Origin of the sequence: Gramella sp. MT6 (genome assembly GCF_019357415.1) — a bacterium.
In the GTDB taxonomy this organism is placed as follows: Bacteria; Bacteroidota; Bacteroidia; order Flavobacteriales; family Flavobacteriaceae; genus Christiangramia.
In genome coordinates this window covers 2,692,501-2,750,171 of sequence record NZ_CP048410.1, presented here as the reverse complement: position 1 = coordinate 2,750,171, position 57,671 = coordinate 2,692,501, and the positions used below count along the sequence as shown (strand labels likewise).

At 38.1% G+C, this 57,671-nt stretch carries 60 protein-coding genes and 1 other RNA gene (2 of these 61 only partly in view); 31 read left to right on the top strand and 30 right to left on the bottom strand.

From position 1 onward, the window contains the following. From G3I01_RS12355 to G3I01_RS12340, 4 genes are all read left to right on the top strand, one after another. Window positions 1–1,458 carry the final stretch of an HYR domain-containing protein gene (locus G3I01_RS12355; RefSeq protein ID WP_219548310.1) on the top strand. The gene continues 7,554 nt to the left of window position 1, outside the view, so only the last 1,458 of its 9,012 coding nucleotides appear in the window; its start codon lies off the left edge, out of view; its stop codon occupies window positions 1,456–1,458. Between the two features lie 12 nt (window positions 1,459–1,470). Next, window positions 1,471–2,382 (top strand): type IX secretion system membrane protein PorP/SprF, encoded by a 912-nt coding sequence (locus tag G3I01_RS12350; protein WP_219548308.1) that lies wholly within the window; start codon window positions 1,471–1,473, stop codon window positions 2,380–2,382. 17 nt (window positions 2,383–2,399) lie between these two features. Next, a complete protein-coding gene (locus G3I01_RS12345) occupies window positions 2,400–4,259 on the top strand; it encodes an OmpA family protein (protein ID WP_219548306.1) in 1,860 nt (619 codons plus the stop codon). Window positions 4,260–4,640: 381 nt separating this feature from the next. After that, window positions 4,641–6,113 carry a S41 family peptidase gene (locus G3I01_RS12340; RefSeq protein ID WP_219548304.1) on the top strand — a complete coding sequence of 491 codons (1,473 nt, stop codon included), beginning with the start codon at window positions 4,641–4,643 and terminating at the stop codon, window positions 6,111–6,113. Window positions 6,114–6,378: 265 nt separating this feature from the next. Here the strand turns inward: G3I01_RS12340 and G3I01_RS12335 are convergent, their stop codons facing one another. From G3I01_RS12335 to pyrR, 5 genes are all read right to left on the bottom strand, one after another. Then, window positions 6,379–6,885, bottom strand: coding sequence for a CAP domain-containing protein (locus tag G3I01_RS12335; protein WP_219548302.1), 507 nt, complete (start codon window positions 6,883–6,885; stop codon window positions 6,379–6,381). Between the two features lie 175 nt (window positions 6,886–7,060). After that, window positions 7,061–7,969: a ribonuclease Z gene (locus G3I01_RS12330; protein ID WP_219548300.1), complete on the bottom strand. Its 909-nt coding sequence runs from the start codon at window positions 7,967–7,969 to the stop codon at window positions 7,061–7,063. 33 nt (window positions 7,970–8,002) lie between these two features. After that, the gene (locus tag G3I01_RS12325; protein WP_219548298.1) at window positions 8,003–8,335 is read right to left on the bottom strand and encodes a ribonuclease Z; all 333 of its coding nucleotides are present in this window, start codon (window positions 8,333–8,335) and stop codon (window positions 8,003–8,005) included. Window positions 8,336–8,390: 55 nt separating this feature from the next. Continuing rightward, entirely contained in the window at window positions 8,391–9,323 is a 933-nt protein-coding gene (locus G3I01_RS12320; RefSeq protein ID WP_219548296.1) for an aspartate carbamoyltransferase catalytic subunit, read from the bottom strand. A gap of 7 nt (window positions 9,324–9,330) precedes the next feature. Next, a complete protein-coding gene (gene pyrR / locus G3I01_RS12315) occupies window positions 9,331–9,870 on the bottom strand; it encodes a bifunctional pyr operon transcriptional regulator/uracil phosphoribosyltransferase PyrR (protein WP_219548294.1) in 540 nt (179 codons plus the stop codon). 177 nt (window positions 9,871–10,047) lie between these two features. On the opposite strand from pyrR, the gene G3I01_RS12310 reads away from it, so the two are divergent. Then, entirely contained in the window at window positions 10,048–10,644 is a 597-nt protein-coding gene (locus tag G3I01_RS12310; RefSeq protein WP_219548292.1) for a hypothetical protein, read from the top strand. Between the two features lie 5 nt (window positions 10,645–10,649). On the opposite strand, the gene G3I01_RS12305 is transcribed toward G3I01_RS12310, so the two are convergent. Next, complete coding sequence (locus G3I01_RS12305; RefSeq protein ID WP_219548290.1) at window positions 10,650–11,639, bottom strand: alpha/beta fold hydrolase; 990 nt, start codon at window positions 11,637–11,639, stop codon at window positions 10,650–10,652. Between the two features lie 180 nt (window positions 11,640–11,819). Between G3I01_RS12305 and G3I01_RS12300 the strand changes: the two genes are divergently transcribed. Together G3I01_RS12300 and G3I01_RS12295 are read left to right on the top strand one after the other, a co-directional pair. Further along, window positions 11,820–14,189, top strand: a complete 2,370-nt coding sequence (locus tag G3I01_RS12300; protein ID WP_219548288.1) for a glycogen debranching protein — start codon at window positions 11,820–11,822, stop codon at window positions 14,187–14,189. Window positions 14,190–14,273: 84 nt separating this feature from the next. Next, window positions 14,274–15,188, top strand: a complete 915-nt coding sequence (locus G3I01_RS12295) for an alpha/beta hydrolase (protein ID WP_219548286.1) — start codon at window positions 14,274–14,276, stop codon at window positions 15,186–15,188. Between the two features lie 73 nt (window positions 15,189–15,261). On the opposite strand, the gene rpsA is transcribed toward G3I01_RS12295, so the two are convergent. The 3 genes from rpsA to lon form a co-directional block, all read right to left on the bottom strand. Beyond that, window positions 15,262–17,112 (bottom strand): 30S ribosomal protein S1, encoded by a 1,851-nt coding sequence (rpsA, locus tag G3I01_RS12290; protein ID WP_219548284.1) that lies wholly within the window; start codon window positions 17,110–17,112, stop codon window positions 15,262–15,264. 204 nt (window positions 17,113–17,316) lie between these two features. Then, window positions 17,317–18,018 carry a (d)CMP kinase gene (gene cmk / locus G3I01_RS12285; protein WP_219548282.1) on the bottom strand — a complete coding sequence of 234 codons (702 nt, stop codon included), beginning with the start codon at window positions 18,016–18,018 and terminating at the stop codon, window positions 17,317–17,319. A gap of 87 nt (window positions 18,019–18,105) precedes the next feature. Continuing rightward, window positions 18,106–20,556, bottom strand: a complete 2,451-nt coding sequence (lon, locus tag G3I01_RS12280) for an endopeptidase La (protein WP_219548280.1) — start codon at window positions 20,554–20,556, stop codon at window positions 18,106–18,108. 210 nt (window positions 20,557–20,766) lie between these two features. Here lon and G3I01_RS12275 point away from each other — a divergent pair, with 210 nt between their 5' ends. The 4 genes from G3I01_RS12275 to G3I01_RS12260 are packed head-to-tail and all read left to right on the top strand — an operon-like array spanning window position 20,767 to window position 23,725. Next, complete coding sequence (locus G3I01_RS12275; protein ID WP_219548278.1) at window positions 20,767–21,327, top strand: RNA polymerase sigma factor; 561 nt, start codon at window positions 20,767–20,769, stop codon at window positions 21,325–21,327. Then, window positions 21,317–21,877, top strand: coding sequence for a DUF4179 domain-containing protein (locus G3I01_RS12270; RefSeq protein ID WP_219548276.1), 561 nt, complete (start codon window positions 21,317–21,319; stop codon window positions 21,875–21,877). Before G3I01_RS12275 ends, G3I01_RS12270 begins: the two co-directional genes overlap by 11 nt. After that, window positions 21,858–22,973 (top strand): DUF4097 domain-containing protein, encoded by a 1,116-nt coding sequence (locus tag G3I01_RS12265; protein ID WP_219548274.1) that lies wholly within the window; start codon window positions 21,858–21,860, stop codon window positions 22,971–22,973. The genes G3I01_RS12270 and G3I01_RS12265 overlap by 20 nt, the downstream gene beginning before the upstream one ends. Window positions 22,974–23,002: 29 nt before the next feature. After that, entirely contained in the window at window positions 23,003–23,725 is a 723-nt protein-coding gene (locus G3I01_RS12260; RefSeq protein ID WP_219548273.1) for a head GIN domain-containing protein, read from the top strand. Window positions 23,726–23,772: 47 nt separating this feature from the next. Here the strand turns inward: G3I01_RS12260 and G3I01_RS12255 are convergent, their stop codons facing one another. Further along, window positions 23,773–25,098 (bottom strand): MFS transporter, encoded by a 1,326-nt coding sequence (locus tag G3I01_RS12255; protein ID WP_219548272.1) that lies wholly within the window; start codon window positions 25,096–25,098, stop codon window positions 23,773–23,775. A gap of 61 nt (window positions 25,099–25,159) precedes the next feature. Next, entirely contained in the window at window positions 25,160–25,981 is an 822-nt protein-coding gene (locus tag G3I01_RS12250) for a M48 family metallopeptidase (protein WP_219548270.1), read from the bottom strand. 190 nt (window positions 25,982–26,171) lie between these two features. Here G3I01_RS12250 and G3I01_RS12245 point away from each other — a divergent pair, with 190 nt between their 5' ends. The 5 genes from G3I01_RS12245 (at window position 26,172) to lpdA (ending at window position 30,057) form a co-directional block, all read left to right on the top strand. After that, on the top strand, window positions 26,172–27,092 hold the full coding sequence (locus tag G3I01_RS12245) for an alpha/beta hydrolase (protein WP_219548268.1): 921 nt from the start codon (window positions 26,172–26,174) through the stop codon (window positions 27,090–27,092). Further along, entirely contained in the window at window positions 27,070–27,561 is a 492-nt protein-coding gene (gene msrB / locus G3I01_RS12240; protein ID WP_219548266.1) for a peptide-methionine (R)-S-oxide reductase MsrB, read from the top strand. Before G3I01_RS12245 ends, msrB (G3I01_RS12240) begins: the two co-directional genes overlap by 23 nt. Window position 27,562: 1 nt before the next feature. Then, window positions 27,563–27,955 carry a peptide-methionine (R)-S-oxide reductase MsrB gene (gene msrB, locus G3I01_RS12235; protein WP_219548264.1) on the top strand — a complete coding sequence of 131 codons (393 nt, stop codon included), beginning with the start codon at window positions 27,563–27,565 and terminating at the stop codon, window positions 27,953–27,955. Window positions 27,956–27,971: 16 nt separating this feature from the next. Beyond that, window positions 27,972–28,511 (top strand): hypothetical protein, encoded by a 540-nt coding sequence (locus tag G3I01_RS12230; protein WP_219548262.1) that lies wholly within the window; start codon window positions 27,972–27,974, stop codon window positions 28,509–28,511. A gap of 154 nt (window positions 28,512–28,665) precedes the next feature. Next, the gene (gene lpdA / locus G3I01_RS12225; protein ID WP_219548260.1) at window positions 28,666–30,057 is read left to right on the top strand and encodes a dihydrolipoyl dehydrogenase; all 1,392 of its coding nucleotides are present in this window, start codon (window positions 28,666–28,668) and stop codon (window positions 30,055–30,057) included. A gap of 76 nt (window positions 30,058–30,133) precedes the next feature. On the opposite strand, the gene G3I01_RS12220 is transcribed toward lpdA, so the two are convergent. From G3I01_RS12220 to G3I01_RS12180, 9 genes are all read right to left on the bottom strand, one after another. Then, entirely contained in the window at window positions 30,134–30,601 is a 468-nt protein-coding gene (locus G3I01_RS12220; protein WP_219548258.1) for a hypothetical protein, read from the bottom strand. Window positions 30,602–30,706: 105 nt separating this feature from the next. Then, window positions 30,707–31,432, bottom strand: coding sequence for a diphthine--ammonia ligase (locus G3I01_RS12215; protein WP_219548252.1), 726 nt, complete (start codon window positions 31,430–31,432; stop codon window positions 30,707–30,709). Next, window positions 31,425–31,853 carry a type II 3-dehydroquinate dehydratase gene (gene aroQ, locus G3I01_RS12210; RefSeq protein WP_219548250.1) on the bottom strand — a complete coding sequence of 143 codons (429 nt, stop codon included), beginning with the start codon at window positions 31,851–31,853 and terminating at the stop codon, window positions 31,425–31,427. The genes G3I01_RS12215 and aroQ overlap by 8 nt, the downstream gene beginning before the upstream one ends. 55 nt (window positions 31,854–31,908) lie before the next feature. Beyond that, window positions 31,909–32,106: a hypothetical protein gene (locus tag G3I01_RS12205; protein WP_219548248.1), complete on the bottom strand. Its 198-nt coding sequence runs from the start codon at window positions 32,104–32,106 to the stop codon at window positions 31,909–31,911. A gap of 6 nt (window positions 32,107–32,112) precedes the next feature. Further along, window positions 32,113–32,439 (bottom strand): hypothetical protein, encoded by a 327-nt coding sequence (locus G3I01_RS12200; protein ID WP_219548246.1) that lies wholly within the window; start codon window positions 32,437–32,439, stop codon window positions 32,113–32,115. Window positions 32,440–32,639: 200 nt separating this feature from the next. After that, a complete protein-coding gene (locus G3I01_RS12195) occupies window positions 32,640–33,260 on the bottom strand; it encodes a porin family protein (RefSeq protein WP_219548244.1) in 621 nt (206 codons plus the stop codon). Window positions 33,261–33,445: 185 nt separating this feature from the next. Continuing rightward, window positions 33,446–34,078 (bottom strand): porin family protein, encoded by a 633-nt coding sequence (locus G3I01_RS12190; RefSeq protein WP_219548242.1) that lies wholly within the window; start codon window positions 34,076–34,078, stop codon window positions 33,446–33,448. A gap of 133 nt (window positions 34,079–34,211) precedes the next feature. Continuing rightward, window positions 34,212–34,703 (bottom strand): hypothetical protein, encoded by a 492-nt coding sequence (locus G3I01_RS12185; protein WP_219548240.1) that lies wholly within the window; start codon window positions 34,701–34,703, stop codon window positions 34,212–34,214. A gap of 222 nt (window positions 34,704–34,925) precedes the next feature. Continuing rightward, window positions 34,926–35,519, bottom strand: a complete 594-nt coding sequence (locus G3I01_RS12180) for a porin family protein (RefSeq protein WP_219548238.1) — start codon at window positions 35,517–35,519, stop codon at window positions 34,926–34,928. Window positions 35,520–35,633: 114 nt separating this feature from the next. On the opposite strand from G3I01_RS12180, the gene xerD reads away from it, so the two are divergent. Then, window positions 35,634–36,530, top strand: a complete 897-nt coding sequence (gene xerD / locus G3I01_RS12175; protein WP_219548236.1) for a site-specific tyrosine recombinase XerD — start codon at window positions 35,634–35,636, stop codon at window positions 36,528–36,530. 77 nt (window positions 36,531–36,607) lie between these two features. Then, entirely contained in the window at window positions 36,608–37,555 is a 948-nt protein-coding gene (locus G3I01_RS12170; RefSeq protein WP_219548234.1) for an aldo/keto reductase, read from the top strand. Between the two features lie 118 nt (window positions 37,556–37,673). Here G3I01_RS12170 and rny read toward each other — a convergent pair whose 3' ends face one another. The 4 genes from rny to G3I01_RS12150 all read right to left on the bottom strand — a co-directional run bounded on the left by rny (window position 37,674) and on the right by G3I01_RS12150 (window position 40,050). Next, window positions 37,674–39,236, bottom strand: coding sequence for a ribonuclease Y (gene rny, locus G3I01_RS12165; RefSeq protein ID WP_219548232.1), 1,563 nt, complete (start codon window positions 39,234–39,236; stop codon window positions 37,674–37,676). Between the two features lie 53 nt (window positions 39,237–39,289). Next, window positions 39,290–39,406: non-coding RNA, 6S RNA (gene ssrS, locus G3I01_RS12160), on the bottom strand. 50 nt (window positions 39,407–39,456) lie between these two features. Next, window positions 39,457–39,750 carry a cell division protein ZapA gene (locus tag G3I01_RS12155; RefSeq protein WP_108172195.1) on the bottom strand — a complete coding sequence of 98 codons (294 nt, stop codon included), beginning with the start codon at window positions 39,748–39,750 and terminating at the stop codon, window positions 39,457–39,459. A 9-nt stretch (window positions 39,751–39,759) separates the two neighbouring features. Further along, window positions 39,760–40,050 carry a hypothetical protein gene (locus G3I01_RS12150; protein ID WP_108171320.1) on the bottom strand — a complete coding sequence of 97 codons (291 nt, stop codon included), beginning with the start codon at window positions 40,048–40,050 and terminating at the stop codon, window positions 39,760–39,762. Between the two features lie 184 nt (window positions 40,051–40,234). Between G3I01_RS12150 and G3I01_RS12145 the strand changes: the two genes are divergently transcribed. Then, entirely contained in the window at window positions 40,235–41,923 is a 1,689-nt protein-coding gene (locus G3I01_RS12145; protein WP_219548230.1) for a M23 family metallopeptidase, read from the top strand. A 152-nt stretch (window positions 41,924–42,075) separates the two neighbouring features. Here the strand turns inward: G3I01_RS12145 and G3I01_RS12140 are convergent, their stop codons facing one another. Further along, entirely contained in the window at window positions 42,076–43,224 is a 1,149-nt protein-coding gene (locus G3I01_RS12140; RefSeq protein ID WP_219548228.1) for a cysteine desulfurase family protein, read from the bottom strand. Between the two features lie 88 nt (window positions 43,225–43,312). Here G3I01_RS12140 and G3I01_RS12135 point away from each other — a divergent pair, with 88 nt between their 5' ends. After that, complete coding sequence (locus G3I01_RS12135) at window positions 43,313–44,323, top strand: hypothetical protein (protein WP_219548227.1); 1,011 nt, start codon at window positions 43,313–43,315, stop codon at window positions 44,321–44,323. Here the strand turns inward: G3I01_RS12135 and G3I01_RS12130 are convergent. Both G3I01_RS12130 and G3I01_RS12125 read right to left on the bottom strand, forming a co-directional pair. Continuing rightward, window positions 44,320–44,868 carry a Smr/MutS family protein gene (locus tag G3I01_RS12130; RefSeq protein WP_219548226.1) on the bottom strand — a complete coding sequence of 183 codons (549 nt, stop codon included), beginning with the start codon at window positions 44,866–44,868 and terminating at the stop codon, window positions 44,320–44,322. The two genes, G3I01_RS12135 and G3I01_RS12130, sit on opposite strands and share 4 nt — an antisense overlap. Beyond that, a complete protein-coding gene (locus G3I01_RS12125) occupies window positions 44,868–45,071 on the bottom strand; it encodes a hypothetical protein (protein WP_219548225.1) in 204 nt (67 codons plus the stop codon). Before G3I01_RS12125 ends, G3I01_RS12130 begins: the two co-directional genes overlap by 1 nt. A 76-nt stretch (window positions 45,072–45,147) precedes the next feature. Between G3I01_RS12125 and G3I01_RS12120 the strand changes: the two genes are divergently transcribed. Genes G3I01_RS12120 through G3I01_RS12110 form a run of 3 tightly spaced genes read left to right on the top strand, consistent with a single transcriptional unit; the run spans window position 45,148 to window position 47,528 of the window. Further along, a complete protein-coding gene (locus G3I01_RS12120) occupies window positions 45,148–46,896 on the top strand; it encodes a T9SS type A sorting domain-containing protein (protein WP_219548224.1) in 1,749 nt (582 codons plus the stop codon). Between the two features lie 17 nt (window positions 46,897–46,913). Further along, on the top strand, window positions 46,914–47,186 hold the full coding sequence (locus tag G3I01_RS12115) for a DUF2752 domain-containing protein (protein ID WP_219552823.1): 273 nt from the start codon (window positions 46,914–46,916) through the stop codon (window positions 47,184–47,186). A gap of 15 nt (window positions 47,187–47,201) precedes the next feature. Beyond that, a complete protein-coding gene (locus tag G3I01_RS12110; RefSeq protein WP_219548223.1) occupies window positions 47,202–47,528 on the top strand; it encodes a CCC motif membrane protein in 327 nt (108 codons plus the stop codon). Window positions 47,529–47,598: 70 nt separating this feature from the next. Here the strand turns inward: G3I01_RS12110 and rocD are convergent, their stop codons facing one another. Continuing rightward, on the bottom strand, window positions 47,599–48,879 hold the full coding sequence (gene rocD, locus G3I01_RS12105; protein WP_219548222.1) for an ornithine--oxo-acid transaminase: 1,281 nt from the start codon (window positions 48,877–48,879) through the stop codon (window positions 47,599–47,601). Window positions 48,880–49,053: 174 nt separating this feature from the next. Here rocD and rlmD point away from each other — a divergent pair, with 174 nt between their 5' ends. From rlmD to G3I01_RS12090, 3 genes are read left to right on the top strand one after another with little or no spacing between them, the layout of a single operon-like run. Then, a complete protein-coding gene (rlmD, locus tag G3I01_RS12100; RefSeq protein WP_219548220.1) occupies window positions 49,054–50,463 on the top strand; it encodes a 23S rRNA (uracil(1939)-C(5))-methyltransferase RlmD in 1,410 nt (469 codons plus the stop codon). A 9-nt stretch (window positions 50,464–50,472) separates the two neighbouring features. After that, window positions 50,473–51,021, top strand: coding sequence for a DUF6452 family protein (locus tag G3I01_RS12095; protein WP_219548213.1), 549 nt, complete (start codon window positions 50,473–50,475; stop codon window positions 51,019–51,021). After that, window positions 51,002–51,706, top strand: a complete 705-nt coding sequence (locus G3I01_RS12090) for a DUF6048 family protein (RefSeq protein WP_219548211.1) — start codon at window positions 51,002–51,004, stop codon at window positions 51,704–51,706. Before G3I01_RS12095 ends, G3I01_RS12090 begins: the two co-directional genes overlap by 20 nt. Here G3I01_RS12090 and G3I01_RS12085 read toward each other — a convergent pair. Beyond that, window positions 51,703–52,866, bottom strand: coding sequence for a THUMP domain-containing protein (locus G3I01_RS12085; RefSeq protein ID WP_219548209.1), 1,164 nt, complete (start codon window positions 52,864–52,866; stop codon window positions 51,703–51,705). The genes G3I01_RS12090 and G3I01_RS12085 overlap by 4 nt on opposite strands. A 114-nt stretch (window positions 52,867–52,980) precedes the next feature. On the opposite strand from G3I01_RS12085, the gene G3I01_RS12080 reads away from it, so the two are divergent. Both G3I01_RS12080 and G3I01_RS12075 read left to right on the top strand, forming a co-directional pair. Next, entirely contained in the window at window positions 52,981–53,664 is a 684-nt protein-coding gene (locus G3I01_RS12080) for a ZIP family metal transporter (RefSeq protein WP_257710581.1), read from the top strand. Next, complete coding sequence (locus G3I01_RS12075) at window positions 53,665–54,093, top strand: DUF4268 domain-containing protein (RefSeq protein WP_219548207.1); 429 nt, start codon at window positions 53,665–53,667, stop codon at window positions 54,091–54,093. A 28-nt stretch (window positions 54,094–54,121) separates the two neighbouring features. Here G3I01_RS12075 and G3I01_RS12070 read toward each other — a convergent pair whose 3' ends face one another. Beyond that, entirely contained in the window at window positions 54,122–55,039 is a 918-nt protein-coding gene (locus tag G3I01_RS12070) for an AraC family transcriptional regulator (RefSeq protein ID WP_257710580.1), read from the bottom strand. A 212-nt stretch (window positions 55,040–55,251) separates the two neighbouring features. Between G3I01_RS12070 and G3I01_RS12065 the strand changes: the two genes are divergently transcribed. The 3 genes from G3I01_RS12065 to G3I01_RS12055 all read left to right on the top strand — a co-directional run. Continuing rightward, entirely contained in the window at window positions 55,252–56,775 is a 1,524-nt protein-coding gene (locus tag G3I01_RS12065) for an aldehyde dehydrogenase family protein (protein ID WP_219548205.1), read from the top strand. A gap of 8 nt (window positions 56,776–56,783) precedes the next feature. Then, window positions 56,784–57,167 carry a DUF779 domain-containing protein gene (locus G3I01_RS12060; RefSeq protein WP_219548203.1) on the top strand — a complete coding sequence of 128 codons (384 nt, stop codon included), beginning with the start codon at window positions 56,784–56,786 and terminating at the stop codon, window positions 57,165–57,167. 169 nt (window positions 57,168–57,336) lie between these two features. After that, window positions 57,337–57,671 carry the 5' portion of a GNAT family N-acetyltransferase gene (locus G3I01_RS12055; protein WP_219548201.1) on the top strand. 163 nt of this gene lie beyond the right edge of the window, so only the first 335 of its 498 coding nucleotides appear in the window; it begins with the start codon at window positions 57,337–57,339; the stop codon falls past the right edge of the window.

Sequence of the window (57,671 nt, the reverse complement as noted above, 5' to 3'; positions counted from 1 at the left end):
CCAGCAGTTTCTGATAACTGTACGGCTACCGAAGATCTGACTATCACTAACGATGCTCCTGCTGTGTTTGCTCTTGGAGAAACAACAGTAACCTGGACTGTGACAGATGCCGCAGGAAACTCAACTACCTGTGAGCAGATCATAAACGTGATCGATACTCAGGCACCAGTTTTCGAAGCTGTATCAGATATCAATCTGAATAACGATGCCGGAATATGTGGCGCAACATTTACCTATGAACTTCCGGTAGTAACAGACAATTGTGGTGTCGAGAGTTTAACTCTTACGGAAGGGCTTGCCTCTGGAGAAGAATTCCCAATAGGAACAACCACCGTTACTTATACCGCGACAGATGCCTCAGGAAACACTTCAACCGTAAGCTTCGACGTAAATATTACTGATAATGAAGCTCCAACTATTGAATGTCCTGAAAGCTTCACTGTAAACGTAGAATATGGAGTTACTTCTACGGTAGTAAACTATGAGGAGGTTACCGCTTCTGATAACTGTGGTGAAACCACGGTGACCATGACCAGTGGTATCGCTTCCGGAGAAGAATTTCCTGTAGGAGAAACGCTAATAGAATATACTGTAGTAGATGCAAATGGAAATGAATCAAGTTGTTCGTTTACGATCACAGTAGAAGAAGATCCTGCTCCTGCACCACCGGCTGCACCAGAACCAACGGTAATTGCTCCGACATGTGAGAATCCATTCGGATCGATAACTGTAAGCACAGAAAATGGAGTTAGCTTCACTATAGATGGAGTAAACTTCCAGAACAGTGGAGTATTCGAAAATATTGAAGCTGGAACCTATCAGATAAGTGTAAAAGACGAATTTGGACAGGAATCTGAAGTAATTACTGTAGTTATTGAAGAACCTGTTGCTGAAGAAATTGAGGTGACCCAGGCACCAGAACTTTATAATGATGGGACCACGACCGCATTCGACCTTTTCGATCTTCTTGTTGGAGATGTAGATGAGTCGGGTACCTGGATAGATAATGATAATACAGGCGCGCTAGATAATGGATTTATCGATCCTTCTATGATGGAAGCCGGCACTTATATTTTCACATACGAACTTGACGGGTTCTGCCCATCCAGCACACAAGTAAGTGTTACTATTTTCGATGGTATAGTTCTGAATTGTAGTATTGAAGATATTAAAAACGGTATTTCAAAAGCTGTGACACCTAACGGTGATAACAGGAACGATTTCTTTGAAGTAGACCTGGACACAGAATGTGGCTTCACTTATGACCTTAGAATTTTCAACAGATGGGGTGCTGAAGTTTACACTGCGCAAAATTACCAGAATAACTGGGATGGATTTTCAAAGAGCTCATTTACAAATTCGAACCAATTGCCTTCAGGTACTTACTACTACGTTCTGGAAATCAGAAATAGTGAGTTTCAACCTATACAGGGATATATCTACTTAGGAACTAAATAAAAAAGGGAAACCATGAAAAAAATATCTTTAATCATAGTGATCTTGTTTGTAAGCTTTTCAGGCTTTTCACAACAGCTCCCTCAGTTTACGCAATACATGTATAACACGATCTCTATCAACCCAGCTTACGCAGGAAGTAGAGACGGATTTTCAACCATAGGACTTCACCGTAGTCAGTGGGCAGACCTGGAAGGCGCTCCTACTACCCAAACCCTCTCTTTACATTCTCCTTTACGGAATGATAAGGTTGGTTTAGGACTTTCGGTAATAAACGATAATGCGGGGTATGAAAATTACACCTATGCCTATGGGGATTTCTCATACCGCCTGGACCTGAGTGCTGATGTTACTTTACGCCTGGGGCTTAAAGCAGGGATGAGTTATTACAACCTGGATGAAGAACTGTTGAATGATCCTGCAGTGGCAGATGATCCATTTTTTCAGGACACCTTTAACCGGTGGTCCCCGAACTTCGGAGTTGGTTTCTATTTATCTTCCCAGAATTGGTACATAGGTGGATCTGCTCCTAAGCTTATCAATAATGACAATAACGAATCCAGTGAATACATGGCCCTGGAACAGGTTCATTATTATCTAACAGGTGGTTATGTTTTTGACCTTACGGATATGATCAAATTCAGACCCTCCACCCTATTCAAAGCAACACAGGGTGTACCGCTATCTATAGATATTTCAGCTACCACAATTTTCAACGAGAAATTTTATGTGGGGGCGAACTACAGAATTGATGATGCGATAGGTGGATTCCTGGACATTCAATTATTTGAAGGTTTCCGCGCGGGTTATGCTTATGAATATCCAATTTCAAATATAAGCCCGTATACCTCCGGTACTCACGAAGTTCTGCTTATTTATGAATTCAGATTTAAAAATACCAGATATAAATCCCCCCGTTTCTTTTAACCTAAAGTCCTGTTGATATGAAAAAAATATACTTTTTATTGCTGATAGCGCTTTCCTGCACTGTAGCCGTTCAGGCTCAAAGTGGAAAACAGAAAAAGGCCGATAGACTCTATAATGATTTCGCATACCTGGAGGCTACTGAGGTCTATAAGGAACTTATAGAAAGGGATTATAAGGTTTCTTACAATTCCAGAAAATTAGGGGATACCTATATGATGCTAAGAAGTCCTGAGAATGCCGTGCATTATTATGGCGACATTATTGAGGATACTGCGGTTTCTCCGGAATATTTTTACAAATATGCCCAGACTCTACGCGGAGTTAAAAGATATGATGAATCCAGAGAATGGCTAAGAAAATATCTCGAAAGCGGAAGGGAGTCTGAAGAGATCCAGGCCATGCTTAATAAAAGTGAATATAAAAGTAAGGCAACCTATAAATTAAAATCTTCTGAATTTAATTCTGAAGTAAGTGATTTTGGGGTTTTCGTTAAAGACGACAACATTTATTTCGTTTCTGCTCGTGCCCAGGATACAGATGTAAAAGACAAAACCTATAGCTGGAATGGAGAACCATTTCTGGACATTTATGTTCTTGATAAGAATTCAGGAACTGTGAGTCCTATAGATGGAGACATCAATACTAAATTACACGATGGTCCAGTGGCTATAAGCCCTGATGGTAATATGATCTATTTTACAAGAAATAATTACCTGAATAATAAAGAAGGGAAACGGGATAAGGAAAAGACCAACCACCTGAAATTATATTCAGCTACAAATTCTGAAAATGGCTGGGCAGAGGTAAAGGAACTAGGCTTTAACAGTAACGAATATTCTGTAGGTCATCCTTCCCTATCACCAGATGGCAAGACATTGTACTTTACTTCAGATATGCCAAACGGCTTTGGAGGAACAGACCTTTATAAAGTTGCAATAGATGAAAATGGTAATTTCGGGCAGCCTGAGAATTTAGGTGAACCGATAAATACTGAATATGATGAAACATTTCCTTTTATGGATACCGACGGAACGCTGTATTTTTCTTCTAATGGCCATGCGGGATTAGGCTTATTCGATATTTTCAAATTTGAAGATGGAAAAGTAGATAACTTAGGAGAACCGGTGAATAGTAGCATGGACGATTTTGCTTATTTCCAGGTCGCAGATTCTAAAGAAGGTTTTATTTCTACCAACCGCGATGGCGGAAGTGACAACATCTACGTTTTCAATAAACTTAATCCACTTATTCTTAAAGGACAGGTGACCGATGCTGTTAACGGGAATCCTATTCCGCAGGCCACAGTGAGATTACTGGATGGAGAAAATAACCAGATCGCATTTTTAGAAACCGATGCTGAAGGGAACTATATTACCGAAATAGACAGGGATATGAAATTCCCGGTTGAAGCAAAGGAGATAGAATATGAAACTTTTGCGGGCGAAATAAGCACCATGGATTCAGATGAAAAAGAAGAGATCACTTATAACATTGCATTGGAACCTGTGAAGGATGTTGAATATTTAGCTGAGATAGATAATATCTATTTTGATTTTGATAAATCTGTGATCAGGCCAGATGCGGCTCAGGAACTTGACAAACTTATCACTTTGATGCAAGAGGAATATCCTGAACTGGTGATCGAAATTGGAGCGCATACAGACCGCCGCGGAAGCAATGCTTATAATGAAAAATTAGCCGAAAGAAGGGCGAAAGCTACTTACGAATATCTAATCGAGAACGGAATTGCTCCTGAAAGAATCGTTGAATATAAAAGTTATGGTGAAACCAAACCGGCGATCGACTGCGAACGCTGTTCTGAAGATGATCACCAGCTAAACAGAAGATCCATGTTTAGCGTTGTAAAAATGGAATAAACTGCTAACTAACCTGAACGAAAGAGGCTTTCTGAAGTCGTAACTGTTCCCCCTAATATATTCCACAAAGGAATATAAACAGAAAACTCTCAGACGGCCTCTTTCTATTAAAACAGGTAAAATTATATCCTGATCGAGTTTTGGGGTAAAATAAGAAAGTCGAAAAGTAAAATAGATCAATTTTGATCGACCCCAACAGATCGATTGAATAGAAAAAGGTTCAGCCTCTAGCCTGAACCTTTTTCGCTTTTATACAAACCACTCCCCCATCATAACCTGTTTTTTCAAACCATCAGCATTTTAACAAATTGTGGCATAGTTCCTGAACTATATTGTAAAAACTAACAACTCTGCAGTTAATAGCTGATTGAAAAAGAAAAAATGAAGTTTAGAATATTAATGTTCCTGAATTTAGCCATACTTATCCTTTCATCCTGTACCAAAGATGAGGATATAATGGAAAATGGAAATTCAGGTACTGAAACAGGAAATTCTGAAAGTGCTATATCAGAATTAGAAATTGAAGTGGAAAGTTTCATCTATAATGGACTTAATGAGATTTACCTCTACAAAGACAATGTACCAGAATTGGCAGATGATTATTTCCAGAACACTAATGCTAAAAGGGAGTTTCTAGCCAGAGCCTCTACCCCGGAAGATCTTTTTGATAACCTTACCGCTTCTATAGACCGGTTCAGCTTTATTACAGATGACTATAATGATCTGGAAGACAGGTTCGATGGAGTTAGCGGTGCAACTGGGATCAAGTTTGGTATTGGCCAGATCTCCGGTACTAATAATGTATTTGGAATAATTAGATATGTACTTCCTGGTACCTCTGCTGAACGAGCGGGATTGGAAAGAGGTAATGTTTTTACAGAAATAAATGGAGAAAAACTGACTTCCGGCAACTTTTCAAGTCTTATTGAACAGTCTAGTTATAGTATTAATGTGGGTACCGTAGAGAACGGACAGATCATTTTAACCGATAAGGAGGTTAACTTAACAGATGACAATTATACCGAGAATCCAGTTTATATATCTAAAGTTTTGGAAGTAGGCGGAAGAAAGGTCGCTTACCTGATGTACAACAGTTTCATCGCAGATTTTGATGACGAACTAAATAATGCCTTCGCCGATTTTAAAGCAAAGGGAGTTACAGACCTTATTCTTGATCTTCGATATAATGGTGGTGGATCTGTAGAATCTGCCAAAGACCTTTCCAGTATGATTACAGGGCAGTTCAAAAACAAGGTATTCATTAAAGAACAATGGAATGCTAAATACCAGAATTTCTACGAAACTCAAAATCCGGAAGCGCTAGTCAACAGGTTTGATGATCGTATTAGAAACGGCGAGCAGATCAATAGTCTTAATTTATCAGAAGTCTATATTTTAACCTCTGCATCAAGTGCCTCAGCCAGCGAATTGATCATTAACGGTCTTGACCCTTATATTAATGTGGTACAGGTTGGTGACTATACTGTTGGGAAATTCCAGGCTTCGGTGACCCTTTATGACAGTGAGGATTTCAGCAAAGATGGTATCAACGAGAATCACACATATGCCATACAGCCATTGGTCTTCAAATCCCTGAATTCAGTTGGCAATACAGATTATATAAATGGTCTGGAACCAGACATTGCATATATTGAGAATCTGAATGATTTCGGAATCCTGGGAAATGAAAACGAGCCATTACTGAACAAAGCAATTAATGATATCCTGGGACGATCCCATATCAACAAATCTCAGGTTGAACGATTAGATTTCGAAGTACTCGGCGAAAGCGAAATGAATTCTCCAAATTACCAAAGAATGTACATTGAGAAAATACCAGGTATCAAACAATAAATAATTTATATTGAATCTAATAAAAAAGCTCAGAGAGATCTGAGCTTTTTTATTTCGGAAGAATGTTTTCTGATCTTAAAAAGATATAAATCCTACTAAATTTTCTTAAAAGAGTAGATTTTAATTCGATTAGGAATCAAAGCATTATTTAAGGTTAAGGGCAATTTGAACTTAATTTTGATAAGTAAATATTAGGCATAAAAAAAAGGGTCAGCCTCTAGCCTGAACCCTTTTTCGATTTGGGGGGAAAACAAACTTTATCGTTCTATTTCTTTATAAAAATATTCGTGAAATAATTTTTACCATTTTCATCCTGTCTCACAGAGATCCCGAAGTGAGTAAAACCTCCTTCAACATTCTCTCTGTGACCTTTACTCTTAAGCCAGGCATTAACAACGGCTTCTGAGTTTCTGTAACCAAAACCAACATTTTCAGCCACGGCCTTAGCTCCAACCTTATTCATTAACTGAGATGCACGTAACGAGAAATTATCGTGACTTACCACGCCTTCTTCGATCATATATTCATTGTGGTTTTCAGACTCAACAGAAAGTTCTGCAAGTGGTTTAAGCTGACTTAATCCAAGTGCTTTTCTATAAAGATTTAATTCGTCTAAAATTTCAACCTCAATAGTGTTATAACTGTATTCTGCTTTCTCAGTAACAACCTGATCATATGCATTCACATCATCTTGTAAACTATCTTTTGAACACGACGTAAGAAACAGCGCACAAAAAAATAAAGTCAATCCTGTTAATGTAATTTTCTTCATAAGTTCACTTATTAGACTCAAGGAAGATAAATGTACATTATTAATCGACTAAATGCACTTTCGACTTAAAATAATACTAAATTTGAGTGAATTTTAACATTTTTTGTAGGAATTTACAGTCGAATAACTGAATGTCAATCGATTAAGAGCTTTTAAAACGTTAATTGGCATAGTGCTATTCAACGATAATTTCCTTGCCGTCGTCGGCTAAAATAATCTCAGGAAAAATTGTAGATGCTTCTGTGCGGAATAATTCGATATTTGGATACCTGGTGGAATAATGTCCTAAAATAAGCTTTTGAACTTCTGCCAATTTTGCTATTGTTGCTGCCTGCTTGGCGGTGGAGTGTTTAGTAGGCAATGCAAGATCTGCTTTATCTTCCAGGAAAGTAGATTCATGATACAGAACTGTGGCATTTTTGATCAAAGGAACTATATCTGTATCAAACATAGTATCACTGCAATAAGCATATGATTTCGGCGGTAGAGGATCTGCCGTTACCAGGTGATTTGCAATCAATTTTCCATCCTCTGAAACCACATCTTTGCCTTTTTTAAGGCTTTTAAAAAGGCTGAAATCGATATTATAAGTTTCTGCTTTATCAATAAGCAATTTGCGATCACCTTCTTTTTCCTTAAAAAGAAATCCATTCGTATAAACCCTGTGTTTCAAAGGAATTGTGCTTACACTCACTTTTGAATTCTCGTAAATGAGTTCAGGTTCTTTAGAGGTAAGTTCATGAAAAATGAGCGGGAAATTCGTCCAGGAATTGGCAAGTTTTAATTGCAGGGTAATAATCTCCTTGATGCCCTTTGGACCGTAAATATGTAATTCAGATTCCCGGTTCAATAACCTAAAGGTACTTACAAGTCCTACAAGTCCATAAAAGTGGTCTCCGTGAAGATGAGAAATAAAGATATGCTTGATCTTTGAAAATTTGATCTTATTCCTTCGTAATTGAACCTGCGTCCCTTCTCCGCAATCTATAAGAAAGTGATTGTTTTGTATTTCAAGAACCTGTGAGGTAGGATTGGTAAAACTACGTGGAGTTGCAGCATAGCAACCAAGAATGTTGATCTTCATTCGATCTTATTTTTCGATTTATGCGGGGCAGTATTAAAATCCTAGATCTCTCTGGATCTCATCCATCTGGATCATATCTTCAGCTTCCTGAAGTGTAGGAACCACTACCAGCTCTTCAGGTAATTCATCGATACCTACAGCATCGGTTACCAGTACAAAGCTTTTATTATCATTTCTGTGAACATTAGATAGCTCTAGAAAAGACAGTAACTCTTTTGAAGCTACGTTACTTGCGCTTTTTAAATTTACTACGATATTCTGATCCTTAAAATCTGAATGATGCCTGGTAAGATCTGAAGCGAAATTAGTTAGATCCTCTCCTTCATTCTCTATCAGTAAAAAGTTTTCTTTTTCGGTAGTTTTCATATTCAAATTCTAAATTCATTCCAAGTTAAAAAAACAGTATATATTTATCAACCATCTACTGCTTGATCTTGGAAGCTAAAAGATAGATAACAGCCATCCTTATAGCAACGCCATTCTGAACCTGATCAAGTATGATCGCATGTTCTGAATCTGCTATATCACTAGTGATTTCCACTCCCCTGTTTATTGGGCCTGGGTGCATAATGACTATTTCTTTATTTAAGCTATCCAGTAATTTCTTATTAAGCCCGAACTGTTTTACATATTCGCGGGTACTTGGGAAATAGCTGATATCCATACGTTCATTCTGTACTCTTAGCATATTTGCCACATCACACCATTCCAGCGCGGCCTTAAGATTGGTCTCTACTTCTACCCCTAAAGATTCAATATGTTTTGGAAGAAGGGTTTTCGGGCCACAAACCTTGACCTGGGCTCCTTGTAATTTCAATGCGAAAATATTGGACAAAGCCACGCGGCTATGCAGAATATCCCCTACGATGACCACTTTTTTCCCTTCTACTCCGCCCAGTCTCTCCCTAATTGAATAGGAATCCAGCAAGGCCTGTGTAGGATGTTCATGGGCTCCATCTCCTGCATTAATTATACTTGCTTTTACATGTTTAGAAAGAAAAATGCCTGCACCAGGATTAGGATGACGCATCACCACCATATCGACCTTCATCGATAGAATATTATTTACAGTATCTATAAGGGTTTCACCTTTTTTAACCGAAGAGGAAGCGGCTGAAAAATTTATTACATCGGCGCTAAGGCGTTTTTCAGCAAGCTCGAAAGATAACCTGGTTCTTGTACTGTTTTCAAAGAAAAGATTAGCAATGGTAATATCTCTTAAAGAAGGTACCTTCTTTATGGGCCTGTTAATTACTTCTTTAAAATGATCGGCTGTTTTGAAGATAAGCTCTATATCTTCAGGTTTAAGATATTTGATACCCAGTAAGTGATCTACACTTAATTCGCTACTCATTTCTTAGCTATTTTGATATTAGATAAACCGCATCCTCACCATCATTCTCCTGCCAGCTTACCTTGACTTTTTCTTCATTTATCGCATCTACCTGCCTGCCGTTATAATCTGGCTGGATAGGCAAATGCCTGCTGAACCTCCTGTCGATCAAACTTAGTAGTTCGATCTCCTTAGGTCTCCCAAAAGACTGAATAGCGGTTAAAGCAGCACGAATACTTCGCCCGGTATATAAAACATCATCGATGAACACCACGCATTTATCTTCAACTATAAAATCTATTCTGGTCTTATTGGCTTCCAGAGGTTTCTCTCCCCTTCTAAAATCATCCCTGTAAAAAGTTATATCCAGTTGCCCCATCTTAATAGAATCGAGACCATATTCCTCTTTTAGGATCTTTTCGATCCTGTTGGCTACATAAATTCCTCTTGGCTGAATTCCAACTAATACTGTGTCTTTAAAGTCTGTATGCTTTTCTACTAATTGACAGGCCAAACGATGTAGAATGATATTGAGTTGGTTAGAGTCTAGTAGTACTTTCCGGCTCATAAGACTATTTGTAGATTGGAACAAAAGTAATGTTTTTTTTGGATTGAATAATATACTCTCACCTATCTTATAAATTAATAATCCTGTTTCAATTTCCCAGCTTTTTCGTAAATTCTGTTTTACCCGGAAAACTTAGGGCTGGATATGCTTTAAATTAATAACTTAAATTTTTGGATAATGTATAACAGTAAAGAAATAAGATGGTTTTATAGAACTGAAGTTGAAAGTATCCGAAACTGGTTCGAAGAGAACGGATATATATTTGAAAATACAGAAGCCCGCACCGATTTTTATTTACCGCTAAAGGAAAAAGAAGATATCAGTATCAAGCTAAGGGAAAAAAATATCGAGGTCAAACAACGCATAAGCAAATCTGATAAGGAAAAATTAACCTCGCAGGTTAAAGGCTATCTGGAGAGTTATACAAAATGGAGCTTCTCTTCAGCAGAAGACGATTCACTCTTCCATGAAATTACAGAAGGAGAAAAATTTAGCTGGTTAGATGTAAAAAAGGAACGAATTGGTTTTAAGCTAAAAAAGGATAATAACTCAAATATTATTCGCGTACCCATTGAAGAATATCCTGATTATGGTTGCCAGATAGAATATACCAGGGTGAAAGTTAACGAGGAAATCTGGTATACTTTTGCGTTAGAATGGTTCGGAGACCAGGAATTGAAATTCAATTATTCTCTTCTCGATGAGATCGTTGGGGATAATAAACTAAAAGCTTCAGATTCTATGGGATATGCAGAATTTCTGAACAAATTTTGATCATTCTAATTATAGTTTTTCACCTTTTGCAAAAATTCAAGGATCTCCTTTTCTACAATCCTGGTATCCTTAGATTTTATATCGCTCCCAATAAAATGGGTACCGGGAGTTTTCAATGGCACCAATGATTTTAGCGAATCTGGCGTTGAAAATAATTTATGAGCATCTTCGTATATACTTACTTCCACATGCTGATCTTCTTCAATAAAATTCTTATGATAATAAAGCGTTAGCACGGGCACATTAATTTCCTTAAATATTTCCGGTTTCATGGTGGTTTCCACCAGAACCTGCAGGTCTACCAGTGCTCGGGATGGATAAATTGTGTCCCAGTATTGTCTGGCAATTTCCTGTTCGTGCTCGATCTTTTTATTCTTTCCAAAAGAAATTAGATTAGCAATTTCATAGCCCCACGGAGAGTTGAGCACAAAAGTACCCGGCTGATCGTCCTCCATGTTGGGAGATAAATTAACCAGGGCATATATTTTATCGGGAAATTTTGCGGCAAGTTTCAAAGCAAGGGTTCCTCCCGTAGATGTACTCATTATTATAACTTTTCTACCTATTCTATTCCCTATTACCAGAGCTTCTTTTGCAGATTTCCATGCATTTTTGCCATCAAAAGTGTTCAGAGATGCCGGTGGTTTTAATCCGTGACCAGCCCATCTCGCCAAATAAAGATTTGCATTAAGAGAGTCTGCAATATTTTTATTTACCGGATAACCATCGCGGTAACTACCAGCAAAACCATGTAAGTAAACAATACTGTATTCTGTTTTTTCAGGTCCATCTTGCCAGCGTATCCTGGCCTGATTATCCTTTCTTACGGGCAGAGAGTCTTCTCCATTATTCACATAGGCTTCAAGCTCTTTAAGGTTTGAAGGTAGCTCAGGTAAAGAAGTAGAATAATCGGGTTTAGAAGGTACGGGGCCGGAAAAATAGGTAATTGCCAACGCCAGAATAAAAATCAGAAGAAACCAGTATCTTTTTTTCATGCTCAATGATAAGAATTATTTGAAGCACAAAAAGCCAAACTAATGTGAAAAACAATGGCAGTAGGCACAATTAAAAGAAATCCGCAATCTTCCGCATTAGCAATAAAACCAGCTTTCCCAGACGTCTAATAATTAAAACTTAAAAATCATTAGATTTACTATATCTCATTAATTAACAGTATGAAAATCAATTTACTCTACCTCTGCCTGCTCTTAAATATTTCTGTTTTTTCGCAGGAAACTCCTGTAATATCAGAAATTCTTAAGGATAGTCCGGCGATAAAAGGCAAAGCAGAATACCTGGAATCCCCTTTTGTCACTGCTGGGAACAGATCATATCTGGTTGGCCACCAGGATGGAAGTTTTCCGGAAATAGGCTGGCATATAGAAGGTGAAATGGGCGGACTTTGGAACCATCCCATAAAACTATTAGATGGATTTGAAGCTGAAATTATTTCTGAAAGTGACACCATAACTCTGGATAAGGCAATCTCTTTTACCAATTATCCAGTGGCTGGAAAACAGGATTTCAAACTGGAAGGCCTTGGATTAGAAATCGAGCGTTGGCAATTTATACCTGATGACGTACAGGGAGCTATAATTCAATACAAAATTGAAAATAAGGGGGATGAAATAAAAGATCTACAATTTACCTTTAAAGCCTTTTCAGATCTTAGGCCTACCTGGCTGGGAGATAGAACAGGAATGAAAGATGCGGCAGATAAAGCCGCATTCAACACTAATGAAGGTTATTGGATATACAAAGACAGCCTAAATCCCTGGAGTGCAATTTTCAGGGCAGATAGAAGAGCTGATTCATTTGATAGCTTTCCTTCAAAATATCAAGGCCTGGGCAAGGGAACTTCTCTAACTTTCAATTTAACTATACAGGCTGGAACTTCAGAAATAATCACTTTTTTTATCGCCGGATCTTATAATTCGGTATCTGAAAACTTAAAGAGTTTTCACTATCTGAATAAAAACCTTGAAAAAGAGATTAAAGGAAAAAGGGACCGGTATAATGCGTTAGCATCCAGGTCCAAATTATCAATTCCGGATAAAAAATTACAGGAAACTTTTGAGTGGCTTAAATACAATTCGGCATGGCTGGTACAGGAAGTTCCGGAAATTGGTACGGGAATCACCGCGGGGATACCAGATTATCCCTGGTGGTTTGGCGTGGATAGTGAATATGCCTTGAAAGGATACATGGCCATTGGGCAAACAGATCCTGTTTACCAGACGATAAAGCTTCTAGAAAGTGTTTCCATGGCCGTAAATGGAAACGGTAGGATCATCCATGAAATGTCGACAAATGGTGCGGTATTCAACAAAGGAAACATTAATGAAACTCCTCAATTTGCCTCTTTGATATGGGAGGTCTATAAATGGAATGGCGATAAAGAATTTTTAAAGAAATACCTCCCCACTATTGAGAAAGGCCTGAACTGGCTAATGACAGAAAATGATGCTAATAAAAATCTGTTCCCAGACGGTTTTGGAATGATGGAAATTCATGGCCTTGATAGTGAAATGATAGACGTGGCAGTATATACCCAAAAGGCTTTCGCCGATGCTTCGAAAATTGCCTCAGAATTGGGAAAGAATGAATTAAGTACAGAATATTCTAAAATTGCTGCAGAGCTAAAAGAAAAGATCAATACAGAATTCTGGTCTGAAGAGTTCGGTTCTTATGCAGATTTTATCGGGACAGATGAGCAGGCACTGAGATTAGTTGAAGATGCGATCATTCGCGCAGACACTCTGGACAAGCCCTGGTCCGTGAAAGAATTGAAAACACTAAAAGAACATATTATTAAAAATCCTTCGGAGAAATCCCGCCCTTTTGTACTTCATCATAATTGGGTTGTGAACACTCCTATGGAAATGAACATCGCAGATCCTGAAAAAGCTAAAATCGCTTTGAGAACAGCAGAGAAATTCACAAATCCTTTCGGTGTTTTTGTTACGGGAATAGACAGAGATGAAACGGCAGGAAGGGAAGAAACCTCATTTAAGGGAAGCGAAGTGTTTTCATATACAGGAGCAGTTATGACCCTTCCCACCGGGGTTTTGGCCATTGCTGAAAATAATTATGGTAATCCCGCTAAGGCGCTGGATTATTTAAAAAGAATGAGCAAAACCTTTAGTTATGCACTTCCAGGGAGTATGTATGAAGTTTCACCAGATTATGGGATGATCACACAGGCCTGGAATATTTACAGTTGTGCGATCCCTATCATTCAGCAGTTTTTTGGAATACAACCTATGGCCTCTGAAAGGAAGGTTACTATTAAGCCTCAATTCCCTTCGGAATGGGATTATGCCTCGTTAGAAAATGTGAGCGTTGGTGATAATAATATCTCTATACATTATAAAAAGATAGACGGGAAATTCAATTTAGAAATTCAGCAGGATAATGAAGATTGGCAAATTGAAGTGCTTTTACCTATTCAGAAATATGAAACCTCAGGAAAAACAGAATCATTAAATAATCAAATTAGGATTGTTTCCTCTTCTTCCGAATTAATTATAAAGCAACAAAATTAATTTAGTTCATAAAATCCTTAGCTGCCAGGTGTAACAAAATTTACTCAAATCCGTCATTGTTGAATCACTAATCATTTTTTAACAATGAAAAAAATCATACTTGCAACATTGTTTATCGGTTTAAGTTTTTCAGCAATTGCCGAAGAGAAAAAGATCATCACTTCAGATGGAGTGGAACTTTATGTAAAAGTTGAAGGAAAGGGTATCCCTTGCCTTTACTTACATGGCGGTCCTGGTTCAGGAAGTTACTGGTTCGAGAAATTTTTCGGGGATTTTATGGAGGAACATTTTACAATGATCTACCTAGACCAGCGTGGTGTAGGACGGTCTGGAAGTCCTGAAAACAAAGATTTTAGTATAGAAAGGATGACCAGGGATTTCGAGGAAGTTAGAAATGCGCTGGGTTATAAAGACTGGTTAACGCTTGGGCATTCATTTGGCGGCCTGCTTCAAATGGAATATGCTGAAAATTATCCGAGGGCTCAAAAAGGAATGATGATGATAAATACCACATTACATTTAAATGAAAGTTTTTGTGATAGCTGGGCTCCTAAAGCTTTTGAATTTTTAGGCAAGGATTACGGGGGTTGTGAAAATGATTCAATTCCATTGTTACAAAGAATGGGAGCTCTGGGAAATGAGCTAAGAGAAAAGGATCTGTTCTGGAAAATGGCCTATTCAAAAAAAGAAAATCAGGCGATAATGGATTCAACTTGGAGCGAAGTTGAAAACTGGAACTATGATTTTGGAAATGCGGCCTGGGATTATGAAGAATATTGGAGGGATTATAAACCTATGGCTAAGGATATTAAAATTCCTGTATTATTCTTTTATGGGAGCAAAGATTTTATGGTAGGGCCTTTACATTATAAAAATATTGAGTTTCCCGAAATGTTATCCTGGGAAAGCGAGGTAGGACATATCCCTTTTCAGGAAAACACTGAAGACCTTAAAAGAGCAATTCTAACCTACATGAACAAATACCACTTTCAGGCTTAATAAATATCCTGAAAAATAAAAAAACCTCCTTAGTTGCCTAAGGAGGTTTTTACTTTATAAATATCCGGTAAGATTATCCTTTACCTTCCATTTTGTCTTTCAACGCTTGAAGATCAGCATTAACATCACCAATTGTGGTAGTGTTATCCTTGTTTTGAGCAGCTGATTTCTTAGCAGCCTGCTTAACAATTTTTTGCTCTTCTTCTTTGTGAATTACCATGTGAGAAGCTACCACTCTCTTGAATTCTTTGTTGAATTCAATGATCTGGAATTCTGCTTCTTCACCTTTCTTCAATTTGCTTCCGTCTTCTTTTTCAAGATGTCTTTGCGGTACAAATGCAGTGATATCCTCGTTAAAGTCGATAGTTGCACCTTTGTCTACGATCTCAGTGATCTCGGCAGTGTGCTTGGTTCCAACTCCAAAGTCTTTTTCATATTTATCCCAAGGGTTATCCTCAATCTGCTTGTGTCCAAGAGAAAGTTTTCTACCTTCAACATCTAGTTCAAGAACTACAACTTCAAGCTCATCACCTACGTTAGTAAATTCTGATGGGTGCTTGATCTTCTTAGTCCAGGAAAGATCTGAGATATAGATAAGACCGTCGATACCTTCTTCTAACTCTACGAATACACCAAAGTTAGTGAAGTTACGAACGATACCTTTATGCTTAGAACCTACAGGATACTTAGATGTGATATCTGTCCATGGATCTTGAGTCAATTGCTTGATACCAAGAGACATTTTTCTGTCATCTCTATCTAAAGTAAGGATCTGTGCTTCTACCTCATCTCCAACATTTACGAAATCCTGAGCTGAACGCAAGTGCGTGCTCCAAGACATTTCAGAAACGTGGATAAGACCTTCAACACCTTCAGCAACTTCGATAAATGCACCGTAATCTGCGATCACAACTACTTTACCTTTTACATTGTCACCAACTTTAAGATCTTCACTTAGTGCATCCCATGGGTGCTGGCTAAGTTGCTTAAGACCTAACTGAATTCTAGACTTAGACTCATCAAAGTCAAGGATTACTACGTTAAGTTTCTGATCAAGTTCAACAATCTCATTTGGATGGTTGATTCTAGACCAGCTAAGATCTGTAATGTGTACAAGTCCGTCAACACCTCCAAGGTCAACGAATACACCGTAAGAAGTAATGTTCTTAACAGTACCTTCAAGTACCTGACCTTTTTCAAGCTGACCGATTATTTCTTTCTTCTGCTCTTCGATATCTGCTTCGATAAGAGCTTTGTGAGAAACTACAACGTTCTTAAATTCATGGTTGATCTTAACAACTTTGAATTCCATGTTCTTACCTACGTAAGCATCGTAATCTCTAATTGGCTTCACATCAATTTGTGAACCTGGTAAGAAAGCTTCGATACCAAATACGTCCACGATCATACCTCCTTTAGTACGGCATTTAATAAACCCGTTTACTACTAGGCTCTCATCGTGAGCTTTGTTCACACGCTCCCAAGCTTTGATCACTCTCGCCTTACGGTGAGAAAGAATAAGCTGTCCAGTTGCGTCTTCACGAACATCGATTAATACCTCAACATCATCTCCTTCTTTAAGATCTGGATTGTAACGGAATTCGTTAAGAGAAATAACCCCTTCACTCTTCGCGTTAATATCGATAATTGCATCACGATCTGTAATATTAATTACTTTTCCTGTTACAACTTCATCATCTAAAGTGTCAACGAAATTTTCTTCAACCAGCTTTTCAAATTCTTCTAGCTTCTCATCGTCGATAGGATCGATTCCTTCTTCGTAATTGTGCCAGTTGAATTCTTCTAGGAATTTTTCAGGATTTGTGTGCTGAACTTCAGCTTCAGGTTGAGAATCGTTGGCGATTCCCGCTACTTCCTGTACTTCAAGGTCCTGAGTTTCTTTGTTTTTGTTTTCTTCAGCCATTACTGACTTTTAATTTGTATTCTGAGTTTCTTCGGAAATCTTTCAGCAAAACAGAAACTACAGAAGTTGTTTATAGTTTTGATTTTCAACCCTTTTTGGATTCCCGATATTCTGCCAAAAAGGAGTGCAAAAATACATAACTAAACAAAAATCCGCAACTAATATTGAAATTAATTGCGGATAGGGTTTGATTATAATTTCTAGCTAAGAATTTACCTCAGTAATTTTATCTTTTGCGATCTTTAGAATCTTATCAAATTGTTCTTCTAAGCCTAGCTTTGAATTATCAAATTCTATGGCATCGTCTGCCATGATCAATGGAGAATCATCCCTAGTGGAGTCCATAAAATCCCTGTCCTTTACATTTTTTAAAACATCATCGAATTCTACCTCATCTCCCCTTTCCTTCAATTCATCATATCTTCTCTGGGCTCTGGTCTCTGTAGAAGCGGTCATGAAAATTTTAAGTTCTGCATCGGGAAAAACAACGGTACCTATATCACGACCATCCATTACTACTCCTTTGTTTTTACCCATTTCCTGTTGCTGCTCAACAAGTTTCTTTCTAACCTCAGGTATGGCTGAAACCTTACTTACCTGCTCAGAAACTTCCATATACCTTATCTCCTTCTCTACATTTTCCTCATTCAGATAAATTTCTCCATGGCCCAAGTCATCATTGAATTCAAATTTTAAACTAACAAATGGTAAATGTCTTATAATAGCTTCCTTATCAAAATTACCCTTAGACACGAAGACTTTTCTCATCATATAAAGAGTCACCGCCCTGTACATTGCCCCGGTATCTACGTAAATATATCCCAGCTCTTTGGCAAGGCGCTTAGCAACTGTGCTTTTACCGGTTGAAGAAAATCCATCTATCGCAATCGTAATCTTTTTTTCCATGTATCCTTATTTCTTTTGCAAAGGTAATTTTTTATGAAAGTTAATCTGTAAATTCATAAAAAAAGCCCCTGATTCGGGGTTTTCTTTTTATAACTTCTTAGCGTTCTTAACCTTTTCGTCGGTCAAAGCAATATCTATTACTTCGCTCATCTCCTTCACATAATGAAAAGTTAAGCCCTTAACGTACTCTTCTTTGATCTCTTCTATATCACGCTTGTTATCTTCGCAAAGAATGATCTCTTTGATCCTTGCTCTTTTCGCGGCAAGGATTTTTTCCTTGATTCCTCCAACAGGAAGTACTTTACCTCTTAAAGTGATCTCCCCGGTCATGGCGATACTTTTCTTCACCTTCTTCTGAGTGAAAAGCGATACCAGCGAAGTAAGCATGGTAATACCCGCACTTGGACCGTCTTTAGGAGTTGCACCTTCAGGCACGTGAATATGTACATTATATTTTTCGAATACTCCCGGATCCAGGCCAAGCTCGGCCGCATTAGATTTTATGTATTCCATCGCGATCGTAGCCGACTCCTTCATTACTTTCCCCAGGTTACCTGTAATATTTAGATTACCCTTACCTTTTGAAAGGATCGATTCAATAAAAAGTATATCGCCTCCTACGCTGGTCCACGCAAGACCTGTAACTACCCCGGCAACATCATTATTCTCATATTTATCCCTTTCCATTCTCGGGCTACCCAGGATCTCGATGGTATCTTCATCGGTAACTTTTACATTATACTCCTCCTCCATCGCGATATTCTTAGCCGCATATCTTACAACTTTTGCGATCTGTTTCTCCAATGCTCTCACACCAGATTCACGGGTATACCCCTCAACGATCTTTTCAAGTTGTTTTTTACCGATCTTAAGATGATCTGTATTAAGACCATGTTCCTTAAGTTGTTTTGGCAATAAATGCCTTTTTGCGATCTGTACTTTCTCTTCGATCGTATACCCGGTCACATTAATGATCTCCATACGATCTCTCAATGCAGGCTGAATGGTACTCAAAGAGTTACAGGTAGCGATAAACATCACCTTGGAAAGGTCGAATCCCATTTCCAGGAAGTTATCATGGAATTCTGAATTCTGTTCAGGATCCAGCACTTCCAATAATGCTGAAGATGGATCCCCGGCATTACCAATGCTTAATTTATCGATCTCATCAAGAACGAAAACAGGATTACTGGTACCGGCTTTTTTCAAACTCTGAATGATCCTACCCGGCATTGCTCCAATATATGTCTTTCTGTGACCTCTGATCTCTGCTTCGTCGCGAAGACCACCAAGCGAAATTCTCACATATTCCCTTCCTAATGCTTCAGCTACAGATTTCCCAAGAGAAGTTTTACCAACTCCCGGAGGTCCATATAAACAAAGGATCGGTGATTTCATATCATTTCTAAGCTTAAGAACCGCCAGATACTCTATGATCCTTTTCTTAACATCATCCAGACCGTAGTGATCACGATCTAAAATTCGCTTAGCTCTTTTTAGATCGAATTTATCTTTACTGAACTCGTTCCATGGAAGATCCAAGAAGAGGTCCAGGTAATTTCTTTGTATAGAATACTCCGCCACCTGGGGATTCATTCGCTGCATCTTGGCAAGTTCTTTTTCAAAATGCTCCTGTACAGCTTCACCCCATTTTTTATCTTTTGCGCGCTCACGCATCTCAACGATCTCGCCTTCATGAGAAACCCCACCAAGCTCTTCCTGGATGGTCTTCATTTGCTGATGAAGGAAATACTCACGCTGTTGCTGGCTCATATCGCTCTGCACCTTGCTCTGAATATCATTCTTGAGTTCCAGTTTCTGGTTCTCTGTATTCATATGCTTCAGGGTTGCAAGTGCGCGCTCTTTAAGATCGTTCATTTCCAACAATTTCTGCTTCTCCTCCACTGTAAGGTTCATGTTAGAAGAAACGAAATTGATCAGGAATGAATCACTCTCGATATTCTTGATCGCGAAAGACGCTTCCGAAGGGATATTAGGACTTCCCTTAATGATCTGCAGTGCGAGATCTTTAATAGAGTCTATGATCGCAGAAAACTCCGCATTATCTTTCTCAGGTCTGTTGTCTGGAACCTCAGTGATGGTAGCATTCATATACGGCTGCTCTGTTACCACTTCGGTGATCTGAAAACGTTTTTTACCCTGAATGATCACGGTAGTGTTCCCATCGGGCATTTTCAGAACCCTTAAGATCCTTGCCACAACCCCCACTTTATTAATGTCCTTTGTGGTAGGATTCTCTACTTCCTCATCCTTTTGAGAAACAACTCCAATGATCTTACTACCATTGTTGGCTTCGTTTATTAGCTTAATAGAAGCATCACGTCCCGCGGTGATAGGGATCACCACCCCCGGAAACAATACGGTATTCCTAAGTGGAAGTATTGGTAGTGTTTCGGGCAGGTTTTCTTTATTTATTTCCTCTTCATCTTCAGGTGTCATTAGAGGGATTAATTCTGCATCTTCATCAATACCCTGCAGTGACAAACTGTCAATATTACCAAACTTTGTTTTCGCCATAATTATATTTAAGTCAAACTGTCATCAAAACTAATAATCATTAATTTTGAGAAGCTATTTAAAAGCCCTGATAAATAAGGCTTTCAGAATTATTTTAGATTTTCTAATTCAATTATTCAATTCTTATGCCACGCTTTCCTGAAAATTTTTATTTCAAAAGTGTAACAAATGAATTATAACTCCATCTTTATTACAGAAACCAAGTTTTAATTGACACCAACCATCACACATATTAAAGACCTGGTAGAGCGTTGTCGTCTAGGCGACCAGCGCGCTCAAATGGAAATTTATGATCGTTACTACAAAGCGATGTATAACACCGCTTATCGTATAACTGGTCATTCGGCGGAAGCTGAAGATATTATGCAGGAAGCTTTTTTAAGTGCCTTCACTAAGATCGACAGTTTTAAGGAAACTTCCACCTTCGGGGCCTGGTTAAAGCGAATTGTAGTGAACGAAAGCATCACTGCATATAACAAAATCGCTAAACTGGGAGAAGTTAGCTACAATGATGAGTTAAAAAATGAAGCGGATAGTGGTGGTGTTGCTTTGGATGACGATGATAAAAACAATAAAAAAGTTCGTTTGATCCTGAATAAGATCAAGTCTCTTAAAGAGAATTACAGGCTTGGTTTGACTTTGCATCTTATTGAAGGATACGACTATGAAGAAATCTGTGAAATAATGAATATTTCTTATGCCAATTGCCGAACGATGATTTCCAGGGCAAAAGAAAGCTTAAGAAAAAAATTAGAGGATCATGAAAAATAATGACTTTGACAGCCTTTTTGAGGACCTGAACTTCGATATCGAAGAGCCACATACCGGCCATAAAGAACGCTTTTTTAAAAAGTTGGATAATCGATTTGAGGCTCCTAAGAAGAAAGGTAAAGTACGCAGTTTATGGGGTCCGGTCATGGGAATCGCGGCTAGCTTTCTATTAGCTTTTTTCCTTCTCGGAGAATTTGTGATACCTAACAGCACTGCTAATAATTCAGACCTGGCCAGTATCTCTCCTGAAATGAAACAGACCCAGGAGTTTTATACCAGTGTCATCAGGAAGGAATTAAATGCTTTGAACGCTGAAAAGTCTCCTGAAACCGAAGCCATTATTAATGATGCCCTTATACAAATGGAAAAACTGGAGAAAAATTACGAGAGCCTGAAAGAAGATCTTGTAAAGAGCGGTAAGGATAACAGGGTTATCTATGCCATGATCCAGAATTTCCAGCAAAGAATAGATCTTTTAAACAACGTTTTGACCCAAATTGAAAACATAAAAAAACTAAAGAACCAGAATCATGAAAACAATATTATCTAGTATCTTATTCTTAGTAGTGCTGGCCCCTGGCCTTCCTCATTTAGAATCTTTTGAAGGAAAGGACTATACAGAGGTCACTGAACTTACAGGCAAGCACACCAAGGAAAAAAAGATCAAAAAGGAATTCAAGGTGAGTGCCAGTTCAAATCTGAATATCGACAACAGTTACGGAAATATCGATATTACTACCTGGGACCAGAACCGTGTTGTAATCGAGGTAACCATAAAAACCAACGGAAACGACGAAGAAGTGGTCATGAAGAAACTTGAAGAAATCAATGTTGAATTTAACCAGAATTCTTCGGGAGTTTCCGTTAAAACCCATTTTTCTAAAAATGAAAAATCATGGTGGAAACAGATTTTTGACGGTTCAAACAATGTGAATATGGAGGTAAACTATGTGGTTAGAGCACCTGAAGGAAATAACCTTGGTATCAGCAATGACTATGGAGGAATCTATATAGATAAAACTACGGGAAATACCAACATCAATTGTGACTACGGAAAACTGGATCTTGGGGAGTTACGAGGAAACTCCAATGCCTTTACTTTTGACTATACACGTAACAGTAAGATAGACTACGTTACCAATGCGACCATAAATGCAGATTATTCAGATTATGAGATCATGGAGGCAGAGCACCTGATTATTACGGCAGATTACTCTAAATCTAAAATTGGAAAAGCATCTAAGGTGGAATTCAATTGCGATTACGGGAATGTTGAAATTGATAAGGTAAAAGTGCTTATTGGAAATGGCGATTACCTTACCACCAGGATCAACAGGATCTTTACCTCTGCAGATATAAATCTGGATTATGGATCGCTATCTATAGAAAAAGTGATCAAAGGAGCTAAAAACATAAATATCGATACAGACTATGCCGGTGTCAACCTAGGATACGATAGGGAAATGAATTTCAATTTTGACGTGAACACTTCCTATGGTTCTATTAGTGGATTAGACGGGCTAAATGTAAAGAAGAAAGAAAATAAAAATACCGGTAATTCTGCCTCTGGAAACTACGGTTCAGGAAGCGGAGCTCAGGTAAATATCAGTACCAGTTACGGTAGTGTAAAATTCAATAAAAATTAATCATCAAAAAACGTAAAACAACCAAAATCATGAAAAAAGTATTTTTATTATTCGGTATTTGTCTCTTATCATTATCCTGTGTTAATGCTCAATGGAATGGTAAAAAAGTAAAAGGAAACGGAGATATGGTGACCGATACAAGGTCTACAGATTCTTATGACGAAATTAAGCTTGTAGGCTCAATGAATGTAAGACTGGTAGCCGGTAATGAAGGCAACATAAAGGTTGAAGCGGAAAGCAACCTACAGGAATACATAGTTACAGAAGTAAATAATGGAACTCTGAAAATTTCCACCGAGGATGGTTATAATCTTTCTCCAAAGAAAGAAATCCTTATTACTGTGCCTTTTGAAGAGCTTGATAATATTTCTGTAACAGGTTCGGGAGATATCTGGACTCAGGATGTTATCAAAGGTGATGCTCTTCAGCTCCAGGTGACCGGTTCAGGAGATATGAAATTAGAACTGGCCGTAAAAAACGTTGAAGGGAAAATTACCGGATCTGGAGATGTAAAACTTAAAGGTAGTAGTCAGAATTTTGAATGTATGGTCACAGGAAGTGGTGATTTTGATGCCTATGAATTAACGGCTGAAAATGTAGAAGCCAGGGTTTCCGGTTCTGGAGATATTATGGTCTATGCCTCGAATTCCCTGAAAGCTTCAGTTTCTGGGTCTGGAGATATAGTTTACAAAGGAAATCCGGAAAAAGAGGATTTCAACACCCATGGATCAGGAAGTATTTCTTCCCATTAATAGAAAAATCCAATTGAATTTTAAAACCTGCCGCTCGGCAGGTTTTTTTATGCTTTAACTATTCGCTTTGGCACTCGCATAAGAAGAATTACCCCTGCTATAAAAAAGACAACCAGGAAGAGGATCGCATTTCTAACGCTTCCAGTATGCTGAGCCACTAAACCATACAAAGACATCCCTATTACAATTCCAATTTTTTCAGATACATCATAAAAACTGAAATAACTTGCGGTATCCAGGGCATTCTCTGGTAGCATCTTAGAATAGGTAGATCTTGAAAGGGACTGTATACCCCCCATTACAAGGCCAACCGAAGCTGCCGCAACATAGAATTGTAAGGGAGTGGTAATGAAATATGCATACCCACAAATAGAGATCCAGATTAGGTTTATAAAAATAAGAATCCTAATGTCACCATATTTTATTGCCAGCCTGGAAGTTAAAGTGGCGCCTGCCACAGCTACCAGCTGGATCAATAATATACTTACAATTAACCCGGTTGTAGGGTCCTGATCTCCCCATTCAAGTTCCTCGATCCCGAAATAAGTCGCGATGAGCATAATGGTTTGCACGGCCATGCTATACACGAAAAATGCTAGTAAATATCGTTTCAGAGATTTATTATGTTTTATGGATTTCCAGATCCCATTCAATTCCCTGAAACCATTTAATAATACATGACGTGTTAATGTTGCTTTCTTATTTCCTTTAGGTAGATAGTAATAGGTATACTGACTGAAGCCTATCCACCAGATTCCTGTAAGCACAAAAGACAACCTTGTAGGCAGGCCTTCATCTTCAAAGCCGAACCACTCGAATTTCAGTATCATTATAAGGCAAAGAACCAGGAGAATAACACTACCAATGTACCCCAGAGAAAATCCCTTAGCACTGGCTTTATCCTGTTGTTCAGGGAAAGCTATATCTGGTAAGTAGGAATTATAGAAAACTAGGCTGGACCAAAACCCTATAAGAGCGAGGAAATAACACAATAAACCAAACCAAAGGGAATCAAGATCGAACCAGAATAACCCGATACAGGAAATAGCACCGAGATTACAAAAGAACTTTAAAAAATTCTTTTTGTTACCAATATAATCTGCAATGCCAGATAAGAAAGGGCTCAGGAAACTAACCACCAGAAACGCTGCAGCGGTTACATAACTTATAAGGGAGTCATTATTGAAATCTAACCCCAGAAATCTCACGGTATCGTTTAATTTATTCCCATCACTGTCTTTAACGATTGTAAGAGCCCCATAAAAAATTGGAAATATCGCCGAAGAGATAACCAGACTATAGACAGAGTTGGCCCAATCATAAAAAGCCCAGGCATGAATAAGCTTTTTACTTCCTTTTGGTAGTTGCTTCATGCACTAAAAATAGAAAAAGCCACCGAAACTGGTGGCTTTTCATTTTTATTTTTAGATTATCTTATTTAAAACTGGTAACTCCATATTTACGCGCTTCTTCGATAGCTTCAGGAGCCCACTGTGTCAAATTGTTAATTCTAGACTGGGTAGACGGGTGAGTACTTAAGAACTCCGGTGGAGCCTGTCCACTACTATTAGCCTGCATTCTTTGCCAAAGCTCTGGAGCTTCTCTGGGATCGTACCCGGCAATTGCCATTAAGGTTAGACCAATCCTATCTGCTTCAGCCTCATGACTTCTGCTAAATGGCAGCATTACCCCAACGGTGGTACCTAGACCATATGCCTGTGCAAATATTTGTTGAGTACTTTGGCTTTCACCACTCACCGCAACAGCTCCTGCAACAGCCCCTAATTGTTGTAATTGGGCCGCACTCATTCTTTGAGCCCCGTGATCTGCCAGGGCATGGGCGATCTCGTGAGCCATTACCGTGGCTAAACCGTTTTTATTTTGAGCCTCATCAAGGATACCGGTATATATAACCACTTTTCCGCCAGGCATGGCAAATGCATTGGCTTGATCATCCTGTACCAGGTTGAACTCCCATCTAAAATCATTCATAAAACCCTGGTAACCATTAGCATTAAGATATCTTTCTGCTGCATTTACAATATCCTGACCTAGATTTTGTACCATCCTTGCTTCTTCGGTCCCTCTTACTACATCTGCCTCATCCAGAAACTGATTATATTGTTCAAAGGAAGCTGGGAAAAGCTGATCGTTAGAAACAAAATTAAGGTTGCTTTCTCCGGTAAACGGATTAGTTTTACACGATACTACTAATAGTAGTACGCTTAACCATAAAAAGGTATTTTTAAATTTCATGATTTTTGGTTTTTAGGTGCTTAAAAGTACAAAAGCCGTTATATGGCCTGTGATGGTTTAAGTATGATTTAACAATAATTACAGTTTCAAAAACAATACCATTATTGATATTTGCAGTGTTAACAAGGCTTCACAAGACAATTAGTGATTATGTTATTGTTTTTATAATTAATTGAAGGAATCTTAAAATATGACTAAAAAAAAGAAGGATAACACACCGGTACAAAGGCTACTTATCCCATCCTATATATTGGTAATTGCCAGAATACTGACTAAAATTTCACCATTTTTAGCAAGTAGATTTGCAGCTAAATTATTTTTGAGTCCCTTCAGATACAAATTGCCGGCAAGGGAAAAAGAAATGGACAAAAACTCTATTCAGAAAACTGTTCTGGTGCCGTCCATGAATAGGGAAATAAGAACCTATGAATATGGGGAGGGCGATAAAAAAGTGCTTTTGGCTCATGGCTGGAGTGGTCGTGGTACTCAACTTGCAAAGATCGCAGAAGCACTACAGGAAGAAGGCTATAAGTGCGTGAGCTTCGATGCCCCGGCCCATGGAAAACTTGAAGGAAAAATGAGTATGATGCCATTCTTTATTAAGGCCATACATTATATGGATGAGAATTACGGTCCGTTTGATGCTGTTATTGGGCATTCCCTGGGAGGTATGTCTTCATTAAGAGCAATAAGACAGGGACTAAAAACAGATAAGCTGGTTATAATAGGTACAGCGAATAAAATTTCAGAGATCACCCGCCATTTTGCAGAAACCATGAAAATGAACGATAAGGTGGCTAAAAAAATGAAGGCCTACCTGGACGAAAGGTTCAATGAAGATATGGACATCCTCTCCGGTGGCGAATCTGCTAAATATGTAAAGGTTCCAACGCTGGTGATACACGATGAAAATGACGTGGATGTTAAAGTTAATTCAGCTTACGAGATCCATGAAGAACTGGAGAACAGTAAGTTAATGATCACCTCTGGACTAGGGCATCGTCGTATTTTAGGGAATCAAAAAGTAATTAACAAAATAACAACTTTTATCGCGGCACAATCTTTGTATTTTTATGAAAAAGATTGCCATGAAAAAGATACTAATATTTAGCCTGCTCGCTTCTTTCCTAATAAGTTGCAACGGAAATGCCCAGAAAAATTCAGATGAAAAATCTTCAAAAAAATATGAAATTTCGAAATCTGAGGCCGAGTGGAAAAAAGAACTTACTCAGCAAGAATTTGCAGTTTTAAGAAATGCAGCTACCGAAAGAGCTTTTACCAGCGACCTATTGGATATCGAGGAACCTGGTACTTTCGTATGTGCAGCCTGCGGGAATGAACTTTACAAAACCAAACATAAATTTGAAAGTGGAACCGGCTGGCCCAGTTTCGACAGAGCAATTGATGGAGCTGTAGGTTATGGAAGCGATACCAAACTTGGTTATCAAAGGGACGAAGTTCACTGTGCGAGATGCGGAGGGCACTTAGGTCACGTATTTAATGATGGTCCAAGAGAAACTACCGGAAAGCGTCATTGTATCAATGGTGTCGCTATGGACTTTAAACCAGATTCAGAATAAGATGAAAAAATATAAAATAGAAAAGACCGAAGAGGAATGGAAGAAAGAACTTTCCCCGGAGCAATATAGAGTACTTAGAGAAAAAGGTACTGAAGCTCCGCATACTGGAAAGTACAATCTTCATTTCGATAAAGGGGAATATAAATGTGCCGCTTGTGGCGAGAAGCTTTTTGAAAGCAATTCAAAATTTGAAAGTGGCTGTGGATGGCCCAGTTTTGATGACGCCATAGAGGGTAAAGTAGAATATATCCAGGACCGCACATTTGGAATGATACGTACAGAAATCCTTTGTGCCACTTGCGGAAGTCATCTTGGCCACGTTTTTGATGATGGTCCTACAGAGACTGGTCAGCGCTACTGCGTGAATTCCGCCAGTATAGAATTTAATAAATAACTTAAACCGATTAGACATGAAAAAATTTTTATCACTTATAGTATTGACCAGCCTTTTCTTTGTTGCATGTTCAGATGGAGATCCAGGGCCTCAGGGACCACAGGGACCTCCAGGTGAAGATGGTTTGGATGGATTGGGATATACTTTTGAACGTACCATAGATCTTGAATATTTATCTGATGTGAATTACTATTCACAATTAATCGATATTCCTGCAGAGGTAGATACCTTTGAACCTGAATCTGATGCCGTTCTTGTTTATCGTTTGGAGCTACTAGATGCTGAAGGTGGAGGAACCGTTGATTCATGGAGCCTTATTCCACAGAACTTCTTTTTAGAAGAAGGTACTATCCAGTATGTGTATAATCATACCGTAGCAGATGTTGAAATTATCATTGATGGAAACTTTGACCTTAGCGGACTAAGCACTCAATTTACAGATGACCAGACTTTCAGGATCGTTGTCTTACCATCAGCTACTTTTGAGGCAAATGCAGACGTAGATTTCTCAAATTTCAACCAGGTAAAAGACAGATTTAATTTATCTTTCGAGTAAGATCAAATAAGTAAACCTTTATAACATTTATTGAAAAGCCCATCATTTTTATGAAGGGCTTTTTTATTGATTATATCCCATCCCTGGCACTTTCAGTTTAGGGTTTAATTCCTTAAATTCGCAAACTCTATAACAGATTCAAAATATTCCGAATATGAGTAAATATGATATTATAGTTTTAGGTAGTGGCCCGGGAGGTTATGTAACCGCGATCCGCGCTTCACAATTAGGTTTTAAAACCGCTATTGTAGAAAAGGAAAGCCTTGGAGGTGTTTGCCTTAACTGGGGATGTATCCCAACCAAAGCACTTTTAAAAAGTGCCGAGGTTTTTGATTACCTGAAACATGCTGAAGACTATGGCTTAAAGCTTGAAAAAGCAGACAAAGATTTTGGAGCTGTAGTCAAGAGAAGTCGTGATGTAGCTAACGGAATGAGTAAGGGTGTTCAATTCCTGATGAAAAAGAACAAGATCGATGTTCTGGAAGGATTCGGAAAATTGAAATCTGGAAAGAAAGTAGAAGTTACAGATTCAAAAGATAAGAAAACAGAATACCAGGCAGATAATATCATTATCGCTACCGGAGCGCGTTCTAGAGAATTGCCAAACCTGAAACAGGATGGTAAAACCGTGATCGGTTACCGTGAAGCGATGACCCTTGAAAAGCAACCAAAATCTATGATCGTGGTTGGTTCAGGAGCGATTGGAGTTGAGTTTGCTCACTTCTATAATGCTATGGGTACAGATGTAACCGTAGTGGAATTTCTACCGAATGTGGTGCCGCTAGAGGATGAAGAGGTTTCAAAACAATTTGAAAGAAGCATCAAAAAAGCCGGTATTAAGGTAATGACCAATTCTTCCGTAGAAAGTGTTGAAAAGAAAAATGGAAAAGTTATTGCGACGGTAAAGACCAAAAAAGGTGAAGAAAAACTGGAAGCTGATATTGTTCTTTCCGCAGTAGGTATTAAAACGAATATTGAGAATATTGGTCTTGAAGATCTTAATATTAAGACTGAAAAAGATAAGATTGTTGTAAACGACTTTTACCAGACCAATGTTTCTGGTATATACGCAATTGGTGACGTGGTTCATGGTCCTGCCCTGGCTCACGTTGCTTCAGCTGAAGGGATCCTTTGTGTTGAAAAGATCAAGGGAATGGATGTTCAGCCATTAGATTATGGTAATATCCCTGGATGTACCTATGCAACTCCAGAGATCGCATCTGTTGGTATGACTGAAAAGCAAGCTAAGGAAGCAGGTTACGAACTTAAGGTTGGAAAATTCCCATTCTCTGCATCTGGAAAAGCGAAGGCTGCCGGAAAATCTGACGGTTTCGTGAAAGTGATCTTCGACGCCAAATACGGTGAGTGGCTAGGTTGCCATATGATTGGTGCCGGAGTTACCGATATGATTGCAGAAGCGGTTCTTGGTAGAAAATTAGAGACTACAGGTCATGAAGTACTTAAAGCTGTTCACCCTCACCCAACTATGAGTGAGGCTGTGATGGAAGCTGTTGCTGCGGCTTACGACGAAGTGATCCACTTATAAGACTATAAGACATTGTAAAAAATTAAAATCCTGAAATCTTCACTTCAGGATTTTTTTACTTGTCGTGTTATTCCTATCACTGCTTTACCGCCTCAATTAGATCCATTTCTCCAAGGATGGCTGCTCTAATTTCACTGAGTAAATAATGCTCGATCTGATAGAATTGTGCAGCGGGCACTGTGCCGGCTTCATTTTTTAGCTTTTTGTAATATTTATTGATTAGCTTATCTGTTTTCATTGAAAGATCCATAGACTCAGAAATAAGATCATCTACATCTTCTCCACTCATGCTTTCATAATTATTAGCATATTTCTCCAGGAGAGCAATTCTTTTTTTTCCAAGGTCCTTTCTCTCTACCTCATATTCGTCATACAGTTTCCAGAATGTTTCTGAGTTAGCATCCAGGCTAATCATTTCTTCTATAGCCGCTCTTTTCTCCATACCAAAAATGGACTGAATATATTCCACTTCATCAGAAGAAACCTGGGATAATACATGCAGGTTGCAGCTTATTAGTAATGCCAGTAATAGAATCTTTTTCATATCGATTAATATTTAGATGATTACACCATCTAAAATATTAATTATCAACAAGATAGATTTATTTTTTATGAAAAATTATAGTGTATTTAATTGAAATATAGCATGTTACTCCGGAAGGAGATCGCAAAAACAGAATTCGGTATCCCAGGAACCGGCATCATCCTGAAAGCAATTATCATCGGCATTCTTGGAAGACTGATAAGACCTGTTCACCTTCTCTCCTACTTCGAATTTAACCGGAGCTTTAAATACTGGTCCGTCAAAAACAAATGTGTGAAATTCGCCATTCTCACCACAGGGATCTACATTTTCAGGTAAGTCTTTAACAAAATTATGATCAATGATCCTTCCACAGAAAGAATCATCCAGGTATTTTGAATTGGTACAGACCACGATGGCCTTGAAACCAAGATCAATAAAATCAGTGATCAATTTTTTTGTGTCCTTCTTCCATAAAGGAAACACAGCTTTGATACCTACTGCATCGAGTTGCTCTTCACGGTATTTTTTGAGGTCTTCAAGAAAGATATCTCCGAACACACTATGGGTATATCCTTCGGCGATCAAAGCATTTGTAGCCTCTTTCATTTTAAGGTTATAATCCTCCATACTGGTTTCGGCACTTAATTCAGCAACTTGTAAGGGTAATCCTAAATTTTCAGCCTGCTTAAAAAGAAGTTCATTTCGAACTCCATGCATGGTGACCCTTTCTAGATCTTTATTTATAGTGGTAAGCAATTTCTCTACTCTGAATTCATTTTGCCTGCCTGCATAATAAAGAGCCAGCGCAGAATCTTTACCACTACTCCAGTTGAGATATGCTTTATTCATCCTTATCCTTTAAAAAACTCTGTATTGCCAGGTCATAGCTTTGTAAGCCAAAACCAACAATAATTCCCTTGGCATTCGGCGAAATATAGGATTTGTGCCTGAAGTCTTCCCTGGAAAAAGTATTGGAGATATGAACCTCTACTACCGGAATATCTATCGCGGCAACCGCGTCCCCTATACCAACAGAAGTATGAGTATATGCCGCAGCATTCAAAATGATACCATCAAAATCCTCTCGGGCATTCTGTATCTTATCTATCAATTCCCCTTCTATATTGGTTTGATCATAGGACAATTCCACATTCCTGAATTTGAATTGCAGGTCTGAAAAGTGATCTTCAAAACTTCGATTACCGTATTTCTCCGGTTCACGAGTACCAAGGAGATTAAGATTTGGGCCGTTTAATATTAGTAGCTTCATATTGTAAAAGTAGCAAATTGAAAATATTAAGCGGAAATTATATAGAAATGATAATCTAGATTTTGGTTTTAAAGCCTAAACTTATTGGTTGCATTGGAGTTAATTGTACAGGTTGAAAAGCATTATCTGTAGAATAATTATTCAGGGTCTGGAATGTTCTTCCCTCTATTTGTGTGCTCTTAGTTAGATCATAACCAAGGCCTGCATTCAGTCCAAACTCGAATGATCTTGCTCCGCTGAAATCTGTGTACATGGTAGATTACATTCCACCAATAACATAAGCATCTGACTCGCCGATATAATATTTTAAGGTATAACCTGCACCGTAAGCCTGTAAAATTGGTGAATCAAAAGTAATGGACTCCGGTCGCAGAAATAATCCCGGGATTATGTTATCAAGATCATATTCACCATTTATTTTTAACTCATCTTTAGGCAGCATCTCTTTTGTGAACCGAAGAGTAGAGCCATCATATTTCAAAAATTTACCATGTGCATACAGGATGCTATTATTAAATTCTGTTTCCTGGGAAAACCCAATTGCAACTGCAGAAATAAAAAGAAGAAGAGTGAGCTTAAATCTCATATACCCTGTTTTTAGTTAAGGTATAAAACAATCTGTTTTTCAGCTTATTATTTTAAATTAAATTAACGGTTATGATTAAAAAACATGAAAAAGCTGAATGAAAAAAACGGGAATTTCACCCGCTTTCTGATTTAGAATTTGAACTATTTGCTTATATAAAATGCGAATAGTTAAATGTTGATGTTTAATTAAAGGTCTATCTAAAACTTATAGCCTACAGATAATTGGATTACGTTATTGTGAACACTATAATCCGAATCTAATTCTTCATTATCATCGTTGATATCTGATAAACCGAGATAGTATCTTGCATCAAAAAAAACGCCCATATCCAACTCATAACCAAAGCCTCCTGATAATCCAAAATCAATACTGGACACATAGTCTTTTAAATCTTCTGATTCAGATTCCGTTTCTCCCTCATAAAAAACCTCAGATTCATTCTTTGCATTTAATAAAAAACCAATTTGAGGACCAAGGTGTAGATTCCACCCAGGAGCGAATTTATACTTTGCAAGTACAGGTAACGTAAGGTAGTCAAGTTTTAGTTCTTCCTTGATACTAATACCGGCTGGAGTATCTTCACTTGTTGCACCTTGCATTGAATACAGCAATTCTGGCTGAATACCGAATTGATCTGTAAACATGATTTCGGCTAAACCTCCAACATGAAATCCAGTTCTTCCATCGATTTCTTCAGTATCATCTCCACCAATCGATGAAAAATTGACACCGGCCTTAACTCCAAAAGTAGTTTCCTGTGCGAATGCAGAAATAGATAAAATTGCGAATGCCGCAATTAGAATTTGTTTTTTAAACATAATTAGATGAATTTATATGAAATGAGCGGTAAATATAAAGGAAAGTTTAAATTGTAAAAAAAATCTTACAACTAACTTTTAGATATAAAAAATCGGGAATTCTCCCGCTTTCTGATTTAAAATTTAACTCATACGCTTATATAAAAAGCGAATAGGTAAACCTTGATGTTTGTTTAAATATCTATTTAAAACTTATAGCCTACAGATAATTGGATTACGTTATTTTTATTATCTCCCTGCAATCCTCCATCTGCAGCTAAAACAAAATCTCTAAGACCTAGATTGTATCTTAAATTAAATAATATCCCATTGTCTAGAATATATTCGAATCCTCCAGACAGACCGAAGTCCATATCCCTTATTTGCTCATCGATACTGTTTGATCGAAACTGGGTACCCCCCTCATAAGTAAAATCAAGTTCCAGTTTTGAATTCACCAGTAAGCTTAACTGTGGTCCGAATTGCGCACTTAACTTTGGTGTGATATAATATTCTGCAAGGATGGGAAAATTTATGTAATCTAATTTAACGATCACATTTTCAAATTCCAGCCCATTATCATAAATAAAATAATCATTCGATGCTTTAGCACCCTGCATGGAGTAAAGTGCCTCTGGCTGTAACGAAAATTTTTCCGATAATTTGATCTCGGCCATTAAACCTGCAGTAAACCCTACGCGGCTGGTAAAGGTCCCGTTGTCTTCGGCACTTATTGTAGAGAGACTCAAACCTATTTTAGGACCGTAAGAAAATTGTTGCGCATGGGCGTAATAAGATAGGATCATAAATAGACTAGTAAAGAATAATCTTTTGAACATGAAAGTAAATTTGTCGATTTGCCAGCAAACATAATGTATTTGACATTATTGCTGAAATTTTTAGTACTTAACGTGCAGGCATAAAAAAAGCGAAGATTTAATCTTCGCTTTATAAAACTTCAGGTAAGTAATCTTAGAACTTTAATTCCAATCCTGCGTTTATAGAAGAAACATTGCCTCCATCTACAGAAATATTTTCATAAGAGGCCAGTACATTAGCAATACCAAGATTTATCCCTACCTGGGGCCGTATATAAAAGCCTCCATCATTATCATCGCTAATACCAATGGCATAACCAATATCTGTTCCCGCGAATAAAATGGCCAGTATTCTAAGCCTGCCATTAGCTGCGATGGGGAGAAATTGCAGATCATCATAATCTATATCGATAGCTCCTTCGGTGATCGAGTCGCCAAAATAGCGTGAATACCCTATCATCCCCCCAATATCCAGAAGATTTATGATATCAATTCTATAAGCTACATCAGCACTTGCATGAAAAGTATGAGTATCCTCAACATCGCCTATCGGAATACCCCCGTTTAATCCAAATGTCCAATGTTTTTGCGCTATTAATCCTGAACTTAGCATCATAAACGCCAAGAAAAAAATCGCTTTTTTCATAATTAAGATTTTTAGTTGTTAAGTAAATATATAAATTTTAGTTTATTGATTTACAGTTGTTTACAATAAAACCATGCAATGAACCAAAAAAATCTTAAAATCATTAGTTACACTCTGCTGTATTAACTTTATAATATGTAATATTCCGTTTGCTTTAGAAGCAGGAATAAAAAAAGCGAAGAACACGTCTTCGCTTTTCCTTTTCATAGGTATTATGGATTTCTAGAACTGGAAACCAACTCCTAGTTGAAATCCGTTATTATTGATAGCATCATCATCAAAACTGTCGCTATCAAAGGCATCGGTAAATCCCTGTACATATCTTCCGTTTACGAAGAACCCGTTATTGAATTTATAGGAAGCACCAAATGCTCCTGCAAATTCAAAGGTACTAGCCAATTCAGAGTCTGCTTCAAGATCCAGAGCACCATTATCGAATTTATACTCTTCATTTACCAGAAAGTTAAAAGATGGTCCCGCTTCAAGGGCCAATCCATCGATCAAGTAAAATTTCGCGATAAGAGGTACCTGAATATAATCCAGTTTATACTCATTGGTGAAATTAGATCTTTCATCCTCGGTTCCCTGGGTAGAATATAGCACCTCTGGTTGTACCGAAAAACGATCGCTTACCGGGATCTCGGCTAAAACACCCAGATGGAAACCGGTTCTGCTCTTATTATCCTCGAATCCGTCTGAAGTCATGTTCGTGAAATTCACTCCACCTTTAACTCCAAAATTCCAATACTCCTGTGCATTTGATGAAGTACTCACTCCAACGATTGCAATTACTAATAATAAAAACGTCTTTTTCATCTTCTTTATTTTTATATTTCTGAGACCAAAAGTAGGTTTCATCCTGTTAACAAAATGTTAGTCTAGCCTAAAGTATTATTAAGACTGAAAGACGAAAACTTTTATCTTTAACACATGAAATGGCAGAATGCGTTACAGGACTATCGGCACTATTTAAAGCTTGAACGCAGGCTTTCAGCAAATTCCATTGAAAATTACAGCCTGGACCTGGTTAAACTTATCAATTATCTTGATGTTAATGAGATCCAGATAAGTCCGGTAAAAATTACCGATAAAACCATCCAGGAATTCATTTATAGCGCCTCAAAAAATCTTAACGCAAGGTCCCAATCCAGATTGATTTCAGGTTTACGTAGTTTCTTCAGTTACCTGGTATTTGAAGATTACCGGAAAGACAATCCCCTTGACCTTATGGAATCTCCTAAAATAGGCAGAAAGCTTCCAGATACAATCTCCATAGAGGAGGTAGACCGAATTATCGCTGCAGTAGATCTTAGTAAAAATGAAGGGGAACGTAACCGGGCAATTATTGAAACTCTTTATGGCTGCGGACTTAGAGTTTCTGAACTAATTGATCTCAAACTATCTGATCTTTTCTTTGAAGAGGGTTTTATCAAAGTAACCGGAAAAGGAGACAAACAGCGTTTTGTTCCGATTTCAGAATATACCGTGAAATTTATAAATATCTATAAGGACGAGGTGAGAGTACATCAGGATATAAAACCTGAAGCCACCGATACCTTATTTTTAAATCGGCGCGGAAATAGGCTTACCAGAGCAATGATCTTTACTATTGTAAGAAGGTTAACTGAAGCTGCGGGAATCAAAAAGAAAGTGAGTCCTCATACTTTTCGGCATTCTTTTGCTACCCACTTATTGGAGAATGGAGCCGATCTAAGAGCGATCCAGCAAATGCTGGGCCACGAGAGCATTACTACCACCGAAGTCTATGTACACGTAGACAGATCGCATTTAAGGGATGTTATGGAAACCTTCCACCCCAGAAAGTAGATATTAAAATTCTGCTAAACCATTCTCATTGCTTTCAGCAGAGAAGCAATATCCTTAACTTCAAAAAAAATCAAATTATGAAGAAACTTAAATTCAAGAATGGTGACACAATGGACGCCATAGGTCTAGGAACCTGGAAGTCTGAAAAAGGAGAAGTCACCAAAGCAGTAAAAATAGCCCTCAATAACGGGTATAAGCATATAGACTGCGCTGCAACTTATGGTAATGAAGCAGAAGTTGGCGAAGCATTCAATGAAGTCTTTAGTAAGGGAGAGATTAAAAGAGAAGATGTTTGGGTTACGTCCAAATTATGGAACAATGCTCATAAAAAAGAAGATGTGATTCCCGCCTTAAAACAAACCCTAAAAGATCTTCAGTTGGATTATCTTGATCTATACCTTATTCACTGGCCAGTGGCTTTTAAACCTGATGTTGGATTTCCGGAAAAAGCCGAAGATTTTCTTTCACTGGATGAAGTACCGTTAATTGAGACCTGGAAGGAAATGATAAAAGCCAAGGAACAGGGGCTTGTTAAGCATATTGGTGTTTCTAATTTCAGTATTGAAAAACTGGAGGAATTAATGGCAGATACAGATCATACTCCTGAAATGAACCAGGTAGAGCTTCACCCCTATTTGCAACAAAATAAATTATTAGAGTTCTGTAGTAAGCATGGTATTAATGTGACCGGATACTCGCCATTAGGTAGTGGAGACCGCCCTGAAGCCATGAAAGCGGCAGATGAACCGTCATTGCTTGAAAATCCCGTCATCAATAAGATCGCCAAGAAACACGGAGCTTCCCCAGGGCAGATCCTTATTAAATGGAGCGAGCAAAGAGGAACGGCAGTGATCCCAAAATCGACCAACGAGAAAAGAATCAAAGAAAACCTCATGAGTGCTGGATATCAACTGGATGAAGAAGATATGAAAGAGATCGCAGACCTGGATTATCATTTTAGATATGTGACCGGGAAATTCTTCGAGATGGAAGGAAATTCTTATGAGAATATTTATAATGATTAATTTAAATGTAATTGAAGCTATTCCCGAAACTTGGGAATAGCCTGACAAAAACCACAGATTAATAAATTAAAAAAGGCCGTTCAAATTGAACGGCCTTTCTCATTAAATCTAACAATTTCTATTTAGCGACATTCACCGCTCTGGTCTCACGAATTACCGTGATCTTAACCTGACCTGGGTAGGTCATATCTGTTTGTATCTTCTGAGAGATCTCAAATGAAAGGTTCGCTGCCTTCTCATCTGAAACCTTTTCGCTTTCAACGATCACTCTCAATTCTCTACCCGCCTGAATAGCATAGGCTTTTTTAACACCTCCAAAACCGAAGGCGATATCTTCAAGATCTTTTAATCTCTGGATATAAGAATCGAGTACCTGTCTTCTGGCTCCTGGTCTTGCCCCACTAATCGCATCACAAACCTGAACGATAGGAGACAATAAAGAGTTCATTTCGATCTCATCGTGGTGAGCTCCAATGGCGTTGCAAACTTCTGGTTTTTCACCATGCTTCTCTGCCCATTGCATACCAAGGATCGCGTGAGGCACTTCTGTTTCTGTTTCCGGCACTTTACCAATATCATGCAGTAATCCGGCACGTTTGGCAAGTTTAGGGTTCAGGCCAAGTTCTGCAGCCATTACACCACAAAGTTTTGCAACTTCTCTCGAGTGTTGCAGAAGATTCTGACCATAAGAAGAACGATATTTCATTCTACCTACCATCTTGATCAATTCTGGTTGTAAACCATGGATCCCAAGATCTATTACAGTTCTTTTACCTATATCTATGATCTCTTCTTCGATCTGCTTTCTGGTCTTTTTCACTACTTCCTCGATACGGGCAGGGTGAATACGACCATCGGTTACCAGTTTATGCAGGGATAATCTCGCAACCTCTCTTCTTACCGAGTCGAAACAGCTTAGAATAATTGCTTCAGGAGTATCATCTACGATGATCTCAACACCCGTAGCTGCTTCCAGCGCACGAATGTTTCTACCTTCACGACCAATAATTCTACCTTTTACATCATCACTTTCCAGGTTGAATACAGAAACGCAATTCTCTATTGCCTCCTCTGTTCCAATTCGCTGAATGGTATTGATGATGATCTTTCGCGCTTCCTGTTGTGCAGTTAGCTTAGCTTCTTCTACCGTATCCTGAATAATGGACATGGCATCTGCCTTGGCAGTATCCTTTAAAGACTCTACAAGCTGTGCTTTCGCATCTTCAGCAGAAAGACCAGAGATTACCTCCAGCTGCTGTACTTTACTGTTATGCAGCTTGTCTATCTCCTCCTGTTTCTTTTCAAGATAATCCAACCTGTGATTATAATCGGCTACTTTATCTTCAAGTTCCTTGTTTAATTTTTTGTTCTTACCAAGTTCATTAGATACATGAGATTCTTTATCCTTGATTCTTTTTTCAGCATCGCTTATCTTCTTATCTCTCGAAAGAATTACTTTCTCATGTTCAGACTTAAGTTCAATGAACTTTTCTTTAGCCTGCAGGATCTTATCCTTTTTAATACTTTCGCCTTCAGCCTTAGCTTCTTTAATGATACCTGCAGCTTCTTTTTTCGCACTGGCTATGGTATTAGAGGCCTGCTTCTTCTCGAGCGTTTTTGCTATCGCAAAGCCCAGTGCCAGACCAATGACTGCGGCTATGATTATAATTAGTATGTCCATTCGTTTCTATTTAGATATATATAAAAAAAGCCTGTATTAGATGGGTTTTGTTTAAACTCCTTTAAATCAAGTTTAGGGTTAACAAGTTGATCAAGAATCCGCTCTCCCAAAAGGGACACGGCACGCTTTTACAACTTAGACTCACCCTTTTTAAAAGAATCGTGTTGAGTTTATCAAAAAAGCACTAATACAGGCAGTAACCTTATTTTATTTAAAGAACTTAAGAGGTTAAATGTTGCTGCAGCAGTTCGTTAAGTGACCTTAACTTCTCTTCTGCTTCAATCATTTCGCTCGAATTATCAATATTTTTCTGCTCGGTCTGGGCGGCGAACTGCAATGCACACATTGCCAGAACATCCTGTTTATCCCTTACAGCATAGCTTTGCTCAAATTGTTTGATCATAGCCTCGATCTTCTTTGCCGCTTTTCGCAAACCTTCCTCCTGACTAGGCTGAATAGTAAGCGGATATACGCGGTCTGCAATCGATATTTTGATCTTCAGTTTATCTTCCATCACTTTCCATTATTCTGACAACTGAACTATACACTGATCGATCTCTCTGATCAGACTGTTTATTTTGAGCTTTGTTTCTCTTTTATGGTCGGTACTGCCAAGCATCGCATTCGCAGCTTTTAAGGACTGAATCTGTTCTTTAGAAGTTTCTAAATCTCCTTCCAGTTTTCCATATTCAGCTTTTACAGAGGCCAATTCCTGCTGAAGAGATTCGTTCGCCTGCTTCATAACATCATATTTATGAAGGAGCTTGCTGATTCTATTCTCAAGGTTATCAACTATTTCTGTAATTTCACTCATAAGCGCTAAAACCGATGTGAACCCCTACAAAGTTAACATACGCTTTGAAATATCCCAATACTTTTTCAGCTGTTTTAAAATAATAATTAACAATGCCGATAATTCTCTGTTATCAAGCTGTTTAATTTTGTGATAACTTTGATTAACTTTACCCCAGGTTTTAATTGAATTTACCCCCAGATTTATGAAGAGAGCAACAAGCCTGCTATTTTTAGTATTATTTTCTACGTTACAAGCACAGAACGACCTCCCGCAGGATTATTTTCAAAACCCCCTCGATATTCCTATTGTCCTAGCCGGGACTTTTGGAGAGTTAAGGTCCAATCATTTTCACAGTGGGCTGGATATTAAAACTCAGCAACGAGAAGGCTTGGAAGTAAAAGCAGCGGCCGAAGGTTATATTAGCAGGATCAATATTCAGCATTATGGCTACGGAAAAGCTTTATACGTTCAACATCCTAACGGATACACCACCGTTTACGGGCATTTACAGAAATTAGCGCCAAAATTCAAAGAATATTTAAGAAAGCATCAATATCAAAAGGAGTCTTATGAAATTGAGCTTTTTCCCGAGCCGGGAGAACTAAAAGTTGAAAAAGGTGAATTGATCGCCTATAGTGGTAATACCGGAGGAAGCGGCGGACCTCATCTACATTTTGAAATTCGCGATGGAAGTCAGCGCCCAATGAATGCACAAATGTTCGGTCTTGATGTTGCCGATTCACGCGAGCCTCTCATTCAAGGTTTGTTCGCCTATCCGCTTGGCGATGACGCCCATGTAAACAACTCACAGGCACGCCAGAAATTGAGATTGATCCCTCAAAATGACGGAACTTACACAACCAGTGAAGTTGAAGCTTGTGGTGAAATAGGCTTTGGTATATCTACTGTAGATCAGCAGGATATGGCTTATAATCATAACGGAGTTTTCAAGATAGAAGCTAATTTAAATGGCGACAAGGTTTTTGAAATAGACTTTGATAAATTCTCATTTGCTGAAACCAGGCATTTGAACCAGCTTATAGATTATGAATATTATGCTAATAACAAAAGCAGGGTTCAGAAGCTATTTAAAAACCAGGGCAATCCTTTAAGTATTTATGGAGATTTGGAAGAGGAAGGCAAACTAAATATTAAAGACAGCCTGGACTATCAATACACCATCAAGGTTACCGACTTCAAAGGAAACGAAAAAGTGGTTAGAATTCCTATCAAGGGACAAATCAGTGACCAGATCAAAAAGAGGGAAGTACAGGAAACCGATTACCTGGCAAGCGCTTCCAGTGGACTTTCAGCAAAAGGGCATACCATGGATGTTTATATTCCTGAAGGCAGCCTTTATGAAGACGCTTATTTAGATATTAATTTTTCTGAAGATATGGTTGAAGTGCATCGCGATGAAATTCCTCTGCATAAGAATTTTACCATAGGTTTCGATGTAAGTGAATATCCTGCTGATGATAGAGAACAACTATTCATCGCCAGGTTGTCAGATTATGGCAGGCCTATTTACTCAACTACCTATAAAAAGGGAAACAGATTCACGACCGGCACCAGAACTTTTGGAAAGTACTTTTTATCCAAGGACACTATCGCCCCAAAAGTTAACCCGGTTAATTTCTACGACGGCCAGTGGATCTCCAACAACGAAACCCTGAAGGTCAAAATTTCTGATGATCTTTCAGGCATCAATGATTACAGGGCGACCGTGAATGGAAAATTCATCTTAATGGAGTATGAGTATAAGAATAATACCCTCACGCATTATTTTTCTGATGATGTACTTACCGAAACTGAGAACGACCTGAAAGTGATTGTGACAGACAATGTTGGGAATACTACCACTTACACTTCTAGATTCTTTAGAAAATAACATCAAACCTTATTACGCTCAACGTCGTTCTGAATTTATTTCAGAATAAAAAAAATCGCTGAGACCCTGAAACAAGTTTAGAGGGATGCTTAAAAGAATAAAAAAAGCTGAACCATCTGGTTCAGCTTTTTTCATGTATTATATATTCAGAATTAATCCTCAATAAACTCTTTCAAAGTTTTAACCACGTAATCGATCTCTTCTTTAGTATTAAATCGCGAGAAGGAAAATCTAAGCGATGGTTTCTTACGGTCTTCTTCAGAAAGGAACGCGTTAAGCACATGAGAACCCTGCTCGCTTCCACTCTGGCAGGCACTACCTTTAGAACAGGCAATTCCTTTAAGATCCAGCTGGAACAATAACATCAATGCTTTTTCCTGACTTACAGGCAAACAAACGTTGATCAAAGTATAAGTGCTTTTTTCGAAATCTTCACAGGCCCCGTTAAATTTAACTCCCGGGATTTCCTTTTTAAGACTATCTATAAAATGCTTTTTCAGCGAGCTAACATATTCTTTCTCCTCCTCCAGATTCTCATAAGCAAGTTTTAAAGATTCCTCCAAACCTACAATATTATGAACCCCTTCGGTTCCGGCACGGTGACCTCGCTCCTGCTCTCCTCCGAAGATCAAAGGTTTCAGTCCAGAATTACGTCGCACAAAAGCGAAACCAACTCCTTTTGGTCCATGAAATTTATGCGCGCTAACTGCGGTAAAATCTACAGGGATATCATTAAGATCTAAATTAAAATGGCCTATGGATTGTACGGTATCTGAATGGAAAAGCGCTTTGTATGATTTTATAAGCTCAGCCGTCTTTTTAAGATCCAGCATATTGCCTATTTCATTGTTCACATGCATTAAGCTAACCAGGGTCTTTTTATCTGAACTTTTCAGTCTGTTTTCAAGATCTTCAAGATCTACATCTCCATTACTTTTTATGTTCACATATTCCACTTCAACATCAAAACATTCCTGAAGTTGATTTACCGTGTACAGCACGGCGTGATGCTCAATTTTAGAAGTAATGATCCTCTTAACTCCAAGATCACGAACGGCTGAATTTAGAGTAAGGTTATCTGCTTCAGTCCCACCAGAAGTGAAAACGATCTCAGACGCCTTAACGTTCAATATACCTGCGACAGTTTTTCTGGCCCTTTCTATTAGAGATTTTGAAGATCTCCCGAAGCTATGGGTAGAAGACGGGTTACCATAATTTTCTTTTAAAACGCTGGTCATTTTTTCGACCACTTCCTCCCTTAACTGGGTAGTAGCTGCTGAATCAAAATACACATTTTCCATAGGGCGCAAAATTAACGGAAATAAAATAATTTCCTACTTCTCTTCCATATAAGTTTGATTCCATTATTTTTGTTCAAAAAGCATCTTCATGAGACGTTTATTATCCGGTTTTTTCCTTTTAGGTCTGCTTAGCGCTTGCGATGACGGTGATATTATTGTTACCACTTTCGATTTTGAGAACAGCAACCTTCAATTTTGTGACGGTACCAGTAAGAACGTATTTTACGCTGTTAACGACAATGACGTTTTTGAAAGTTTTTCAGTTGAATTTTCTAACAGTGATTTTTCTTTGAATGAAAATGGATCTATCAGAGAGCCCGGAATAGGTGACACAATAAGTTTCGATCTGAATAATAGCAACCGTGCGGTTTACAGGATCTATGATACAGATTTGCCTTCTGGAAACGACACTTATTTTTGCAGTGTTGTTCCCCCAAGTTCTCCTACGGTTATTGAAGAGTGGGTAAGCACTGGCGGAAAGGTTGTTCTTTATCCTGAATATAACGATCTTGCAGGTGATAGTGACATAGATGGTGATGACCTTTCTAATCTTGAAGAAAACTTTCTCGAAGAACAGGACACCGATGGAGACGGAATTCCAGACTACCTGGATATAGATGATGATGGTGATAATGTTCCTACTGAAGATGAAAGAATTGTAAATGTAGGTGATAACGTTAACGAGGATGGTGAATTAGATACAGATGAAGACGGAATTCCAAATTATTTAGATGAAGATGATGATAACGATAGAGTATTAACACGGTTTGAGGTTTCTTCCGAAGATCCAGACAATCCTTCCGGTTTTTCCAGCGTTGGAGACGGCACGGCTAATTATCTGAATGATGAGCAAACCGCTGAATTTATTCATGATGAATATATACCCCATAATATAACCAGAAATTACAGGTATGTTCTTAGAATAGATGATCTAAGCATGGGTAATCCAGACAATGGTGAAACTATAAGATTCCAGAATTATAATCTTGGAACATATGCACAAGGTGGAATCACGATTCCTCTTTGCCCATCACAGGATACAGATTGCGGCGATGATAACCCGGATGCACCTGATGAAACAGATGAAGATACTAACTAAGGATTCTGCAAAATATAGACTTCGGTCGCGCCTAAACCATATTTCTGGTAATCGGCATCATAAAATTTAATATTGGAATAACGTCCTAAGAGGTATTCCAGTTCCATTTTCAAAACTCCTTCCCCTACTCCGTGGATAAATACCACTTTCTGGATTCGCTTTTGCATAGCAAATTCCAGTTTATGTCTCGCGGTATCTAGCTGCAGGTTGAGTATTTCATGATTCGCCATCCCTCGGGAAGACTTTACCAGCTGGTTGATATGAAGGTCTACTTCCATTGGCGGAGCGCCTTTATCTTTCGGTTTACTTCTGGAAGACTGTTTTTTCTTGGGCGGTGTCTTTTCTTCTAATACCTCTTCAAAATCAAATTCCTCTACATCAATTGCATTTATATCATCTTTGATCTTGACAAGGTGGTCTGCCGGAAAACTCATAATAAAACCATCCTCAGTCTTTATTTCAACTTCATCTCCATTCGCTTTCTGTACAATCCCACTTAGGTCATCATCCAAAAGTTCTACTCTGTCACCCGGTCTAAAATCCATTATTGCCTGTCGTTTTCATTATCCTCTTTATGATCATCCTTGGTAGCCACCCAGTAATTAGTAGCGCGATAAAGGCCTAGCATGATTATTACCAGCCCCACAATTTTAAAATAAGGACTTACATCGTCTGCAGAAATGCTATATAACAATAAAGCGCCGCCAAGTACTATAAGAGTTGTATTAATCACCTGTGAGTTGTTCATTTTCAGTAGGTTAAAATATTCAAACTGGTTATTTTGAATGATTTATTGATTACATTTATGCAAATTTATGGCTTTAATGAAGCTTCCACTCCTTTTTTTGATGATTTTTAGCGCATCTGGTTTATACGCGCAGCTATTTATTGGTCCTTCAGTTAAATCTGATAGCTATATCTATGCAAAAGATCGGCTGGTTTATGTTGAAAAGGAAATCGAATTATCTGAGAATCGCAAAGTGGAACCTGCAGCCAGCATCTATCTTCGCAAAGACTCCCAAATGCTCCAGGGAGAAAAGGAAAATAACAATAATAAAGGAAACGGGAAAATATCAATTTTTCAGGAAGGAACTTCTAATGCGTATGATTATAATTATTGGTCATTACCAGTTTTAGCAGCCCTTAGCGGTAGTTTAGTAAATGATTACATTTTCGATCCTGTAAACTCCACCTACAGTAAAAATGCGAAATTGATCTCAGCTCTTGATGGGCAGAGCAATCCACTAAGTATTTCCAATCGTTGGATTTATACTTTTTCAGGTTCCAACTATTCTAATTGGGCATTTTTAGGGGATCATTTCGATCTTTTGCCCGGAGAAGGTTTTACCATGAAGGGTGTAAATGGTACAAATTTAAATGAGATTGAAGGTGTTCCTATAAACAATGGAAATGCCCAGACCTATGATTTTCGAGGATTGCCTAACGACGGAATAATAGGTTTACCAATTAAAAAAGACCAGGTACTCCTCGTTGGGAACCCGTATCCTTCAGCTCTTGATCTCAATAAGTTCTTAATAGAAAATACCTCTACCACAGGTATCGCCTATTTCTGGGATTCAAAGGAAAATGGGAATTCTCATTTACTAACTGATTATGAAGGAGGATATGGGACTTACTCTCCCGGTGTAGGTGTTTACATTCCACCGATGTTCAAAAGATATTCCAACGGTAGTGAGACAGGGGAAACGGGAAAATATTATGAAAGAAAGATCTCACCAATTGGCCAGGGTTTCATGGTGATAGGACAAAAAGATGGGACGCTAGGCTTCAGGAATTCATACCGGGTCTTTCAAAAAGAAGATCCAGCTATTTCTGTTTTCAAGTCTCATGAAATCGAAAATATTTCTCTGAATCTGGATATCGAAATAGATTCGGTTTATATGCAAAAACTGGCTCTTGTACTCAAAGATGATTCAAGCCCAGATGAAGACCATGCTTTAGACGCCAGGAAAATGAATGAGAACCCGATAGATATTAGCTGGTCGATCTCAAATAAAGCTTTTGTTATTAACGTTAGGCCCAAGTTAAATGAAGAATTAATTCCACTTAGAATCCTTCTTGATAAAGATTCAGATTTAAAATTTTCGATAAGTGATTTGAGCAATTTTAATCCAGACCGCATCTTCATTTATGATGCGAAAGATGATCTTTATTTCAGCATTAAGACCGGTTATCTGAAAATCAATCTTCTTCAGGGAGAATATAACGATCGTTTCTTTCTTAGCTTTATAGAAAAGCTACCGATGGACTCAGAGGTAGAAAATGAGAAACCATCCCTTGAAGTTAAACCGCTGAATATCTTATTGAACTCTATAGAAATTTTCCAGAACAATGCAGAAAACCAGCTTGAGGTTAGAGTTCTTTATGAGGCCGGCATTAAAAATCTAAGCCTGCATGACCTTAATGGAAAGTTATTTCATTTTGAAAATTTCAAAAACCTGGAAAAAGAATTTAATTTTCCCACTGGAAATTTGAGCAATGCTGTCTATATTGTGAAGGTAAACACCACCGATAACAGGGAATTGACAAAAAAAATAAGCATTAGAAATTGAGTAGTATTGAAGAATACATGTTACCATGCCTGAATAGATCACTTTTCGGGGTGGAATGCACTGGCTGTGGAGCTCAAAGGGCTGTTATTTTTCTTTTCAAAGGAGAATTTATGCAGGCTTTCTATATGTATCCTGCTGTGTATAGCCTTGTTTTACTCTTCCTATTTCTAGGATTTAATCTTTTTTATAAATTTAAATTCGACTACAATATTAAGATTGGACTCATAATTTTTAACGCGGTCATTATTGGTGGCGCCTACGTTTTTAAAATGATTCAAATCTTAAACTAACCAATCACAAAACTTATGGAAAAAAGAGAATTACCTAATTCAACCCTTATTTTAGTTTTCGGAATACTATCTATAATCAGCTGTTGCTGTTACGGTTTTGCCGGAATTATCTTTGGGATCATTGCCCTGGTGATGTCTAACCGTGCCATAGAAATTTATAATGCCGACCCGGAACTTTATACAGGATATCAAAATGTAAAAACTGGACGCATCCTGGCAATAATAGGTTTAGTATTAAGCGCACTTAGCTTAATTGGTACCATCTTCGCAATTTTCACTATGGGCGGACTTGATGGAATTCAACAAATGCAAGAAGAGATTTTGAGAGAATACGGAGGTTAATGATAATAATTCATAAAATAAAAAATCCCACCACACAGGCGGGATTTTTTTATTTATATCTAGTTCAATCTTATTTTTCGAATTGCTTAAGCGTCTTGATAATGATATCAACACAATCTCTCAACTGCTCTTCATTCATCACAAGAGGTGGAGCAAATCGAATGATATTACCATGGGTTGGCTTAGCTAAAAGTCCATTTTCTTTCAAAGCCATACAGATATCCCAGGCTGTAGAACTATCTTCAGAATCGTTTATAACGATAGCATTCAATAGTCCGCGTCCTCTTACCAGGTTCACGATATTAGAATCCTTGATATAATCATCCATCAATCTTCTGAAAAGTTTACCTAGTTTCCGGGCATTCTGAATAAGATGCTCATCTTTTACTACATCAAGTGCCGCAACAGCTACTGCCGCCGCTACAGGATTCCCTCCAAACGTAGAACCATGTTGTCCAGGCTGAATCACATCCATAACCCCATTATCTGCCAACACAGCAGATACCGGATAATTACCTCCGGAAAGGGCTTTTCCTAAGATCAGGATATCTGGTTTACTATAAGTTTCCTGTCTTTCACAGTGACCTTCACAAGTACAATGTCCACAAACGGCAAGTAAACCACCCGTTCTGGCGATACCAGTTTGGATCTCATCTGCCATAAAAAGAACATTATGCTTATTACAAACCTCTTTAGCTCTCATCATATAGTCATCTGAAGGTGTAAAAACACCAGCTTCTCCCTGAATAGGCTCCACTAAAAATCCAGCTACATTTGGATTCTTTTCAAGAGCGGCTTCCAGAGCATCTATATCATTGTATGGTATCTTGGTAAATCCAGGTGTATAAGGACCAAAATTTCTTCTGGCATCTTCATCATTAGAAAAAGAAATCACCGTGGTAGTTCTTCCGTGGAAGTTATTAGCACATACTACGATCTCAGCTTCTGTTTCTTTGACACCTTTACGTTCGTAAGCCCATTTACGTGCTATTTTTATAGCCGTTTCAACAGCTTCAGCTCCGGTGTTCATTGGTAAGAGTTTATCGAAACCAAAATACTCGGTCGCATATTTTTCATAAGCTCCCAGTATATCATTATGGAATGCTCTAGAGGTAAGTGCTAATTTTGAAGCCTGCTCATGCATGGCTCCAACAATTTTTGGATGACAATGCCCTTGATTAACCGCGGAATATGCAGAAAGAAAATCGTAATATTTATTACCCTCTACATCCCATACGTGAACACCTTCACCTCTGCTCAATACAGCAGGAAGTGGATGGTAATTATGTGCTCCATGTTGGTCTTCAAGTTTAATCGCTTCTTCTGAAGAGTTGATTTTAGGTAATGGCATGTTAGTTTTCGTTTTAGAATTATTGTTTTACAATTCCTTCTTTCTTCGGTTGAAAAGTAACGAAATGGGAGAGAAATCACCCCTGAAATTTGAATTCCTGCAAATTACTAAATGTTTGCTGAAAATTTCAAGCGGGCTCTCTTTAAATCTTGTTAATTATCCTATTTTTGCGCTATGGCGAGAAGAAATAAAAACAAGCTTTTTACAGAAATTGAAGTTATAGATGCCGGTGCCAAAGGTAAGGCGATTGCCAAATCACCAGATGGCAGAGTCATCTTTATAGATAATGCCGTTCCCGGTGATATTGTAGATGTGCAGACCACCCGAAAAAAGAAATCATTTTATCAGGGAACCGCAGTAGAATTTCATAAACTTTCAGATAAAAGAACCGAACCTGTTTGCCAGCATTTTGGAACCTGTGGTGGTTGCAAATGGCAGAATATGGAATATAAATTTCAGCTGGAACATAAACAGAATGAAGTTGAAAATAACCTGCGCAGGTTAGGCAAAATTGAACTTCCCGAGATCACTCCTATTCTAGGAAGCGAAGAGATTTATTTTTACAGGAATAAAATGGAGTTTTCTTTTAGCGATAGCCGATGGTTAACCCAGGAAGAGATCCAAAGCGGGGAAGATATTGAAGAAAGAAACGCCCTTGGTTTTCACATCCCGGGAATGTGGGATAAGATCCTTGATATCAAGAAATGCCATCTACAGGCAGACCCTAGTAATGCGATCAGGAATTTTGTAAAGAATTTCGCTACAGAAAACGATCTGGCTTTTTTCAATACCAGGAAGCAGGAAGGTTTATTGCGTACTTTGATGATAAGGACTACTTCTACCGGAGAGATCATGATCCTGGTACAGTTCTATGAGGACAATAAAGAACAAAGGGAATTGCTTCTAAACGCTATAGACGAGAAATTCCCGGAGATCACCTCGCTACAATATGTAGTTAATAATAAAGCGAACGATACCATTTACGATCAGGAAGTGATCTGTTTTAAAGGACGTGATCATATTTTTGAAGAAATGGAAGGTCTTAAATTCAAGATCAACGCTAAATCTTTCTATCAAACAAATTCAGACCAGGCGTATAATCTTTATAAGATCGCCAGGGAATATGCAGATCTCAAGGGAGATGAACTGGTTTATGACCTTTACACCGGAACCGGCACCATCGCTCAGTTTGTGGCTAAAAATGCTAAAAAAGTAGTTGGAGTTGAAGCTGTACCTGAAGCCATTAAAGATGCGAAAGAGAACGCTGAAAGAAATAATATAGACAATGTGGAGTTCTATGTTGGAGATATGCGTAAGGTCTTTACCCAGAGTTTTATCGATGAGCACGGCCATCCAGATGTTATCATAACCGATCCACCAAGAGACGGAATGCACAAAGATGTAGTCGCTCAAATAATTGGTATATTGCCAGAACGAATAGTTTATGTAAGTTGTAATTCTGCTACTCAGGCAAGGGACCTGGCTTTACTTGACGAGTATTATAAGGTAACTAAAGTAAGAGCGGTAGATATGTTCCCTCAAACTCATCACGTGGAGAACGTGGTATGTCTAGAAAAACGCTAGTTAAAATTGATGAAAAATAAATTTTATAAGCTACTCTTTATAGCATTGTTCTTTTCTGGCATTGCCTGTCAAAGAGATGACATTTGCCCCGAAACTACAGACACCACTCCCCTTCTTATTATTCGGTTTTATGAAAATGAAGAACCCAATGATCTTCAATCACCTCAAAATCTGAGTATAAGATCAATAGATAGCGACAGCACTAATTTTGTTATCAACACCGGGGGAGAGACACCTGTTTCATATTTTAGATTTAGCGGTGATAGTATTGCGATCCCACTTAAAACCAATGCTAATCAAACAAGCTATGTATTCACCTTGAATACTGCAGCAAATGATACCACCGCAAGAAATAGCGGAATTAGAGATACCATCAGTTTCACCTACAGTCGTAATGATGAATATATTAACCGTGCCTGCGCCTATAAAATTAATTACGTGGGCCTAAAAACATCACTGCAAAACTCTGGAGAAAACAGTGGATGGATACAGGACATAGAAATTGAACAAACAGATATTGAAGACGAAAATCAAGCCCATGTATCGATATTTTTCTAGCCTGATATTTTTTCTTTTTCTCATAGGCTCAGCTTCTGCTCAGCAAAATGCACAAGGCCAGGATTCTATTCAGTACAAAGAGAAATATGGTATTAGAGCAGGAATAGACCTGAGTAAACCATTGCGCTCGGTTTTAGATGACACTTACAGCGGAATAGAATTAGTTGGTGATTACAGGGTCTATAAGAATTATTATATCGCAGCAGAACTAGGAACCGAAGAAAGAACATTCGAAGGTGATAATATTCAGACTTTTACTACCGGAAGCTACATAAAAGTAGGTGGTGATTACAATGCCTACGAGAACTGGCTGGATATGCAGAATGCTATCTTTGTTGGCCTTCGTTATGGTTTTGCAACCTTTTCCCAAACTCTTGAGAGTTACAGGATCTACACCTCTTCAGATTATTTTGGACCGGATTTTCGTGAAGACAATGTAGAAACTACAGGTCTCACTGCCAGTTGGGCTGAAGTCATGGTAGGAGTTAAAGTAGAAGTTCTCAATAATCTTTTCCTTTCCGCGAATGTTCAGTTAAAAAGAAGGATCGGCCAAAAAACTCCGACTAATTTTGATAATCTTGCAATTCCGGGATTTGGAAGAACTTACGATAGCAGCGAGTTTGGAGCCGGTTTCGGATATTCCATCTCTTACCTTATACCCTTCTATAAAAAAGCAAGGGACTAGCTATTTTCCTGCTTGCTTTTCTTTTTAGAACCTTCGTAAAGTACGTATTTAAGCAGTCTTCCTTCGAGCGGCCCGTTATATAATTTGATCTTACGTGAAGCTCTAAGACCAACGCTTTTAATGGCGTCGAAATTGGTGGCGATGAACCAGGCATGGGTACCAGGATAATTTTGTTTTAGCGTATCCCCTATCTTTCCGTAGAATTCTTCAATATCTATTTCCAGCCGTTCCCCGTAAGGTGGATTGAAAAGCATATGCAAATAACCCTCATTTTCCTTTTCACTTTCGAAAAAACTTTTCTGCTGAATTTCTATAAAGTCTGAAAGATTAGCATTTTTTACGTTATCCTTAGCTTTCATCACTGCTGAAGGAGCCTTATCATAACCTTTGATCTTAAAGTGGAAATCTCTCACTTTCTTAAGTGCAGATTCCTCGATCTTTTCATAAAGATCTTCATCCCAGTCACTCCATTTTTCAAAAGCAAATTCCTTCCTATTCAGGTTAGGCGGAATATTACAAGCGATCATTGCGGCTTCAATCGGGATAGTTCCACTACCACACATTGGATCCAGGAAATCGCACTGGCCATCCCATCCAGACATTAACAACATTCCTGCTGCCAGAACTTCATTTATAGGCGCGATATTGGTTGCAGTACGATAACCCCTTTTATGCAGGGAATCTCCAGAGCTATCAAAAGAAACATTACAGAAATTATTCTCAATATGAATATTGATGCGTAGATCTGGAAAATCAAGATCCACATCTGGTCTTTCCCCAAACTTCTCCCTGAACCTGTCTACAATTGCATCCTTGGTCTTCAGGGCCACATATTGAGAATGCGTAAATATATCTGAATGAACAGCAGAATCTATCGCCAGACTACCTTTAACGTCCAGGAATTTCTCCCAGGGTAATCTTTTGATATTATCGTATAGTTCCTGTTCAGAATTTGCCTTGAAACTTTCATAAGGCTTCAGGATCTTAATGGCTGTTCTCAAACAAAGGTTTGCCTTATACATAAAGCCTTTATCACCAATGAAGCTCACCATGCGGTTACCCTCTTTGATTTCCATTGCACCCAAGTCAAGTAATTCTTTTGCGAGGATCGATTCAAAGCCATATAAGGTCTTTGCGATCATTCTAAAGTTATTAGCCATATTCCTTCTTTATAGAACGACAAAAATAAGTTAATTTTGTCCGAAAGTATAATTATTACAGGATAGTTCGGGATATAGTTCTGTGCTTTCCGGCAACCACCAACCATAAGTAATTTGCTAACAGATCTATATATTTATTTTCTACCGGTACTTGCCGTGATCATCGGTTATGTAATTTCAATTTTTTTGAAACCCGGTAGTTCTTCAGGTTTTAAACTTCTACTCGCCTTTAGTGGCGCCTACCTACTGGCAGTAACCGTACTGGAATTATTACCAGATGTTTACCGCGAACCAGATTCGGGAATCGGTGTTTTTATAATGCTTGGATTATTGTTGCAAATTGTCCTTGAGTTTCTTTCTAAGGGAGTTGAACACGGTCACCTTCATTTTAATCAGAAATCTACTGCTTTTCCAATACTCCTTCTTATAAGTTTAAGCCTTCATTCTCTCCTTGAAGGTTTTCCGCTAGATAAGGATAATCATCTATTACATGGCGTTGTAGTGCATAAGATCCCGGTGGCAGCGATACTTTCTGTCTTCCTGGTTCAAAGTAAGCTTAGCAAAGCAAAAGTGTTTTTATTCCTTGCTTTCTTTGCACTTATGACTCCGCTAGGTAGCTGGTTGAAAAATAGTGTCCCTGTGATTTCACAGTATTCAGATTATATAAATGCGGTGGTAATTGGTATTTTTCTACATGTTTCTACCACTATACTTTTTGAATCTTCAAAGAATCATTCCTTTAATGCCTCAAAATTAGGAGTGATCATATTAGGAATATTACTCGCTTATTTTATTTAAATGTTCAGCAGGGAGGAATCAAAGAAAATTAGGCAGGAATTCTGGACAAGCTTCGGCAAGGAATTTCCTCATAAATGGTTACTATATAATACCAAAATGAAGGAGATCCAGTTAAAATTCACCTTCGACAGAAAAGTTGCACAGGTTTCACTGGACATTGCAGATGAAGATGAAATGATAAGAGCTTATTATTATGAAAAAATGCAATCCTTGCAGAAAGTTCTGAGAACCGAATATCTACCAGAAGTTATCTTCGAAGAAAATTATGAATTACCTGAAGGAAAATTGATATCCAGGATTTATGTTCAAAAAGAGAATGTGAGTATTCATAATAAGAAAGATTGGCCTGAGGTAAAAACTTTTCTTTCTACCAATATGGTGCTTCTGGAAGAGTTTTTTAAAGATTTCAGTGATTTCATAAAAGACTGATAATACACTATAAACCATCTGAGTATTTTTATACTCTAACGTTAAGCCTTGATTGATAATCTCCCGGAGCGACCTTCTTTCGACTCTTAAATACGCGATTGAAATATGACCTGCTTTCAAATCCGCACTCCTGGTAGATCTCTTTGATGCTCTTTTCAGGATTCTGCAGTAGGCTTACCGCCAGTTTGATCCGTTCGTTATTTATAAAGTCGGTAGGTGAAATTCCCAGTTCATTTTTAAAAACCCTGTAAAAATTAGATTCGCTCATACAGGCTTTTTTGCTCAGTTTTTTTACCGATAAAGGATTGTGAAGGTTACTCCGAATATATTCTACAATAAAAGCTAGCCTGTTATTTGAGCTCAGTTTAAAGCTTTCATCGGTATAGATCCTCCTGGAATTGGTCTGGAGGATCCTGATAATAAGTTCTTCCAGCATATTATCTACAAAAAGGTCTTTAGAGGGATGATCTTCAGTGAATAAAAAAAGAAGCCGCTGTAAAATTTGATAGATTCCCACATCATTGGTGAAATGGAAATTATAATCCATTAGACTCCACTCCGTTTTTTCTGCTTTGGGCATATACTCATTCATATGCTCCAGGACTTTGGATATTTTATCCTCGGAAATTGCCATGGCGAGACAACGCGTAGGATTATTAATTTGAGCCTCTGGAAAATCTATACACATCATTTCATTTGAAGGCAGGATCAGAGATTCTCCCGGCAGAAAATTGAATGATTGCAGGTCCCTTAAATGCATGATCTTTTTTCCTTTGATCATACTTGCCAGGACCGGCTGATCAAATTTCAGTAGGACCCTTTCCGCCTTTTCATGTGTTTCGAAAATATGTAACGCCGCATTATTGAGAGTATAGGAAGTTTGATTTTCCACCAGATTTTCAAGTTTCCTGTTCTCATAGAAATCACTAGACAGATCCATATTCATTATCGTTTACGAATTAATACCGCTGAAAGCACATTCCTAAATATACAATTTAAGACCCTATTTTTTAACGATATAACAATAATTAAATGATTTGTTCATGGTATTGAGAGAATACGTCAGATGTTTTTGTGAATTATCAATTAACTTTAATAGAATTCCGGATTAACCACCGGGTGATTTCATTATTAAGATAACTTAAACTTTTAATTATTATGAGCAATGTACAAACCACAGAAAAGCAGAAGATCGAAAAGCCTAAATTCAAGGATAAATATGACAATTTTATAGGCGGAAAATGGACCGCTCCTGTAAAAGGTGAATATTTCGACAACATTTCTCCAGTTGATGGAAATTCATTTACTAAAGTTGCCCGATCTACTGAAGATGATATAAATAAAGCGATCGATGCTGCCTGGAAAGCAGCTCCTGAATGGAATAATTCTTCAGCGGCATATAGAAGTAATTTATTACTGAAGATCGCAGATGTCATGGAGAAAAATCTGGAAGATCTCGCCAGGGCCGAAACATGGGATAATGGGAAAGCGGTTAGAGAAACTCTTGCTGCCGACCTTCCATTAGCTGTAGATCATTTTAGATATTTTGCTGGAGTGATCAGGGCTGAAGAAGGTTCTGTTGCTGAACTTGATTCTAATACAGTTTGCATAAACGTAACTGAACCACTTGGTGTTGTTGGGCAAATAATCCCATGGAACTTTCCTATTCTTATGGCCACCTGGAAATTGGCGCCAGCCCTAGCTGCAGGAAATTGCGTGGTATTGAAACCAGCAGAACAAACTCCCGTTGGTATCATGATTCTCATGGAACTTATCGAAGATATTCTCCCTGCCGGAGTATTGAACATCGTGAACGGTTTTGGTGCTGAAGCTGGTAAACCCTTGGCTTCAAGTTCACGTATCAATAAGATCGCTTTTACCGGTGAAACAACTACCGGACAGTTGATTATGCAATATGCTTCAAAAAATATTACTCCGGTAACCCTGGAACTCGGAGGTAAATCTCCAAACGTATTTTTTGAAAGTATTATGGATGCAGATGATGACTATTTTGATAAATGTATAGAAGGAGCAGTAATGTTTGCTTTAAACCAAGGTGAAGTTTGTACCTGCCCTTCTAGACTCTTAATACAGGAAAGTATTTATGACAAATTCATTGAAAGGGTTATTAAAAGGACCGAAGCGATCAAACTGGGACATCCGCTAGATCCAGACACCATGATGGGTGCACAGGCATCTAATGATCAATATGAAAAGATCTTAAATTATATTAATATTGGAAAAGAAGAAGGCTGTGAAGTATTAACAGGTGGCGAAGCTGCTTTTAATGAAGGATTAGAAGGTGGATATTATATAAAACCAACTATCCTTAAAGGAAATAATAAAATGCGCGTATTCCAGGAAGAAATCTTTGGGCCTGTAGTTTGCGTAACCACCTTTAAAGATGAAGCAGAAGCAATTGAAATTGCCAATGACACTTTATATGGTCTTGGTGCGGGAGTCTGGACCAGAGACACTCACCAGGCTTATCAGATCGCAAGGGCTATAAAAGCTGGTCGTGTTTGGGTGAATAATTATCATAATTATCCTGCACATGCACCATTTGGAGGTTATAAAAAATCAGGTATCGGACGTGAAAACCATAAAATGATGTTGAGCCACTATCGTCATACCAAGAATATGCTGGTTTCTTATGATAAGAAACCAATGGGATTCTTTTAAAAATGTCTATGACTAAAAGAGTAGAAATAACAGAAGAAGCTGCAGAAATAATAGATCAGCTAAGGGAACGCCACGGCGAACTTATGTTTCATCAAAGCGGTGGTTGCTGTGACGGGTCATCTCCAATGTGCCTTGAAAAAGGCGATCTATTGCTCAATGAGAACGACGTTTGGCTGGGCACGGTCCATGGTTGTGAATTCTTTATGAGCAAAGATCAGTTTGAATACTGGAAACACACCCATCTATTAGTAGATATTACGAAAGGAAGAGGCTCAAGTTTCTCTTTGGAAATCCCGATGGGATTAAGATTTGTAATTAAATCAAGGATGTTTAAACCCGAGGAATTAGAAGATCTTGAACCCATTAAATATGGAGAACAATTTATTGATTGATGTATGAGTTTTTTAGTTTGAATTAAAAGCCGATCTGTATTAGGTCGGCTTTTTTCTATCTTCAATCTGGAATAGCTAGAAACAATAATATAAATTTGTAAGGATTAAAGTATTTAACATCAATTTGAAGAGTATAAAAATTCCAAGTCTAGAATCAGATCGCTTATTAATGAATAAGATTGAAGCCCATGATCATAAAAATATATTTATAGGGCTTTCTCATCCAGAAGTAATCAAATACTATGGAGTTCAATATTCCAGCTATGAGAGCACGCAAGAACAAATGAACTGGTATTCCAATCTTGAAAAATCTAATTCAGGAATGTGGTGGGCAATACGGCTAAAAGCATCAGGAGATTTCTGTGGCGCAATTGGAATTAATGATTATCAAAAGGAACACAATAAAGCTGAAATAGGCTTTTGGCTGCTTCCTGAATTCTGGAGAAAAGGATTCATCAACGAATCAGGAACCACCGTGATAAATTACCTGTTCAAAGAATTAAA

Coding starts and splice junctions, on each gene's coding strand:
- G3I01_RS12130 (WP_219548226.1), bottom strand. CDS start 44,868: ATGGATTTTAGACCGGGTGACAGAGTAGAACTTTTGGATGATGACCTA.
- rny (WP_219548232.1), bottom strand. CDS start 39,236: ATGGACATACTAATTATAATCATAGCCGCAGTCATTGGTCTGGCACTG.
- G3I01_RS12135 (WP_219548227.1), top strand. CDS start 43,313: ATGAGACGTTTATTATCCGGTTTTTTCCTTTTAGGTCTGCTTAGCGCT.
- G3I01_RS12265 (WP_219548274.1), top strand. CDS start 21,858: ATGAAAACAATATTATCTAGTATCTTATTCTTAGTAGTGCTGGCCCCT.
- G3I01_RS12300 (WP_219548288.1), top strand. CDS start 11,820: ATGAAAATCAATTTACTCTACCTCTGCCTGCTCTTAAATATTTCTGTT.
- G3I01_RS12065 (WP_219548205.1), top strand. CDS start 55,252: ATGAGCAATGTACAAACCACAGAAAAGCAGAAGATCGAAAAGCCTAAA.
- G3I01_RS12295 (WP_219548286.1), top strand. CDS start 14,274: ATGAAAAAAATCATACTTGCAACATTGTTTATCGGTTTAAGTTTTTCA.
- G3I01_RS12180 (WP_219548238.1), bottom strand. CDS start 35,519: ATGAAAAAGACGTTTTTATTATTAGTAATTGCAATCGTTGGAGTGAGT.
- lpdA (WP_219548260.1), top strand. CDS start 28,666: ATGAGTAAATATGATATTATAGTTTTAGGTAGTGGCCCGGGAGGTTAT.
- G3I01_RS12140 (WP_219548228.1), bottom strand. CDS start 43,224: ATGGAAAATGTGTATTTTGATTCAGCAGCTACTACCCAGTTAAGGGAG.
- rlmD (WP_219548220.1), top strand. CDS start 49,054: ATGGCGAGAAGAAATAAAAACAAGCTTTTTACAGAAATTGAAGTTATA.
- G3I01_RS12270 (WP_219548276.1), top strand. CDS start 21,317: ATGAAAAATAATGACTTTGACAGCCTTTTTGAGGACCTGAACTTCGAT.
- G3I01_RS12170 (WP_219548234.1), top strand. CDS start 36,608: ATGAAGAAACTTAAATTCAAGAATGGTGACACAATGGACGCCATAGGT.
- rocD (WP_219548222.1), bottom strand. CDS start 48,879: ATGCCATTACCTAAAATCAACTCTTCAGAAGAAGCGATTAAACTTGAA.
- G3I01_RS12350 (WP_219548308.1), top strand. CDS start 1,471: ATGAAAAAAATATCTTTAATCATAGTGATCTTGTTTGTAAGCTTTTCA.
- G3I01_RS12250 (WP_219548270.1), bottom strand. CDS start 25,981: ATGAAATTTAAAAATACCTTTTTATGGTTAAGCGTACTACTATTAGTA.
- G3I01_RS12205 (WP_219548248.1), bottom strand. CDS start 32,106: ATGTACACAGATTTCAGCGGAGCAAGATCATTCGAGTTTGGACTGAAT.
- G3I01_RS12320 (WP_219548296.1), bottom strand. CDS start 9,323: ATGAGTAGCGAATTAAGTGTAGATCACTTACTGGGTATCAAATATCTT.
- G3I01_RS12115 (WP_219552823.1), top strand. CDS start 46,914: ATGTTACCATGCCTGAATAGATCACTTTTCGGGGTGGAATGCACTGGC.
- G3I01_RS12125 (WP_219548225.1), bottom strand. CDS start 45,071: ATGAACAACTCACAGGTGATTAATACAACTCTTATAGTACTTGGCGGC.
- G3I01_RS12260 (WP_219548273.1), top strand. CDS start 23,003: ATGAAAAAAGTATTTTTATTATTCGGTATTTGTCTCTTATCATTATCC.
- G3I01_RS12150 (WP_108171320.1), bottom strand. CDS start 40,050: ATGAGTGAAATTACAGAAATAGTTGATAACCTTGAGAATAGAATCAGC.
- G3I01_RS12345 (WP_219548306.1), top strand. CDS start 2,400: ATGAAAAAAATATACTTTTTATTGCTGATAGCGCTTTCCTGCACTGTA.
- xerD (WP_219548236.1), top strand. CDS start 35,634: ATGAAATGGCAGAATGCGTTACAGGACTATCGGCACTATTTAAAGCTT.
- G3I01_RS12075 (WP_219548207.1), top strand. CDS start 53,665: ATGTTCAGCAGGGAGGAATCAAAGAAAATTAGGCAGGAATTCTGGACA.
- G3I01_RS12305 (WP_219548290.1), bottom strand. CDS start 11,639: ATGAAAAAAAGATACTGGTTTCTTCTGATTTTTATTCTGGCGTTGGCA.
- G3I01_RS12310 (WP_219548292.1), top strand. CDS start 10,048: ATGTATAACAGTAAAGAAATAAGATGGTTTTATAGAACTGAAGTTGAA.
- G3I01_RS12245 (WP_219548268.1), top strand. CDS start 26,172: ATGACTAAAAAAAAGAAGGATAACACACCGGTACAAAGGCTACTTATC.
- msrB (WP_219548264.1), top strand. CDS start 27,563: ATGAAAAAATATAAAATAGAAAAGACCGAAGAGGAATGGAAGAAAGAA.
- G3I01_RS12095 (WP_219548213.1), top strand. CDS start 50,473: ATGAAAAATAAATTTTATAAGCTACTCTTTATAGCATTGTTCTTTTCT.
- G3I01_RS12195 (WP_219548244.1), bottom strand. CDS start 33,260: ATGTTTAAAAAACAAATTCTAATTGCGGCATTCGCAATTTTATCTATT.
- pyrR (WP_219548294.1), bottom strand. CDS start 9,870: ATGAGCCGGAAAGTACTACTAGACTCTAACCAACTCAATATCATTCTA.
- G3I01_RS12230 (WP_219548262.1), top strand. CDS start 27,972: ATGAAAAAATTTTTATCACTTATAGTATTGACCAGCCTTTTCTTTGTT.
- G3I01_RS12330 (WP_219548300.1), bottom strand. CDS start 7,969: ATGAAGATCAACATTCTTGGTTGCTATGCTGCAACTCCACGTAGTTTT.
- G3I01_RS12110 (WP_219548223.1), top strand. CDS start 47,202: ATGGAAAAAAGAGAATTACCTAATTCAACCCTTATTTTAGTTTTCGGA.
- rpsA (WP_219548284.1), bottom strand. CDS start 17,112: ATGGCTGAAGAAAACAAAAACAAAGAAACTCAGGACCTTGAAGTACAG.
- G3I01_RS12070 (WP_257710580.1), bottom strand. CDS start 55,039: ATGAATATGGATCTGTCTAGTGATTTCTATGAGAACAGGAAACTTGAA.
- G3I01_RS12145 (WP_219548230.1), top strand. CDS start 40,235: ATGAAGAGAGCAACAAGCCTGCTATTTTTAGTATTATTTTCTACGTTA.
- G3I01_RS12155 (WP_108172195.1), bottom strand. CDS start 39,750: ATGGAAGATAAACTGAAGATCAAAATATCGATTGCAGACCGCGTATAT.
- G3I01_RS12060 (WP_219548203.1), top strand. CDS start 56,784: ATGACTAAAAGAGTAGAAATAACAGAAGAAGCTGCAGAAATAATAGAT.
- G3I01_RS12325 (WP_219548298.1), bottom strand. CDS start 8,335: ATGAAAACTACCGAAAAAGAAAACTTTTTACTGATAGAGAATGAAGGA.
- G3I01_RS12335 (WP_219548302.1), bottom strand. CDS start 6,885: ATGAAGAAAATTACATTAACAGGATTGACTTTATTTTTTTGTGCGCTG.
- msrB (WP_219548266.1), top strand. CDS start 27,070: ATGAAAAAGATACTAATATTTAGCCTGCTCGCTTCTTTCCTAATAAGT.
- G3I01_RS12090 (WP_219548211.1), top strand. CDS start 51,002: ATGTATCGATATTTTTCTAGCCTGATATTTTTTCTTTTTCTCATAGGC.
- aroQ (WP_219548250.1), bottom strand. CDS start 31,853: ATGAAGCTACTAATATTAAACGGCCCAAATCTTAATCTCCTTGGTACT.
- G3I01_RS12185 (WP_219548240.1), bottom strand. CDS start 34,703: ATGAAAAAAGCGATTTTTTTCTTGGCGTTTATGATGCTAAGTTCAGGA.
- G3I01_RS12085 (WP_219548209.1), bottom strand. CDS start 52,866: ATGGCTAATAACTTTAGAATGATCGCAAAGACCTTATATGGCTTTGAA.
- G3I01_RS12200 (WP_219548246.1), bottom strand. CDS start 32,439: ATGAGATTTAAGCTCACTCTTCTTCTTTTTATTTCTGCAGTTGCAATT.
- G3I01_RS12220 (WP_219548258.1), bottom strand. CDS start 30,601: ATGAAAAAGATTCTATTACTGGCATTACTAATAAGCTGCAACCTGCAT.
- cmk (WP_219548282.1), bottom strand. CDS start 18,018: ATGGAAAAAAAGATTACGATTGCGATAGATGGATTTTCTTCAACCGGT.
- lon (WP_219548280.1), bottom strand. CDS start 20,556: ATGGCGAAAACAAAGTTTGGTAATATTGACAGTTTGTCACTGCAGGGT.
- G3I01_RS12340 (WP_219548304.1), top strand. CDS start 4,641: ATGAAGTTTAGAATATTAATGTTCCTGAATTTAGCCATACTTATCCTT.
- G3I01_RS12190 (WP_219548242.1), bottom strand. CDS start 34,078: ATGTTCAAAAGATTATTCTTTACTAGTCTATTTATGATCCTATCTTAT.
- G3I01_RS12120 (WP_219548224.1), top strand. CDS start 45,148: ATGAAGCTTCCACTCCTTTTTTTGATGATTTTTAGCGCATCTGGTTTA.
- G3I01_RS12215 (WP_219548252.1), bottom strand. CDS start 31,432: ATGAATAAAGCATATCTCAACTGGAGTAGTGGTAAAGATTCTGCGCTG.
- G3I01_RS12255 (WP_219548272.1), bottom strand. CDS start 25,098: ATGAAGCAACTACCAAAAGGAAGTAAAAAGCTTATTCATGCCTGGGCT.